Here is a 45,809-nt window from a genome sequence, read left to right on the forward strand (position 1 = left end):
GGGCCGTCCGGTCGTCGCCGTCACCGACGAACGGGCCGCCGCCGAGGTACGCGCGGCCGGAGCGCGGGCGAAGGTCGTCGGCCACAGCATGGACGAGCTGAAGTCGGCCACCGGTGGACTGCGTTCGGCCCCGCGCGTGCCGGGCACCGCCTGGGCGGTGGACTACCGCACCAACCGGGTCGTGGTGAGCGGGGACCGCACGGTGTCGTCCGGCGACTGGACGAAGATGACCCATGTCGCCTCACGCATCGGCGACTTCGTCACCATGCGGCGGACCGGGGGCAGGTTCACCACCCGGCTCAACGGGGCCCAGCCGATCCTCTCGACCGGTGGCCGCTGTTCGGCCGGGTTCAACGTCACCGACGGGCAGCGGGACTTCATCCTGACAGCAGGGCACTGCGGGCCGACCGGCTCCATCTGGTTCGCGGACGGTCAGGGCACCCGGCAGCTCGGCGCGACGGTCGCCAGCACCTTCCCCGGCGGCGACTTCTCCCTCGTCCAGTACGACACCGGCAAGGCCGGCCAGGGCGCCGACGTGGTCGCGGTCGGCGGCGGCAAGGGCGTACGGATCACCGGCGCGGGCGACGCGGCCGTGGGCCAGCGGGTGTTCCGCAGCGGCAGCACCAGCGGGCTGCACGACGGCCGGGTGACCGCGCTCGGCGCGACCGTGAACTACCCCGAGGGCACCGTCACCGGGCTTGTCGAGACCGACGTGTGCGCCGAACCCGGCGACAGCGGCGGCCCCATGTTCTCCGAAGGCGTCGCACTCGGCGTCACCTCGGGCGGCAACGGCGACTGCGCCACGGGCGGCACGACCTTCTTCCAGCCGGTGACCAAGGCGCTCGGCACGCTGAACGTGAGGCTCATCACCGCCACGCCTCCCGCCGGTGCCCAGGGCGCCGCCCCAGCCCCGGCGACGGAGGCCGGCCGGAGCGGGATGACGCCGAGCGCGGCCCGCCCCGGCTCCTCGGCACCGGTGACCGGCGTGGACGGTCAGACCCTGCTGGCCCGCCTCACCGACACCCGCAACGTCGGCCCCGGCCTGCTGGTGATCGCGGGCAGTGTGATCGCACTGGTCGCCACCCGGTACCTCCGTGCCGAACAGGACCGCAAGGCGTACCAGCGGCACTACTCGGCGACCTGGGGCTGACCCCGTCCGGATACGGGCGCGCCAAAGGAGGGCACCCGGTCACGGGTGCCCTCGGGCGGTTCGACGGTGGCTCTGCGGGATCCGGTCAGACCGGGCGGCGCGGCGTCGGGGCCGCGGCGGCCCACTCCATCACGAGGCGCTGGTACTCCGCGCGCTGCTCGCTGGTCAGGATGCCGCCCGACCGGCGCCACAGGGCCCGGATCTCCTCGTTGACCTCCGCGGCCGAGCGCCCGCAGGAGGCTTCAGCAGTGGTGGACATGGTGTGAAGCATATGCCGGTCACCGTGAAGGCGCCGTGAATAAGTGCGCTCGATTCGGGCATTTCGGACCGTGTTAATCATCACGTCAAGAAGCCGTGCGGAAGGGCGAGTTCGTCTCGGCCCGCCCGTCCGCACGCGGGCCGTGCTCAGGTTCCGGGCTTACGGCCGTAGACGAAGACGTCGTCGCCGTTCTTCAGCAGCGACCAGTACTTCTTCGCGTCCTTCGTGGTCATGTTCACACAGCCGTGGGAGCCCGGCGGGTTCCACATGCTGAGACCGACGGAGTGGAACGCCTGCCCGCCGTCGAAGAACTGGCTGTACGGCATCGGCACGTCGTAGAGGTTGGAGACGTGGTCGATGTCACGCCAGTAGATCTTCTTCAGGCCGGTGCGGGTCTCGTACTTGTCACGGCCGGTGCGCACCGGGACGGGGCCGTAGACCAGCTTCCTGCCGTCCTGGATCCAGCTGAGCTGGAGGGTGAGGTCCACGCAGGCGACGCGGCCCTTGTTCACCGGGCACTTGCCGTCCTTGCCGGGATTCTTCCCCACGGCCTTCTGCCGGTTCATGAGGTCCATCACACCCCAGGTGACGGGTCCGGCGTAGCCGATGGCCGGCGTGATGCCGTGCTTGTTCTGGAAGCTGCGGATGGCCGAGCAGTCCCCCGAGGACTGCTTGCCGTCCGCCGTGCGGCCGAGGAACCGCTCGACCTGCTTCTGGTACGGACCCGCCTTGGTGGAGCAGCTCGCGGCCTGGGCCGGAGCGGCGGTGGCGGCGAGGGTGAGCGGCGCGACCAGCGCGCCGACCCCGAGTGCGACGGCTCCCCTTCTGCGTATGTCGCCCATGGTCGGCCCCATCCCTTCTCCCCTGCGGGTCCCGGGGTGGTCGCCCGGGGTTCTCGGCCCCGGTGGTTCCTGGGGCTTTCGGCCTACTAGACCGGCTCGTCGGCCGGAAGGTTGTGTTTCCGGCATGCTGTGACGAAACGGTGAACTTTAACCCGGTCCGCCGCGTCGGCCGTCCATCGCGGTCCGGAACCCTGTGTGCACCGAGGTCAGGCCCCCGTCGACGACCAGGGTGGTCCCGGTGATCCAGGCGGCGTCGCGGGAGGCGAGGAAGGCGACGGCCGCCGCGATGTCCTCGGGCTCGCCGACCCGGCCGAGCGGATAGCAGTCGCGTACGGCGTCCAGGTCGTCTTCGCGGCCCTCCCAGGCGGAGGTGCGCACGGTTCCCGGCGCGACCAGGTTGACCCGGACCCCGCGGCCGGCGGAGCGCCCGGCGAGGGTGCGGGTGAGGGAGCCGAGGCCGGCCTTGGCGGCGCTGTAGGCGTGGTTGCCGAAGTCCATCAGGCCGTTGACCGAGCCGATGCTCACGATGGCGCCGCGCCCGGAGGCGGCGAGGTGGGGCAGCGCGGCCCGGCAGCAGCGGCGGACGCCGCCCAGGGTGATGTCGAGGTCACGTGCCCAGGACTCGTCGGGGTCGTCCTCGAACCTGGTGCCCACCTCCGGTGAGCAGTGGGCGGCGCAGTTCACCAGCACGTCGAGCGAGCCGAAGACGTCGACGGCACGGGCGACGGCCGCCTCCACCGAGGCCCGGTCGGCCACGTCGCACACCGACGCCTCGGCCGAAAGCCCTTGCCGGCGCAGCGCGGTGGCGGTCCGCTCGGCCTCGGGTGCGTCCCGGTCGGTGACCAGGACCCGGGCGCCCTCCTGGGCGAGGCGCCGGGCGACGGCCGCGCCGATGCCCCGGCCCGCGCCCGTGACGAGGGCTCCGTGGCCCGTGAAGCGATGGGTGAGGTCGGTCATGGGCCGACGGTAGGGCAGCGGGGACCGTCGCGACAGAGGGTGTCCGGTCGCGGCGGCCCCCGTTCAGGCCGCGCGGATCAGTGACCCCGCTCGATCCACTCCTGAAGGTGGCCCGACTCCTCACCGATCGTGGTGGGGTCGCCGTGGCCGGTGAGCACCCGGGTCTCCGGGGGGAGGGTGAGCAGCCGGTCCCGGATCGAGTCGATGATCGTCGGGAAGTGCGAGTACGACCGGCCGGTGGCGCCCGGTCCGCCCTGGAAGAGGGTGTCGCCGCTGAACACCACGCCGAGACCGGGGTCGTAGAGGCAGACGGCGCCGGGGGCGTGGCCGGGCGTGTGCAGCACGGTGAGATCGGCCCCCGCCGCTTCCAGCACCTGGCCGTCGACGAGGTGCTCGTCGGGCTCGCGGTCGGGATGGGTGAGGCGCCACAGCGGCAGGTCGTCCGGGTGGAGCCAGATGGTGGCGCCGGTCAGATCGGCCAGGGCGGGGGCCGCGTTCACGTGGTCGTTGTGCGCGTGGGTGCACACGATCGCGGTGAGCCGGCGGTCGCCCACGGCGGCGAGGACGGCCTCGGCGTCGTGGGCGGGATCGATGACGACGGCCTCGTGGTCGTCTCCGACGATCCACACATTGTTGTCGACGTCCCAGGTTCCCCCGTCGAGGGTGAACTGGCCGGACGTGACGAGGCGTTCGATACGGGCGGTCATCAGAACTCCACCACCGATCGCAGCACGTCACCGTGGTGCATGCGCTCGAACGCCTGCTCCACCTGGTCCAGCCGGATCGTCTCGGTGACGAACGCCTCCAGCGGGAGGCGCCCCTGGAGGTGCAGGTCGATGAGCATCGGGAAGTCCCGCGAGGGCAGACAGTCGCCGTACCAGGAGGACTTGAGGGAGCCGCCGCGGCCGAACACGTCCAGCAGGGGCAGTTCGAGCTTCATCTCCGGGGTGGGCACGCCGACCAGGACGACGGTGCCGGCCAGGTCGCGGGCGTAGAACGCCTGCCGGTAGGTCTCCGGGCGGCCGACCGCGTCGATCACCACGTCGGCGCCGAAGCCGCCGGTCAGCTCACGGATCGCCTCGACCGGCTCGGTCTCCTTGGAGTTGACGGTGTGGGTGGCGCCCAGCGTGCGCGCCGTCTCCAGCTTGCGGTCGTCGATGTCGACGGCGATGATCCGTGCGGCACCGGCCAGCGCGGCACCGGCGACGGCCGCGTCCCCGACGCCGCCGCAGCCGATGACGGCGACGGAGTCGCCCCGGCCGACGTTGCCGGTGTTGATCGCCGCGCCGATGCCCGCCATCACACCGCAGCCGAGCAGTCCGGCGACGGCCGGGGAGACCTCGGGGTCGACCTTGGTGCACTGCCCGGCCGCGACGAGCGTCTTCTCGGCGAAGGCACCGATGCCGAGCGCGGGGGTGAGCTCCTGGCCGGTGGAGGCGAGGGTCATCTTCTGCTTCGCGTTGTGGGTGTTGAAGCAGTACCAGGGGCGGCCTCGCAGACAGGCGCGGCAATTGCCGCACACCGCACGCCAGTTGAGGATCACGAAGTCACCGGGCGCCACGTCGGTGACGCCCTCCCCCACCGACTCCACGACGCCTGCGGCCTCGTGGCCGAGCAGGAAGGGGTAGTCGTCGGAGATGCCGCCCTGCTTGTAGTGCAGATCGGTGTGGCAGACCCCGCAGGCCTGGATGTCCACGACGGCCTCGCCGGGGCCCGGATCGGGGATCACGATCGTCTCGATCCGTACCGGCTCGTCCTTCCCCGGTGCGACGACGCCGCGTACTTCCTGCGCCATGGTCGGGCCCCTTTCCGTCGGTGTTCCTCTTCGTCCCGACCCTACGCCACCGGGCACCGCCGGGAGGGCCGCACGAGGGCGTGGACCAGCGCGTTTCCCGGCACGGGGTGAGGGCCGCCCGGTCACGGACGGCCCTCATGGGTAAGGCTGTTCAGCTCCGGCCAGGTCCAGGTGGCCTCTCGTGCGGATCAGGCCGGACCCGCGGGGGTCCGGCCTGATCGGGACGACGGACTCTAGAGTCCGGGGAGCAGCCCGGTGACCGGGGCGGCGAGGTCGGTGAGCTGGTGCAGTTCGTTCAGCCGGTTCAGCTCGCTCACCTGGTTCAGGCCGCGCAACTGCTCGCCGACGCGCGGGACCTGGCTCTGGGCCTGGGGCGGGAGTTCGCTGAGGGCGGCGTCGTCCAGGACGGTCATCGGGTTGATCTGCCCGTTGGCCGGTGCGCTCGCGGCGGCCGCGTTCGCCAGGGGTGCGGCAAGGCCCGTGACACCGACGGCCAGACCGACGGCGGCGACGATGCGTCGTGTTGAGATCATGCCCCGATCAACGCCCGTGGCCCGTGCCGGACACGGGCGGTGGCCGTGCCTCACCCGACAGGCGGACCCCGTCGCCCGTGTTTGCCGTCGCCGCCGGGCGGAGGAGTCCCGGATGCGGGTCCCGCGGTCCGCCGCCCGCTCGGGACGAGCAGGCACGAGCAGCGCAACGGTCCAGGTCGGCTCCCGGCCGACCTGGACCTTCCCGGCTCAGCCGGTGGTGAGGACCATCCGGAAGCGGGCCTTGCCGGCGAGCATCTTCCGGAAGGCGGAGTCGACGTCGTCCAGCGGTACGGACTCGCTCATCGGGCGGATGCCGTGCAGGGCGCTGAACTCCATGGTGTCCTGCACGTCCTGGGAGGTGCCGGAGGGGTGGCCCTTCACCTCGCGGCCGGCCATGAGGAGCTGGACCGGGCTGATCTCCAGCGGCTCCGCGGTGGCACCGATGACGACGAGCCGGCCGCGCGGGGCCAGGCCGTCCACGGTGGCGGACATGGCGTCGGAGTTCCCGGCGGTGGCCAGCACCACCCTGGCGCCGCCGAGCGCCTGGAGCGCGTCGGCGACCGGGGTCCCCGAGGTGCTGTCGATGTAGTGGTGCGCGCCCAGCTCCCGCGCGAAGTCCTCCTTGTCCGCGCCGCGTGCGATGGCGACGGTCTCAAAACCCATCGCGGCCGCGTACTGCACGCCGAGGTGGCCCAGGCCGCCGATCCCCAGGACGGCGACCAGGTCTCCGCCGGGCCGGGCGTCCGAGCGCCGCAGGGCGTTGAAGGTGGTGACGCCCGCACAGGCCATGGGCCCCGCGTCGACCGCGTCCAGTCCGTCGGGAATGCGGGCGAGCGCGTCGGCGGGCACGATCACCTGCTCGGCGAAACCGCCGTCGTAGGCCCAGCCGGGCACCTGGAGGCGGACGCAGGTGATGAAGTCGCCCTCACGGCAGGGCTTGCACCAGCCGCAGCTCCCGCCGAACCAGCCGACCGCGACCCGGTCCCCGACCTTCCAGTCCCGCTCCGCCGCGCCCTCGCCCAGCTTGGCGATCCGCCCGGCGATCTCGTGCCCCGCGACCTCGGGGAAGGAGATGCCGGGCAGGCCGCCCTCGACGAACATGGCGTCGCTGTGGCAGATCCCGCACGCCTCCACGGCGATCCGCACATGGCCGGGGCCCGGCCGCCGCACCTCCCGTTCGACCAGCTCGAAGCTGCCGCCGGGTTCCGTCACCTGCGCCACTCGATAGGTACTCATACGCCTCTCCGGAGAACATCGCGACGAGCCCGCGCGGGCCCTCGGTCCAGCACACCAGCAGTACCCCGATCGCGCGCGCCGACGCGGGGAGCCGGGGTCACGGGAGACGGTGCGTGGTGACGCCGGTCAGGGCGCCGCCGGCCACGGTGGCGGTCATGTAGGTGGCGTGCGGCCGGTGCCGGCGGTCGGTCGGGGAGCCGGGGTTGAGCAGCCGGAGGCCACCGGGAGCGGTGGTGTCCCAGGGGATGTGGCTGTGCCCGAAGACCAGGACGTCAAGGCCGGGGAAGCGGGCGGCGCAGCGGGCCTCCCGGCCGCGGGCCGGCCCGGTCTCGTGGACCACGCCGAAGCGCAGGCCGCCCAGCTCGGCGTAAGCCACCTCAGGGAGCCGGGCGCGCAGGTCGTCTCCGTCGTTGTTGCCGTACACCCCGACCAGGTGGCGGCTGCCGGACTCCAGGAGGTCGAGGGTGGCGGTGTCCACCCAGTCGCCTGCGTGGAACACCACGTCCGCGTAAGGGAGTTCGGCGAGCAGGCGGTCCGGGAGCCGCTTGGCCCGCTTCGGCAGGTGGGTGTCGGACAACATCAGCAGGCGCACCTGTCCAGCATGGGGAAGCCCAATGGACAGGTGAAACTGAACAGCCCGAACTGGACAGTCTGGACTGATGCTGCTTACGGTGGCGGGCATGGTCCATGTCTCCGGTTCGGCCGCCCGCGCGGCACGCGAGCTGCGGGTGGTCTTCAGCCGGCTGCGGCGCCGTATCCGTGAGGTGGCGCGGGACGCCGACCTCACGCCCCCGCAGGAGTCCGCGCTCTCCCTCGCCGGCAAGCACGGCGCCGCCACGGCGAGCGCGCTCGCGGCGGCGGAGGGCGTGCGCCCGCAGTCCATGGCGGCCACGCTCGGCGCGCTGGAACAGCAGGGGCTCATCCGCCGCGCGCCCGACCCGGACGACGGCCGCCGTCAGCTCGTCACCCTGACCGAGGCGGGCCGTGCCCGCGTGGAGGGCAACCGGCAACTGCGCGAGGAGTGGCTGGCCCGCGCCTTCCAGGACCGGTTCACCGAGGAGGAACGGGAGACGGTGCTGACCGCGCTGGAACTGCTGGAGCGGCTGTCCCGCCCCTGAACACCGGGCCCTTTCCCGGCACCCACCCTTTGCGAAAGGCCGACGCATGTCCGTCACCACGCTCGACCCCCGTACCGCCCTCGTCGTGATCGACCTCCAGGCCGGGATCACGGCGATGCCCGTCCAGCCGCACGGCGCCGCCGACGTGGTGGCCCGCAGTGCCGAGCTGGCCGACGCCTTCCGTGCCCGGAACCTGCCCGTGGCGCTGGTCCGGGTCTCCTTCGCCGCCGACGGCGCGGACGCCGTGCCCGGCCGCACCGAGCGCCAGGCGCGCGGCCTGGCCTTCCCCGAGGGCTGGGACGTGATAGCGGACGAGCTGACCGGGCACGCCGGGGACGTCCTGGTCACCAAGCACAACTGGAGCGCCCTGTTCGGCACCGACCTGGACGTGCAGCTCCGCCGCCGGGGTGTCACGCAGATCGTGCTCACCGGGATCGCCACCAGCATCGGCGTCGAGTCCACCGCCCGTGACGCCTACGCCGCCGGCTACCACGTCACCCTGGCCACCGACGCCATGGCCGACGCGGACGCCGACGCGCACACCAACAGCGTCGAGCGGATCTTCCCCCGCCTCGGGGAGAGCGGTACGACGGCGGAGATCCTCGAACTGCTGGCCAAGACCCACGGCTGAGCACGCCGGGCGGGCCCGGCACCCGCTCGGGTACCGGGCCCCCTCGTCCCTGCGTCCGGGTCAGTCCCCGGCCGCCGCCGCGCGTTCCACCTCGGCCTCGACCTCGGCGCGGGCCCGTCCGGTGTCGCGGGCGTACTCGCTGAGCGCGGTCTGCACGTCGCGGGCCAGGTCACGCCAGGCCCGCAGGGCGGTCTCGTACGTACCGGACTGCGCGCCGGTCATCGCCCGCTCGGCCGGGGGACCGTAGGTGTCCCGCAGCTCCTCCACGGTGGCGTGTGCCGCGGCCGCCGCGCGCTGTTTCTGGACCAGTTCTTCGAAGGTGTGTGCCACACCAACCGACCCTAGGCACGCGGAGCGAACCCGCCACTCGGGGCCGCCGTCCGCGCCGTCCGCCGGGGCCCGCTCCCGGGCGTCGTCACCCGCCTCGTCGAGATCCCTCATCCCCACCCGCCCCCTCACGCCTCGTCCGTCACCAGCTCCGCCCACACTTGCTTGCCGCCGCTGACCGGGACCGTGCCCCAGGTGTGGGAGACCGCCTCGACCAGCAGGATTCCCCGGCCGCCGGTGGCCTCCCAGCCGACACTGGTCGGCTGCAGGGGCCCGCGCGGCGAGGAGTCGGTGACCGCGATGCGCAGGCGGTGGCCGATCAGGCCGAGGTCGAGCCGTACCTGCCCCCCGGTGTGCACGAGGGCGTTGGTGACCAGCTCGGACACCACGAGCAGGGCGGTGTCGGCGGTGTCCCTCGGCACCTCCCAGGCGCGCAGGGTGCGGCGGACGAAACGCCGGGCGTGCCGCACCGCCTCCGGCACCCGCCACACGCTCCAGCTCTCGCGGCGCGGGCGCACGGCCATGCCGTCGTAGCGGACCAGCAGCAGCGCCACGTCGTCGCCCCGGTGGGCCCCCGCGAGCAGGGCGTCGGCGGTGCGGCCGAGGCGGGCGGGGTCGGCGGCGGCGAGGTCGCGGGCGAGCCGGTCCATACCGGCGTCGAGCTCGGTGCCGGCGGACTCGACCAGGCCGTCGGTGGTGAGCGCGAGGACCGTGCCTGCCGTGAGTTTCAGCGGGGTCATCGGGTACTCCGCCCGGGTGAGCACCCCGAGCGGCGGTCCGCCCTCGACCTGGACGGTCCGCGTGCTGCCGTCCGGGTGGCGCAGCACCGGCTGCGGGTGCCCGGCGCGCACGCACAGGGCGGTTCCCTGCTCCATGTCGAAGTCGACGTAGACGCAGGTGGCGAAGAGGTCGGTCTCCATGTCGAGGAGCAGCCGGTTGGCGTGGGCGACGACCACGTCGGGCGGGTGACCCTCGGCGGCGTAGGCGCGCAGGGCCGTGCGCATCTGGCCCATGAGGGTGGCGGCGCCCGCGTTGTGGCCCTGGACGTCTCCGATGACGAAGGCCACGTGGTTGTCGGCGAGCGGGATCACGTCGTACCAGTCGCCGCCGACCTCCAGGCCGTCGGTGGCGGGCAGGTAGCGTGCCACCGCCTTGGCTCCGGGCAGCCTGGGCAGCCGGTGGGGCAGCAGGGTGCGCTGGAGCATGCCGACGAGTTCGTGCTCGGCGTCGAAGGCGTGGGCGCGGCGCAGGGCCTGTCCGGCGAGGGCGGCACAGGCGGTGAGCAGGGCACGTTCGTCGGGGGCGAACTCGTGCGGGCGGTCCCAGCCGATCAGGCAGGCCCCTGTCATCCGGTCGCCCGCGGGCAGCGGCAGGACCGCGAGGCCACCGGGGCCGACTCCGGCGAGGCCGGGTTCCAGGGCGGAGCCGGCGGGCCATATGTGGGCGCGGCCCTCGCGCAGCGCGGCGGCGAGGGCGGGCATGGCGCGTACGGGGGCGTCGGGCCACTCTCCGCGCCATTCGGCCCGCCAGAGTTCGGGCCACGCCTCGGGTTCGGGCGGGTCGAGGACGGCGACGACGAGGCGGTCGTTCTCCAGTTCGGCCAGCGCGATGCGGTCGGCACGCAGGGGCTTGCGCAGTGCGTCGACGACTGCGTGCCCGACGTCCTTGACGGTGCCCGCGGTGGCGAGGTCGGCGGCGAGGCGCTGGACGCGCGCCACGTCGGTGACGTCGGAGCGAAGCTTGGTGGCGTCCGCGACGGTGCCGACCAGCCGGGCGGGCCTGCCCTCCCCGCCGGGCAGCGGCCGTCCGCGCAGCCGGAGCCAGCGGAGTGCCCCGGACGGCTGGCGGACACGGAACTCCAGCTCACGCTCCTCCAGCGCCATGTGGTCGGGCTCCACGACCGACATCAGCGCCGGCAGGTCCTCGGGCACCGTGAGCCCGAGGAGCGTCTCCACCTTGCTGTCGAAGGCGTCGCGCCCTATCCCGAAGAGCCGCAGGATCTCGTCGCCGACCTCGACCCGTCCGGTGTCCATGGCGAGGCTGAAGGCGTCGGCGGCCGGTTCGCGGGCGCCGGCCGGGAAGGGCTCGGGGACGGCGACGGCGCGGGCGATCAGTTCCAGCACGGTCCGCTCCCCGGCCCCGAATCCCTCGGGCCGTTCCGTGACCGCGAGCAGCGAGCCGCCGCCCGGCCCGGCGAGGGGCAGGGCGGCGAGGGAGAAGTCCGGTGCGGGGGTGCGGCGGCCCTCGGTCCGGTCGGCCGCTTCGCCGGGGCCCGGCCAGGCGGGGAGGCCGGTGCGGTGGGCCTCGGCGGCCGGCGCGCCACCGTCGGCGGGGCAGCCGTCGCGCAGGCCGTACAGCGAACCGGGCACTCCGACGGACTCGGCCAGGTGCAGAACGGCGGGGTCGTCGCCGGGGGCGTAGACGCCGGCGAACGAGGCACCGGCGAGGACGAGCGCCTGTTCCAGGACGCGGCGGAGCCGGTCGGCGGAGGCGGGCGCGGCCATGAGTGTGGCGAGGACGTGCTCGGCACGCCCGGCTACCGTCCTGCGTACCGCAGCACCCTCACCCGCCACGCTGGCCATTACAGCGCGTGCGGGCGCGCGGCGCAGCCCCTGTGCACCGACCGCACGCGGTTTTTCCCTACCGCGCGATTGCCCCGGAAGCCTCAGGCCCGGGCGCACCGGCCTTTTCCGCCGTCCGGCATGAGTGGTGCCGGGAGGGGGTACTCGGCCTGGGCCTGTACGGGGGATCTTGGCGCGGACGCGGGTTCCGGCCCTGCTGTCCGCGGCGTTGCGGTCACTCTCCCCCGAGCCCGGATCCGCTCGGGCAGGTGGACCCCACCGTCCGCGCCGGCCCCCTCCTCGCCGTTGGACCTGGACGCACCAGACCCCCGCTCGCCGGGATCGACGGGCACCGCGCCCTCCCCGCACCTTGATCCGCCGGGCGGGCGCTGATCGCCAGCAGTGGAACTCGTGCGCGGTGCGGGGCGCGAGGGCCGTAAGAGGAGGTGGTCGGCGTGTCCGACACGCCGGACCCTGCGGAGGAACTCCCGGGGGCGGGACGGCCGCCGCTGTCGGTCGCCCTGGCCGCGATGATGGAGGACGTGGGCGCGCACTCGGGCGCGGTCTACCTGCTGCGGCCGGATGTTCCGGTGCTGGAGATGGCGGTGATGGCGGGCCTGCCGAGGGTGTTCGCCGCGCCGTGGGAGCGGGTCGGGGTGAGCGCGCCGGTCCCGGTCGCGCAGGCGGTGCGGCAGCGGTGCCTGGTGTGGGTGGGCGGCGGCGAGGAGATGGCGCGCCGCTTTCCGCACATCGCGGTGGTGCTGCCGTACCCGTTCGCGCTGGCGGCGCTGCCGCTGGCCACGGACGAGGCCGTGCTCGGCTCGATGTTCGTGACCTGGCCGGCCGGGCACGGCCCGGAGCTGACCGAGCGGGAGCGGACGCTGCTCGCGGCGGGATGCGGGCGGCTGACCCGCGTGCTGGCGCGGGCGTCGGCCGAGCATCTGCCGCTGGGCCCCGAGCGGGATCTGGTGGCGACGCCGGACGCGGCCGTCGTGGACACGCTGGGGCCGGTGGAGGCGGCGCGGATGGTGGCCCGGCTGCCCTACGGACTTGTGTCGCTCGACCTGGACGGCCGGATCGGCCACATCAACGCGTCCGCCGCGGAACTCCTCGGCCGGCCCGCCGCCGAACTGCACGGCACGCTGCCCTGGGTGTCGGTGCCCTGGCTCAACGACCCGCTGTACGAGGACCGATACCGGGCCGCGCTGATCAGCCGCCGTCCGACCTCCTTCGTGGCGCTCCGGCCGCCCGGCCAGTGGCTGTCCTTCCGTCTCTATCCGGGCAGCACCGGGGTGACCGTGCGCGTCACGCGGGTCCGGGTGCTGCCCGAGCACACGGACGGGCCGGCCGGGGCGCGGCCGCACCGGCTGGTGACGATCTCGCGGCTGCTGAGCCTCACGGGGGCGCTGACCGAGGCGGTGGCGGTGGACGATCTGGTCCAACTGGTCGCCGAGGAGGTGGGCCCGGCGGTCGGCAGTCACGCGCTGATGCTGCTCGGCGCCGAGGAGGGGCGGATGCGGGTGCTCGGGCACCGCGGCTACCCGGACAGGCGGGTGGCCGGATGGTTCGACGGGATGCCGCTGAGCGAACGCACTCCGGGCACCCAGGCGTTGAGCTGTGGAGTGCCTGCGTTCTTCGAGTCCCGGGAGCAGTTGGAGCGGCTGTATCCCGTGCGGCGCGAGTCCCGTGACGGCTTCGCGGCCTGGGCGTTCCTGCCGCTGGTCGCGTCCGGGCGCCGGGTGGGGACGTGTGTGCTGGCGTACCGGGAGCCGCGTTCCTTCCCCGCCGAGGAGCGGGCGGTGCTGACCGGCCTCGGCGGGCTGATCGCCCAGGCACTGGAGCGGACGATGCTGTACGACGCCAAGCACCGGCTGGCGCACGGGCTCCAGGAGGCGCTGCTGCCGCACTCGCTGTACGCGCCGCCCGGCATCGAGGCGGCCGCGCGCTATCTCCCGGCGACGCGGGGCATGGACATCGGCGGCGACTTCTACGACCTGGTGCCGACCCGGCCGCAGGCGTCCGCCGTGATCGGCGACGTCCAGGGGCACAACGTCAAGGCGGCGGCGCTGATGCGGCAGATCCGTACCGGTGTGCGCGCGTACAGCGCGGTGGGACAGGCGCCGGGCAAGGTGATGGGCAGCAGCAACCGGCTGCTGATCGACCTCGGCGCCGAGCTGTTCGCCAGTTGCCTCTACCTCCGCCTCGACCCCGCGCACGGCCGCGCCGTCATGGCGCGGGCCGGTCATCCGCCGCCGCTGCTCAGGCGCCCGGACGGGCGGGTGAGGGTGCTGGACCTGGCCGGGGGACCGCTGCTCGGCATCGACCCGGAGGCGGTGTACCCGACGACGGAGGTGAGGCTGGCGCCGGGCTCGGTGCTCGCCCTCTACACGGACGGCCTCGTGGAGTCGCCCGGTGTGGACATCGAGGACGCGCTGATCGACCTGGGCGCGCTGTTCGCCGAGGCGGGCGACGGTCCGCTGGAGGAGCTGGCGGACGCGCTGGTCCGGCACGGCACGGCCGGCCGGGAGCGGGTGGACGACGTGGCGGTGCTGCTGCTGCGTGCTCAGGACGGGAGGTGAGGCACCGAGGCGCAGCGGGTCCGGCCCCTCCACCGAAGGGCCGGACCGGCTGGATCAGTTGGCGGAGGTTCCGCCCTGCTGACGGTCGCGGTGGTGCGTCCTGGTGTTCTGCTCCTGAGCGGCACCGGAACCCGCACCGGCCTGGTCGCCGGCGCCGCCGATCCGGTCGCCGCCCGCCTGGTCACCGGCACCGGCCTGGTCGCCCGCGCCGGCCTGGTCCCCGGCACCCGCCTGGTCGCCGCCGGCACCCGCACCGGCACCCGCGCCCCCGGCGCCGAGGGTGGCGCCCGTGGCCGCGAGGGCGGCGGTGACCGGCTGGAAGAAGGTCTCGCCGCCGCTGGTGCAGTCGCCGCTGCCGCCGGAGGTCAGGCCGATCGCCGCGCCCTCCTGGGTGAACAGTGAGCCGCCGCTGTCGCCGGGCTCGGCGCAGACGTCGGTCTGGATGAGACCGGTGACGGTGTCGACGCCGCCCGGGTCGGTCTCGCTCTGGAAGTTCACGGTGGCGTCGAGGCCGGTGACCTGGCCGTTGTGCAGCCCGGTGGTGGAGCCCATGCGGAACACGGTGGAGCCGACGGTGGCCTCGGCGGCCTGGGTGATCGCCACGATCTGACCGTTGCCCGCGTCGACCTCGCTGGGTGCCTCGGTCGCCGGGTCGTCGTACTTGACGAGCGAGAAGTCGCCCGCACCGGGGAAGGTGGCCTGGTCGACGGTGGCGATGGGCTGCCCGGTCTGCGAGTCGGACCACTGCTTGGCCGCGACCCCGCAGTGACCGGCGGTCAGGAAGGCGGGGCTGCCGTCGGAGGCGGTGACGTTGAAGCCGAGGGAGCAGCGGACGCCGCCGCCCTGTGTCTGGGAGAAGATCGCGTCGCCACCGGAGACGAACGTCTTGAAGGTGCCGCCGGTCCTCTTCAGCGTGGCCGTGCCGGAGCCGAGACCGTCGACGGTGGACTCGAGCCGGTCCCACTTGGCGCCGGTCACCGTGGAGTCGGCGCTGACGATCACCTTGTTGGTGCGCGGGTCGACGGCCCAGGCGGTGCCGGGGATGGCCGCCTTGGTCCGCAGCGTCTGCGCGGCGGACCGGAGATCGGCGGTGCTGTTCTCCACCTGCCGTACGACGGCGCCCGTACTCTTCGCACGTGCGACGGCGGCACCCTCACCGACCGCGTTGACGACGAGCTGCCGCTTGGCGGTGTCGTAGTAGGAGCCGGCGAACTGGCCGCCGAGGGACTGCTTCAACCGGGCGGCGAGCATGGTCGCATCGGTGGCCCTGAGGGTCCTCGCGGTGCCCGCCGAGGCCGTGCCCTTGTCCTGGGACGCGTTGGCGTTGGGCAGCAGCAGGGCCGCCGCTCCGAGCGCCGCGACACCGCCCACCGCTATGGCGGCCTTCCTCTTGGGCATGCGCTTGTGACTCAACTTCTCGACCTCCTGGGTACGGGGGTCTGCCGCTGTCGGGCAGTTCGTAGGGGGGTGCCGGCTGGCTACAGGTACGGGCGGTCCGCCGGGTGCGTTCAATCCCGATTGCCAACTTCGTTGCAGGGAGGGGGAATCAGCCACGCCCGTGCACCTTCTGACGCACCGGCACCCCGGTGACCCCGCGTCACGCCAGAGTGACCCTGGGTCCAGTGCCGGTAACGGAATCCCCGCTTCAGGGAATCTGCACATCCCGCACCCAGACAGGGCACGGTCCGTCGGCTTCGCACACCGGCGCGGGTGTCCCGGACACGTCTTAGGAGAGGTGTGCCGGATTCGTGTTACCGGCGGTAGTGGAGAGGGTGCGGCGGCGGCGCGGTGATTGTGAAGGCGTACTGCGCACGGCGTGCGCACCCCTGCACGAATGAACCCCACCGTGGGCCGAACTCGCTGGTGAGAGCCTTGAGCAAGTGGAACCGGGCGCGGCGTGCGTGCTTTGATCCATCGCGTCGCAGGAACCGCCCCAGGGCTGCCGGTAACGGCGGTCCGAAGGTCTGGAACTCCTCGCGGTCGCGGCCGTCATCTGTCCCCAGAGGGGGCCGCTCCCCCCTTGTGAAGACCCATACGAAGGGAAGTTCCATCATGAACTCCACCCCCCGTGTCGAGACCGTCGAGATCTCGGACGCCGAGCTGGACAACGTTTCCGGTGGCCTGTCCGTGAACGCCCTCTCCACCGTGACCGGCGCCGTCAACGGCATCGCCCCGGTTTCCGGCCTGGTGGACACCGTCGTCGGCACCGTCGAGGGTGTCACCGGCCTCAACACGGCCCCGGTCACCGGCCTGGTCGCCGGTCTCTGACCGCACCTCGGTGTCACCGAGAGTCCCGGACCCCTCGCGGGTCCGGGACTCTCGGGCGTCCCGAGACATTTCCGTGCCGTCGTCTCTCCTCGGGTGGGGGAAGTTCCGTGCAGTTCCGCCAACAGGCCCTCGCCAAGCTCCAGTCGCCGGAGGATCTCGACCTCCCGGTGCGGCTGGCACGCCCGCAGGGGTGGCTCGTGCTGGGCATCACCGTCGTCGTGATGGCGGCCGCCTCGGTGTGGGCGGTGACCGGTTCGGTCGCCTCCACCGTGAGCGCCCCGGCCATCCTCACGCACGGGCAGGGCAGTTACGTCCTCCAGAGCCCCGTGGCCGGACAGGTCACCGGCGTGCTCGCCAAGCAGGGGCAGCGGCTGCCCGCCGACGCCCCTGTGCTCAAGGTCCGTACCGCGCAGGGTGATTCGGTGGTCCGCACCGTCGCCGCGGGCCGGATCACCGCGCTGGCCGCGACCATCGGGCAGATCGTGCAGACCGGGGCCGACGTGGCCGCCGTGGAGAAGGTCGCGCACGACTCCGACCCGCTGTACGCGACGGTGTACGTGCCCGCCGAGAACGCGGCCTCCATTCCCGCGCACGCCACGGTGGACCTGACCGTGTCCTCCGTACCGGCCGAGCGCTACGGCGTGCTGCGCGGGACGGTGAAGTCGGTGGACCGCGCGGCGCAGAGCGCCCAGTCGATCGGCGCGTTCCTCGGCGACAGCCAGCTCGGCCGGCAGTTCACCGGCAAGGGCCGCCCGGTCGCCGTCCTCGTCGCGCTCGACAAGTCGGCCTCCACCAGCAGCGGTTACCGCTGGTCGTCGACAGGAGGACCGCCCTTCGGGCTCGACTCCATGACCCTGGCCTCCGGCGCGGTCCATCTGAGCGACCAGCGCCCGATCGATTGGTTGCTCCCGTGACCGCCCCGACCGACACCGCGCAGGAGAACCGCGGCCGCAGACGGGCCGCCCCGGCCCGCCGCCCGGTACCCAAGCCCCGTGGCGGCACGGTCCGTACGCCCACCGTGCTGCAGATGGAGGCCGTCGAGTGCGGCGCCGCCTCCCTCGCCATGGTGCTCGGCCACTACGGCCGCCATGTCCCGCTGGAGGAGCTCCGCATCGCCTGCGGTGTCTCCCGCGACGGCTCGCGCGCCAGCAACCTGCTGAAGGCGGCGCGGAGTTACGGACTGACCGCCAAGGGCATGCAGATGGACCTCGCGGCGCTCGCCGAGGTGCGCGCCCCGGCCATCCTGTTCTGGGAGTTCAACCACTATGTCGTCTACGACGGCATGGGCCGCCGCTTCGGCCGGCGCGGGGTGTACATCAACGACCCCGCGAAGGGCCGGCGGTTCGTGCCGATGGAGGAGTTCGACGGCAGCTTCACCGGCGTGGTGCTGATGCTGGAGCCGGGCGACGGATTCAGCAAGGGCGGCCGCAGGCCCGGGGTTCTCGGCGCGATGCCCGCCCGGCTGCGCGGCACGGCGGGCACCCTGCCCGCAGCGGTGCTGGCGAGCCTGCTGCTGGTCGCGGTGGGCGCGGCGGTTCCCGCGCTGAGCCGTACCTATATCGACATGTTCCTGATCGGCGGCCAGACCTCGCTGCTCGGCGTGCTGTTCGCCTCGATGGCGACCTGTGTGGCGCTGACCCTGGTGCTGACCTGGCTCCAGCAGGCCAATCTGCTGCACGGCCGGATCATCTCCTCCACCCTGTCCAGCGCCCGTTTCCTGCGCCATCTGCTGCGGCTGCCGGTCACCTTCTTCTCCCAGCGCTCCCCCGCCGACCTGGTGCAGCGCCTGCAGTCCAACGACCAGGTCGCCGAGACCCTGGCCCGCGACCTCGCGGCGGCCGGTGTGGACGCGATCGTGGTCGTGCTGTACGCGGTCCTGCTGTACACCTACGACCCGCAGCTGACCTTCGTCGGCATCGGCGTGGCACTGCTCAACATCGTGGCGATGCGGCTGGTGATCCGGCTGCGCGCGACCCGTACCGCGAAGCTGCGGGCGGACACCGCACGGCTGACGAACACCTCGTACACCGGGCTCCAGCTCATCGAGACGATGAAGGCGACCGGCGGGGAGGACGGCTACTTCCGCAAGTGGGCCGGGCAGCACGCCGCGACGCTGGAGGAGCAGCAGAAGCTCGGTGTGCCGAGCGCGTGGCTGGGCGTGGTCGCGCCGACGCTGGCCACCTTCAACAGCGCGCTCATCCTGTGGATCGGCGGCCTCAGGGCGGTCGAGGGACACATCTCGGTCGGTCTGCTGGTGGCGTTCCAGGCGCTCGTGGCCCGCTTCACCGCGCCGCTCACCCGGCTGAACGGCGTGGCGGGCCGCATCCAGGACTTCGCGGCCGACGTGGCCAGGCTGAAGGACGTGGAGAACTTCCAGGCCGACCCGCTGTACGCGCGTCCCGGCGGCGCCGACTCCACCCGCAGGCTGCGCGGGCACGTCGAGCTGGAGGGTGTCACCTTCGGCTACAGCCCGCTGGACAAGCCGCTGCTGACGGATTTCGGCCTCATGGTGGGGCCGGGGCAGCAGGTGGCGCTGGTGGGTGGGTCGGGCAGCGGCAAGTCGACGGTGTCCCGGCTGATCTCGGGCCTGTACTCGCCATGGGAGGGAGTGATCCGGATCGACGGCCGCAGGCTGGAGGACATCCCGCGCGGCGCGCTCGCCGCCTCGGTGTCCTTTGTCGACCAGGACGTGTTCCTCTTCGAGGGCTCGGTCCGGGACAACGTGGCGCTGTGGGACCCCTCGATCCCGGACGAGGCGGTGGAGGAGGCGCTGCGGGACGCGGCGCTGTACGACGTGGTGGCGCGCCGGCCGGGCGGGGTGCACAGCAGGGTCGAGCAGGACGGCCGCAACTTCTCCGGCGGCCAGCGCCAGCGGCTGGAGATCGCGCGGGCACTGGTGCGCCGCCCCAGCATCCTGGTGCTGGACGAGGTGACCAGCGCGCTGGACGCCGAGACGGAGCTGACGGTGATGGACAACCTGCGCCGGCGGGGCTGCGCCTGCGTGGTGATCGCCCACCGGCTCTCCACGGTCCGCGACAGCGACGAGATCGTGGTGCTCCAGCACGGCACGGTCGTGGAGCGGGGCAGGCACGAGGAGCTGCTGGCGCGCGGTGGCGCGTACGCGGCGCTGGTCAGGGAGCGGTGAGATGACGTCCACGTACGACGGTGATCTGGTGCTGGGCGCCCTCGGCTCGCTGGGTACGCGGGTCGACTGCGCCGGGCTGAACCGGCTGGATCTCGAAGGACCCCAGGTGCTCTGGCTGGTGGCGGCCGGCGCGCTCGACCTGTTCGCGGTGGATGCCGCCGAGCAGGGCCACTGGCACCACCTGGGCCGGGTGGAGGCGGGGGCGCTGCTGCTCGGCCCGGTCGTGGGACCCCAGCACACCCTGGTGGCACGCCCGGTGCGGGACTGCGTGGTGCACCGGGTCGACCTGCGCGAGCTCCACCAGGGCGCGCACACCGAGACCTGGTCCTACGACGAGTACGGCAACCCGCAGTACGTCCCGCCCTCCTCCAGCCCGCTGGAGTACGCCCTCGCGCTCGGTGTCGGCCGGGGCCTGTCGGTGCTGTTCCAAGCGCCGCTCGCGGAGGACCGGTCGGTGGCGCCGTCCGACGACGACGTGTTCTGGATGCAGGTGCCGCCGGGCAGTGTGCAGTACGGGTCGATGTACGGCGCGGAGGCTGCGGCCGACCTGCTGATGGACCCGGGGCTGTGGCAGAGCCTGGTCGACCAGCAGTACCGGCTGCTGGCCGCGCTGGACCGCTGGATCGAGCAGTTGGAGCGCACTCACGAGACGCGGGCGGCAGCCGGCATCAAGGCCGGTGAGGCGGTACGCGCCCAGGCGGACCGGACCCTGCTCGCCTCCATCGGCAGGCGCTCGGACCGGCGGACCACGGCGGCCGACGCGGACGCCGGGTACGCGGCCTGCAGGCTGGTCGCGCGGGCGGCCGGGATCACGCTGGCCGACCCGGCGCGCGGGATCGGCGAGAGCGAGCGGCTGGACCCGGTGGAACGGGTGGCGCTGGCCTCGCGGGTCCGGGTCCGGGCGGTGCGGCTGGAGGGCCGCTGGTGGCGGGAGAACGTGGGCCCGCTGGTCGGCCACCGGGCGCTGTCCGGGGCACCGGTGGCGCTGCTGTGGCGGCGCGGCGGCTATGTGGCCGTACAGCCGGCGACCGGCCGGGAGACGCCGGTGGAGAAGGCGAACGCGGAGGAGTTCGAGCCTCGTGCGGTGATGTTCTACCGGCCGCTGCCCGAGAAGCGGCTCGGCCCGCTGGGCCTGCTCCGGTTCAGCCTGGGCGGGACGCGCAACGACCTGCTGAACCTGCTGCTGGCGGGGCTGGTCACGGTGGCGATCGGCGCGCTGGTGCCCATCGCCACGGGCAAGGTGCTCGGCGAGTACGTACCGCAGGCGCGGGAGAACCTGATCGCGCAGGTCTGTCTCGCGGTGATGCTCAGCGGGGTGGTGTCCGCGGCGTTCACACTGCTGGAGAACCTCACCATCCTGCGGCTGGAGGGACGCATCGAAGGCTCGCTGCAGCCGGCGGTCTGGGACCGGCTGCTGCGGCTGCCGACCCGGTTCTTCAGCGGGCGCTCCACCGGTGAGCTGGCGAGCGCCGCGATGGGCATCAGCGCGATCCGGCGGCTGCTGGCGGGCGTCGGCCCGGTGGTGGCGCAGTCGGTGACGATCGGCGCGATGAACGTCGGCCTGCTGCTCTGCTACAGCGTGCCGATGGCGATGGCCGCCATCGCGATGCTCCTGGTGATCGGCGCCGTCTTCACGGGACTCGGGCTGTGGCAGGTCCGTTGGCAGCGGCGGCTCGTGACACTCGGCAACAAGCTGAACAACCAGGCGTTCCAGACCTTGCGCGGCCTGCCCAAGCTGCGGGTGGCGTCGGCGGAGAACTACGCCTACGCCGCGTGGGCCGGTGAGTTCGCGCGCAGCCGGGAGCTCCAGCAGCGGGTCGGCCGGATCAAGAACCTCAGCTCGGTGCTGGGCGCGGTGTATCTGCCGGTGTGCACGCTGGTGATGTTCATGCTGCTGGCGGGTCCGGCGAAGGGCACGATGTCGGCGGCGTCGTTCCTCACCTTCAGCACCGCGGTGACGATGGTTCTGACCTCGGTCACCCAGCTGACCGGCGCGTTCGTGTCGGCGGTGGCGGCGCTGCCGCTGTTCGAGGAGCTGCGCCCGGTGCTGGACGCCACGCCGGAGGTGCGGGCGGGCAGCACCCGGCCGGGCCCGCTGAGCGGAGCGCTGGAGGCCAGGCGGCTCTCGTTCCGGTACTCCGACGACGGTCCGCTGGTCCTGGACGACGTCTCCTTCGCGGTGCGGCCGGGTGAGTTCGTCGCGGTGGTCGGCCCGAGCGGCTGCGGCAAGTCCACGCTGCTGCGCCTGCTGATCGGCTTCGACAAGCCGGTGTCCGGCAGTGTGCTGTACGACGGCCAGGACCTCGGCGCGCTGGACCAGTCGGCGGTGCGGCGGCAGTGCGGAGTGGTCCTCCAGCACGCGCAGCCTTTCAACGGCTCCATCATGGACGTGGTCTGCGGCACCGAGCCGTACACGCCCGAGGAGGTCATGGCGGCCATCGAGCTGGCGGGGCTCGCCGAGGACGTGCAGCGGATGCCGATGGGGCTGCACACCATCGTCGCCGGGAGCGGGGCGGTCTCCGGCGGGCAGCGCCAACGGCTCATGATCGCCCAGGCGTTGATCCGCCGGCCGCGCATCCTCTTCTTCGACGAGGCGACCAGTGCCCTGGACAACGACACCCAGCGCACGGTCATCGAGTCCACTCGCAAGCTGAACGCCACCCGCGTCGTCATCGCTCACCGGCTGTCCACCGTGATGGACGCGGACCGGGTGGTGGTGATGGAGGACGGCAAGGTGATCCAGCAGGGCACCCCCGCCGAACTGCTCGCGGACACCGGCGGCCGGCTGCACGAACTGGTGCGGCGGCAGCTCGCGTGACGACGGATGTGCCGCTTCCCGGCAAGGCCCCCCACGGGCCTGGCCGGGAAGCGGCTGTGGGTCCGGAAGGCGGCGGCCCCACTCCGCCTCACCCTCCCGGTACGGGATCGCCGGTCGTTCCACCCCAGGGGCCGCACTCCCCAGTTGCGAAACCGACCCTGCGGCACGGAACCCGTGCGATCCCGGTCTAGAACGCGAAGAGGCTGCTGTCGAGCGCGTCCTTCGCGCAAGCGTTGCCGAACGTGCGCTCGTAGGCGACCCGCTGGCCCTGCCAGACACCCTGGACGGTGACGACCACGGGGTCGTACTGCCGGGTGCAGTACACGTCGGGGCGGGCCTTGAGGCCGGTGAAGTCGCCTCTCAGCCCGCGCAGTTCGGCGCAGGCGGCGGCCGCAGCGGGGTGGGTGCCGGTGGCCGTGGGCGCGCAGCTCAGGGTGACGGCGCGTTCCGGGGTGACCGTGGTCGCGCCGTCGCCGTGCCCGGTGGTGAGGACCAGTGCCGAGGGCGCGTACAGGGAGGCAGGCGCGGCTACGGCGGAACCGGTCAGGGGTCCGCAGACGGCGGCGGCGGTGAGGCCGAGGGCCGCGGCCCAGCGCGCGGTGTTCCGCATGGTGTGCATCCTTCCGCTCGATTCGAGGGTGTGCCGCCCTTTGCCCGGTGGGGCGCCGCGACGGCGAGCGCCACTCTGCCGAGTCCGCCGCCGGAACACACATCCCACCCATGACTTTCAGTAACATTGCGTATTGAATCAGTGGCGTGAAGTCACGGAATTCGAACAGGTCGCCCCCTGAACTCCGGGCTTTCCGAACGCGCGGACCGGCTCGATGGCCGGAACTCACCGCCTGCGCAATCGGCCTGAAACATTCCGCGCGCCCACTCCGGGACCGCCTTCACGATCCGCTCCCGACACCTTCACGATTCCTCGCGTTCGCGTGGGTTTCGCCGGGACCCAGGTCATTGAACCCTTGACCGGAACGGCCGGACACGGACGAGACGCACACCGGCCGCCCGAGCCGATCCGGCCGCAACTCGGCCGGACCCCGCCCGGGAGCCCCGGCCGGCCTCCCGCACCGCGACTCCCCCGCACGCCGGGCCCCGTCCCGGTGACCGGGCTCCGGCGCGGCCCGCCGCCTGAGGCACACTGAGCCGAGCATGACACCCCGACGAGAGGGAGCGGTGGCGTGGGCGCTCGGTGGGCGGACTTCCAGTACGAGATCTACCTGAACGGAATGAACGGGACGGTCCCCCGGCTGCCCACCGATCTGACCCGGCTGGAGGAGCTGGCCGAGCACCGGCTCGGGCCGGGCCCGGTCGGGTACGTCGCGGGGAGCGCCGGGAACGGGAGCACCGAGCGGGCCAACCGGACCGCGCTGGAACGCCGCCGGATCGTGCCGCGCATGCTGCGCGACGTGGCCGAACGCGACCTCTCCGCAAGCGTGCTGGGCCGTAGCCTGCCCGCGCCGCTGGCCCTCGCGCCCGTCGGGGTGCTGTCGATCATGCATCCGGACGCGGAGTGCGGCGCCGCCCGGGCCGCCGCCGCGCAGGGTGTGCCGTTCATCCTGTCGTCGGCGTCGAGCACACCGATGGAGACGGTCGCGGAGGCGATGGGGGACGGCGAGCGGTGGTTCCAGCTCTACTGGGGCAGCGACCGCGAGGTGACCCGGAGCTTCCTGGGCCGGGCGCGGGCGGCGGGATACTCGGTGCTGGTCGTCACGCTGGACACCCCGCTGCTGTCCTGGCGCCCGCGTGACCTGGACCGGGCGTATCTGCCGTTCCTGCACGGGGTCGGCACCGCCAACTACTTCACCGACCCCGCCTTCCGCGCCGGGCTCGCCAAGCCGGTGGAGGAGGACCCGGACGCGGCCGTCCTCCGCTTCCTCGGCCTCTTCGGGGACGCCGGGCACACCTGGCCGGACCTGTCCTTCCTGCGGGAGCACTGGGACGGCCCGATCGTCCTCAAGGGCGTCCTGCACCCGGACGACGCCCGCGCGGCCGCCGACGCGGGGATGGACGGAGTCGTGGTCTCCAACCACGGCGGCCGTCAGGTCGCCGGTTCCGTCGCCGCGGCCGACGCCCTGCCGGGTGTCGTCGGCGCGGTCGGCGACCGGCTCGACGTGCTGTTCGACAGCGGCATCCGCACCGGCGACGACATCGCCAAGGCCCTCGCCCTGGGCGCACGCGCGGTCCTGCTCGGCCGCCCCTACGCGTACGGGCTCGGGCTGGACGGCCAGGCGGGCGTCGAGCACGTCGTCCGCAGCATCCTCGCTGAGCTCGACCTGACTCTCGCCCTCTCCGGCCACTCCTCCCCCGCCACCCTGGACCCGTCCGTCCTCAGGGAGGAACCCTGAGGACCGTCCCGTGATGGATCACGCCCGGTACGGCTCCTCTCCGTCACGTTCCCGGAGCCGCCCGGCGGTTCCTCGTATCCCCAGACCGCCGTATCCATGCCACACCCCGTGTCCATGCCATGATTTGCGGCATGAGCACAGGCACCGGTCACGCGGGGATCATCTACTGGCGGCGCAGCATCTGGAACGGCACCCGTTGCCAGCCCGTACTGGCCACTCTGCGTCCCGGCGAGCTGCACCTGCGGGACCGTTCCCTCGGCACCGTCCTGCGGGTGGACCCGCACACGGTGACGGGCCGTCTCACCCGGCTCGGCACCCTCGTGCTGACCGTCGAAGGACGGCGCTGGGTCTTCGTCGGGCGGGGCGCGTCCGTGTCGCCCTCGCCGAGCGCCGAGCAGCACCGGGCCCTGGAGCAGGCCGGACCCGGAACGGCCGCGGCCGGCGGCCTGATGGACGCCCTGCTCAACGACGGCGCGACGGCGCTGATGCGTGACTGGCGCACCCGGCTGGCCGACTCGGGGGCGCGGCTGCGCTGACCGGAGGTACCGGCTGGACACCCGGGCACCGCCGTTCACCGGAACGTCCGCCGCCTCGGACACCGGGCGGCCCCCACCGGACCGGGCGGACGACGGTCCCCGTGGAGGCCACGGTTAGCAGAACGGCCGGGGAACGCGCAATCCCCTTGGTGCCGACTCGCCGTGGCCCCACTGTGGTGTCCGGGGCCATGGTGCCCGCCCCGGCCCGACCCTACGGTTCCGGGACGCCCGGTGGGTTGGCGCTCCGTGACGCGCCGCCGGTGCACCGGGCGCCCCACGAAGGAGCCGCACATGACACCACCCTCGGGAAAGACCCCGCCCCGGGCTCCGCGGCGCCGCGGCGTGTTCCGCCTCGCCGCCGTCGTCCTCCTCGTCCTGGGCGCCGCCCTCGCCGGTCCCGCCCCCACCGCCCAGGCGTCCGTCTCCCTCACCCGGGTGACCGCCTTCGGTTCGAATCCCGGCGCGCTGGCCATGTACACCTACCGTCCCGCGGGACTCCCGGCCGGAGCACCCGTCGTGCTCGCGCTGCACGGCTGCACACAGAGCGCACAGGTCTACGCGGACAACTCGGGACTGCCTCAACTCGCCGACCGCGACAAGTTCCTGCTGGTGCTCGCGGAGACCACGTCCGCGAACAACCCGAACAAGTGCTTCAACTGGTTCCAGAGCACCGACAACCAGCGGGACCAGGGTGAGGCCCTGTCCCTCCGGCAGATGGCCGGCCACGCCGTATCCGCCCTGGGCGCCGACCCCGCGCGGGTCTACGTGACGGGTCTGTCCGCGGGCGGCGCCATGACCGCGGTCATGCTGGCCACCTACCCGGACGTCTTCTCGGCAGGTGCGGTCGTCGCGGGTCTGCCCTACGACTGCACGAAGGACAACAGCCCCTACACCTGCATGAACCCGGGGGTGGACCTCAGCCCGGGTGAGTGGGCGAAGCGCGTGCGGGACGCCTTCCCGACGTACGCGGGGCCGTGGCCGCGGGTGGCCGTCTGGTACGGCGACCAGGACACGACGGTCGTGCCGCGCAACGCCACGGAACTGCGCGACCAGTGGACCGCGGTGCACGGCCTGTCCCAGACACCCACCCGCACCTCCACCATCGGTCCCGACTCAACCCGGCACGACGAGTACGTGGCCGCCGACGGCACGGTCGCGGTCGAGGTCGACCGTGTGCCCGGCGTCAACCACGGGACCCCGGTCGATCCCGGCTCCGGCGACCAGCAGTGCGGCAGCACCGGCGCGCCGTACTTCCTCGACTCGATCTGCTCCAGCTACTGGATCGCCAGGTTCTTCGGCCTGGCCGGCTCGGGCACGGGTCCCGGCTCGCTGCCGGCGCCCACCGGGCTGGCGGTGACCGGGGCCACCGCCACCGGCATCGGCCTGAGCTGGAACCCGGTCAGCGGCGCCACGGACTACGTCGTGCGGCGGGACGGGGACCCGGTCGGCACGGCGAGCGGCACGTCCTACACGGACACCGGTCTGGCGCCGGGCACTTCGCACGCCTACACCGTCGCCGCGCGCGACGCACAGGGCGCCGCCGGAAGTCCCGCGGGGCCGCTCACCGCGAGCACCACCGGCACGGCGGCCACGTGCTGGACGGGCAGCAACTACTCCCACGTGCAGGCGGGACGGGCCACGACCAGCGGCGGCTACGTCTACGCCAGGGGGTCGAACCAGAACATGGGCCTGTACAACACCTTCGTCACGCACACCCTGAAGGAGTCGCCTACGGGCTACTTCACCGTCGCCGACGGTGGATGTCCCTGATCCCGGGCAGAAACGCCACCCGCATCCGTGACGACGGCCCGCCCTCTCGGCCGGTGCCGTCCCGCGGACCTTCGCCGCGGCCCGTCGGCGCGCGTCCCTCACCACGCACCACCCCGGGGACCCGGCCGGCGGACCGCGCCGCGGACGCAAGGCGCCGGTGCGACGCGAGCGCCTCCCGCGGCGTGCCCCCGCGAACGCGCCCGGCTCCGGATCACCCGGGCCCGGCACGACCGTGCCCCGTCACGACGGCCTCCCTGAGCTGCCGGGACGCACCGCCGAAACCGGCCGCGCCCTCGCCGGCATCCGGCATCCGGCATCCGGCACACGCTGAGCCAAAGCAGGGCAGTTCTCGCATGAGCAGGCAGCGGGGGGACTGGAAGGCCGCAGACCCCGTCGCTTGCAGCGCGGCGTGCGGCCCGCGACGCGTGGCGCTGGGAAGGGTCAGAGGCCGGCTTCCCCTTCCTCTCGCATGGCGAATTCCTCGCGTGCGCGTTCGACGGCGGGCATGTTCCGCGAGGCCCACGCCAGCAGCACGTCGACGGGGTGGCGGAGGGTCTTGCCGAGCGGTGTGATCCGATACCGGACCGCCACGGGGCGGGTGGAGACGACCTCGCGCTCGATCACACCGTTCCGCTCGAGCCGCCGCAGTGTCGAGGTCAGCGACTTCTGCGTGACCTGGGGGATGGCCCGGCGCAGTTCGTTGAAGCGGCACGGGCGTTCGCAGAGTTCGTTGAGGACGCTGAGCGACCATTTGTCGAGGATCTGGTCGAGCAGTTCGCGATGCGGGGTGTCGATGCGGAGTTCGTCGTCGGTGTCCATGGTGAAACCTGGTCTCGTTGAAGTGTCCTTCTTCCACTAGGTAGCTTACGGATACCTGCTCGGGAGGAGAGAAACCCATGACTGTTCAGCACTTCACGCCGGAAGGCATGCTGCAGCCGGTCCCCTACCACCATGTCGCCGTGGGCACCGGGACGAAGCACGTCCACGTCAGCGGCCAGGTCGCGCGCGAGGCCGACGGGACTCCGGTGGCACCCGGTGATCTGGCCGGCCAGGTCGCCCAGGCACTGCGCAACACCGCTGCCGGACTGGCGGGCGCGGGCGCGTCGTTCGTGGACGTGCTGCGCTTGACGTTCTACGTGACCCGGTGGAGCCCGGAGAAGATCGGCGAGTTCATGGCCGGTGTGGAGGCCGTCGCCGAGGAGATCGGTCTCCGACTCCCCATGCCCCCGGCCTCCCTCATCGGCGTCGAGTACCTCTTCGAACCGGACGTCCTCGTCGAGGTCGAAGCGACCGCGCTCCTGGACTGACCCCTTCGAGGGGTCGCACGTGGCACCGGCACGGCCGCGCGAGGAAGTCTTCGGCTGCCGCCCGCCAAGGGCCGGAGGGGACGGCCGTCCCGGCGGTCCGATCCGTACGACGCCCCCATCGCCCGGCAGACCGCCGGAAGCTGGACTTCGACGATCAGCAGGTGACAAGTGGCCCGAGCAGATGGTGACAACTGCGCGACCAGCTCCACCGGGCCCGTGACAACCAGGCGGCGGGCGGAGCGAACGCCGCGTGAGCCGCTCCTCCGTCGTCCCCGGTGGCAGTCGTCCACCCGGATCAGGCGACCGGACAGCTCGGGTGCGGCCGGGGCCTCGACGGCGAGGGCAGTCATCGGGCACGCCCGGCGAGGAGCGGTACCAGGCCGGTGGTGTTCGGGCTCTGCCGGTACGGAGTCCGGCGGGCGGCGCGCACGTTGCGCCGGGCGAGGCAGGGCATGCACGCCGCAGCCCGACCGACACGCGACAACGCCGGGTGTCCGTCACGTTGAGCGGCGTGGCGGATGCCCGGAGGGTCAGACGAGCGTCGCGAAGGGCCACCACTGGGAGCACCGTCACGGCACTGAGGTCACCGATTCCCGTAGTCCTCCACCAGGGTGCCGATGAGCGAGAGGAGGGCTTCGGCACGGTGCCGGTCCTCGCGCTGGGCGCGTAGGGCCTCGTCGACAGGCCGGAGCCGGGCCACGGCGGCCGGCTCGCCGTCCACCAGGCCGTCGACCAACGGCGCGGTCGGCAGGTCCAGGCATTCGGTCAGCCGCCGACGGGTCACGGGCGACGGAGGGTTCGGGGCGGGGTAGGCGTACGCGGCGGTCAGGTGCCGTGCGGGGTCGGTGAGACGCCAGCCCACGACGGTGGAGTCCTGGACCAGGAGCGCCACGTCGGGGGCGATGCCGACACAGGCATCCACCGGCTCGTCGAGGACGTGGTGGTCGCGCAGGCAGGTCAGCACGGTGTCCCCGGAAGCGCGGCACAGCACCGTGCACATCTCGTGCCGGAAATCCCGGGCCTCGTCCGGCCGGAGCCCGCCCGGGCGCACCGGAGCGGAACACGGACGGGGGTCTCGGCGGACGCGGAGACGTACGGCATCTGGAACTCGGCCCCGACCAGCTTCCGGCTGACCGGTTCGAACCGCAGGACGTCAGGTGCGTCCCACAATCGGTCCTGGCTGCCGGCGCCGGGTGGGGCTTCGAGCTGCGGTCGGCTTCCGCTTGAGGTCAGGGCACTCGCGCTCCACGGATCAGCTCGGCAACCGCACCAGGAAGACCGTCTCCACATGCGGCCGGCTCGCCACGGAGACGTCTCCGTCGTGTGCCCGCACCAGCTGTCTGACGATGGACAGCCCCAGCCCGCTGCCTCCCGTCCGCCTGCTGCGGGACTGTTCGGCCCGCCAGAAGCGGTCGAAAACCTGGGGCAGGTCCTCTTCGCAGATGCCGCTGCCCGTGTCCTTCACCTCGATGGCGACGGCGCCTGCCACCCGGCGGGCACTGAGGGTGACTCGGCCCGCCGGCGGGGTGTGGCGTATCGCGTTGGACAGCAGGTTGCCCAGGATCTGGCGGAGACGGACCGGGTCTGCGCGGACCGAGAGACCGTCCGGGACATGCACGGCGGTCTCGACACCGCCGGCGTGCGCGGTCGCACGGTGCGCGCTCGTGATCTGCTCGATCAGCTCACGGAGGTCCAGTTCCTCCGGACGCAGGCGCAGGGTGCCGGCGTCGGCTGCGGCAAGCACCTGAAGGTCGTCCACGATGTGCTGGAGGAGTTCCGCCTCCTCCTGCAGCGAGGTGAGGAGCGCCGAGTCGGTCTCGGCCAGGCCGTCCTGTGCCGCGTCCAGCCAGCCGCGGATGTTGGTGAGGGGTGTGCGCAGTTCGTGGGCGATGTCGCTGACCATGACCCGGCGCTGCTCGTCGGTGCGTTCGCGGCGTTCCGACAGGTCGTTGAGGGCGGCGGCCAGATAGCCGGTCTCGTCCTTCGCGGTGACGGGGATACGGAGGTGCCGGCCCGAGGGGGCGCGCGCCGCGTCGGTCAGCGTGCGCAGCGGACGTACCAGCCTGATCGCGATGACGGCGGTCACGGCGACGGTCGCGGCCAGGACCAGACCGGTGGTGGCCAGGACCCGGAGGGTTCCGGCCGGTGACAGGTCGAAGGCGGCGGTGGCCGCACGGGGTGGGCTGATGACGAACAGCAGGGCCGCGGGGGCGACATACGCCGCCAACTGCTCCCGCCGGCCCTCTTCCACACAGTCGTCCACAGCGGCGGAACTCTCCGGGGAGCCGTCGCCGTCCACCCGGAAGTCCATCGCGATGGTCAGCGGTTCGGGCAGGCGTAGGTGGTTGCGCTCGGCGCAGCCGCGGACGAGTCCGGTGAGTTCGGCGAGGGCCGCGGCCTCGGTCGGGGTGGGCGTGCTCAGGCCCTTGGACTCGCAGGCCGGGATGAATTCCCCCGAGGTCCTGGTCGTGCGCAGGGCGGGCCTGCCACTGGCCTCCTCGACGATCCGCGCGCGTACTCCCGTCCGGTGGTAGAGGCAGTCGACCTCGTCGCGGGCGACCTGTCGCAGCTTCGCCCGCTCCTCGGCGGGCAGGCGGTAGGGGCCGAAGGCTCGTGGGTCGATGCGGGAGGCCTGCTCCGCCCGGCCCGCGCCCTGATCCGTGGACGGAGCGACGTGCAGCGGATCGATCACCGCGCTCTGGTCGAGGGGCAGTCGTTTTGCGGCCGACCGGTGCGACGCGGCGATGATCCGGCGCGCCCGCGTGGTCAGGACGATGGTGCGCCCCGTCGACCGGGAGAGATCCCGGAGGGTGCGCTCGATACCGTTCCAGTCGCGGTGTGTCGCGGCGAAGCCCTCCAGGGTGTCCTGGATGGTGGCGTCGTCCGCGAGGACCTGGCCCCGCTCCTGCTCGATGGCGACGGTGGTGCCGCGTACCGTCAGCCAGGCCGTGGCCCCGATGGACACCAGGGAGATCAGCACGGAGGTGACCAGGAGCCGGAACAGCAGGCTGTTGCGCAGGGGGACTTCAGACGTCACGGCGGCCTCGGGACAGCTTGTATCCGACGCCGTGGACGGTCAGCAGCAACTCCGGTCTGCGGGGCGAGATCTCGATCTTCTTCCGCAGGTTCACCATGTGCATGTCCACGGTGCGTTCGGTGACGGCGCGGCCGTGGTCGCTGATGCAGTGCAGCAGCTGAGCCCGGGTGAAGACCCGCTCGGGTGCGGCTATCAAGGTGCTGAGCAGGCGGAATTCGCCGGGAGTGCAGTCCACCGGGCGGCCGTTGACGGACACCTCGTGCCGGTCCGGGGCCACGGTCAGCGGGCCGGCTTTGAGGAGCACATCCTTCGTGCGCTCCTGCCGGGCGCGTCGCAGCAGGGTCCGGATGCGGGCCACCAGTTCGCGCGGCCTGAATGGCTTGGTCATGTAGTCGTCCGCCCCGATGTCCAGGCCCAGCAGAAGATCGTCCTCGGTGGAGCGGGCAGTGAGCATCAGAATGGGCATATCACCCATGGCGCGTATACGTCGGCATATCTCCAGCCCGTCCATACCGGGCAGCATCCAGTCGAGAACGAGTAGATCAGGCGGTCGCTTCGCGGCCTTCTCGAGGGCTGTCGGCCCGTCGTGCACCACGGTCACGGCATGGCCGTCGTGCACCAGGTAACGACGGATCAGTTCTGCCTGCTTTTCGTCGTCTTCGGCCACCAGTACGTATGCGGACATGGCCCGATGATAAGCCTGCGGAGCGCGTGGTGAACGTCGGCGAATCGGGTTCCATTTCATGACAACTTCCTGACAAGCGTATGCAGGGATTCACAGGAGGGAAGTGCTGACACCTTTCTGACAAAGCCTTGTCACGCTTCCAGGCATGCTGAACGAGAAGAAGCTCTTCCTCTCCTGCGCCGTTCTGACGGTGACGCTGATCACCGGCTGTTCCTCCGGGGGAGACGCCGAGAGCAAGAAAGACGGAGTCGTCTCGGTCACGGAATCCGTTGGAGACGCAGAGGGCGGGGTGACCGGGAGCCCGGTGGCTGAAGATTCCGATTCCGGCCGCCCCCAGATTCGACTTGACACCACGCAGATCGAGGAAGTTCGCATGTACCAGGGCTACCTGCGCTGCCTCAAGGATCATGGAGTTCCCATTCCGTCGAAGGGGAGCAAAATGCCGGAAGCCGATCCCGGAACCCTGTGGTTCCCCGGTATCGATGTGGCCAAAGAGCGTCCGGAAGCGGAAAAGGCGTGCCTCGGAAAGAGGCCTCTTCCGCCCCCGGAGCTGGACCCGAAGAAAAACCCCGACTACATGGACGACTACAGCAAGTGGATCGCGTGCGACAACCGCAGGGGGCTCAAGGTGAACCCCCTGCCTGACGGAGGCGGCTGGAACTACAAGCCCGGTGTGACTCAGCCCAGGAACGCCGAACAGATCGACAACGAATGCATGATCGAGGCGTTCGGTGGCGAGTGAGCGTGACGCCGGGGACACCATGGCCCTGCGGGTGACGGTCCAGGACGAGGGCGATCCCCGCAGGCCGAGGGCGGGCCGCCGGAAGAAGAAGGCCCTGTATCTCGCCGTCGTCGCCGTGCTGCTGGCAGGAGGAACGGGCGCCGGACTGTTGTGGGCCGGCCGGGGCGGGACCGGCTCCGAACCCGAGTCCGGCCCGAAGGTCAGACAGATCGCCGTGGTCAGAACGGATCTGTCGGGCAGCAGAGAGATGCAGGGCATGCTCGGCTACGACTCCACGCGGACGATCCGCAGTGCCGGCGAAGGACGGGTGACGTGGCTTCCGGACCGGGGTGCGACGGTCGAACGCGGCCGGCCGCTGTACCGCGTCGACGAGCGTCCCGCTGTGATCTTCTACGGCAGCACACCCTTGTACCGCCGGCTCGACACCCTCGGCAGCGTCGGCCGTGACATACGGGTCGTCGCCGACAACCTCAGGGCTCTCGGCTACGACATCGGGGCACAGCCGGCGCCGGGCACGGTCGTCCGGCAGCAGGCGCCCGCGGACGCCCCCGCGCCCGTGACAACGGGCACTGGGCACGGGGAGACCACTCCCCCGGCCGGCTCGTCCCCGTCTCCGGACGGCGGAGCGGGGCAGGGAACCGCTGCGTCGCAGGGGGGTTCACCGAGCCCGGGTCCGTCGCAGTCCGCGGTCCAGGAGGGCGACGGTGTGCTCACCTCGTCCCTGATGTCCGCGATCAAACGCTGGCAGAAGGACGTGGGCATGGCTCAGACCGGCATCCTCGGCTTCTCCGACGTGGTGGTGACGAAGTCGGCGGTACGGGTCTCCGACGTCCTCGCCCAGCCCGGGGACGAGGCGCCGGGAGACCTGATGACGGTGACCGCCACCACCAAGTCCGTGACCGTGCCGGTGGAGTCGCTCGACATGGGGTCCATCAAGTCGGGCCAGCGGGTCACCGTGGTGCTGCCCGACCGGACCACCATCCCGGGCCGGGTCGCCGCGATCAGCACCATCGTGCAGGGACGGCAGGGAGGCCAGGGAGAGTCGGGCGGCGCCGGGCAGACCAAGACCGACGTCACCGTGTCGCTGGACGACCCGCACTCCGCCAGGAGCATCGACTCCGCTCCCGTCCAGGCCCGGTTCCAGGGGGAGTCGAAGGAGAACGTACTCGCCGTCCCGGTCGGCGCCCTGCTCGCCCTGCGCGAGGGAGGGTACGCCGTCCGGTTCTCCGGCGGCAGGCTCGTCCCGGTCGACACGGGCATGTTCGCCCAGGGACTGGTCGAGATCAGCGGTCAGGGCGTCAGCGAGGGCATGAAGGTGGAGACCACGGCATGACCCAGGTCCTCAGCGTGCACGAGGCGAGCGTGACCTATCCCCCCGGGGTCAGAGCCCTCGACCGGGTCTCCCTGTCCGTCTCACAGGGCGAACTGCTGGCCATCCTCGGCCCTTCCGGCTCCGGCAAGTCCACCCTGCTCAACGTCATGGGTACGCTGGCCGCGCCCACCAGCGGCAGCGTGGTCATCGAGGGGCAGGACGTGGCGGAGTTGTCCGACCGCCAACTGTCCGCCCTGCGCGGGCGGCGCCTGGGTTTCGTCTTCCAGCACTTCCATCTCACGGACGGACTCACCGCGGCGGAGAACGTGGCGACCGGCCTGCTGTACGCCGGTGTGTCCAGGAAGTACCGGAAGAAACTGGCCGAGGAGGCCCTGGCCCGGGTCGGACTCGTCCGTCGGGCCGGCCATCTGCCGGGGCAGCTCTCCGGAGGGGAGCGTCAACGGGTCGCCATCGCCCGCGCGGTGGTCCATGAGCCGGCTCTGGTCCTCGCCGACGAGCCGACCGGCGCACTCGACACAGCCAACGGCGCCGCGGCGCTCGCCCTGTTGACGGATCTCAACGCGGCGGGCACCACGATCGCGCTCATCACTCACGACCGTGACATCGCCGACCAGTTGCCACGCAGGGTTCACATGCGTGACGGTCGCCTGGTCACGGACACCGCACTGACCGGAAGCCCGTCATGACCGCCCCCGCCAAGCCGTCCCGCGCCGCGCTGCGGCGCTTTTCCCGGCGTACCGAAGACAAGATCAAGCCGGTGCGTCTCGCCTTTCTCGATCTGCTGGGCCTGGGGCTCCTCGGCCTGCGCACCCGCAAGCTGCGCGCCGCGCTGTCGGCGCTCGGCATCTCGATCGGCGTCGCCACGATGATGGTGGTGACCGGGATCCCGGCCTCCAGCCAGCGGGCGCTGATGGACGAGATAACGGCGCTCGGGTCCAACATGCTGCGGGTGCAGCCGTTTTCGGGACAGGCCGTGCCGGTCGAACTGCCCGAGGAATCGGTCGACATGGTGCGCCGCGTCAAACCGGTCACCGAGGCGAGCGCGGTGGCCAACACCCATGCCGTGGTCCGGCGTTCCGACCTCATCGGTGACGACGACTTCTCCGGTACCGGACTCAGTGTGCTCGCGGCCCGACGCGACCTGCTGAGCGTGGTGGGCGGAAAAGTCTTCTCGGGAAGGTTCTTCAGCGCCGCCGACGAGCGGTTTCCCACGGCCGTACTGGGCTACCGGGCCGCCGGCCGACTCGGCATCGGGGAAATCCCCGAGAACGACCCGGCCCCACAGATACAGATCAACAAGTCGTGGTTCACCGTGATCGGCATCCTGCACTCCGTAACGCTTTCCGGCGATCTCGACAACGCCGTGCTGACGGGATGGCCGGCCGCCAAGAAGACACTGCGCTTCAAGGGAAACCCCACAGTCATCTACGTCAAGGCACGGGAGACCCATCTGGAGGACGTACGGAGCGTACTCCCCGCCACCGTGTTCCCGGAGCAGCCGGGACAGGTCCAGGTCAGCCGCCCGTCCGACGCCCTGGCGGCCAAGCGCGCCACGCAGAACACCTTCTCCTCCCTCTTCCTGGGCCTGGCCGGTGTCGCACTGCTGGTAGGCGGAATCGGCGTGGCCAACACCATGGTCATCTCGGTCCTGGAGCGCCGAAGGGACATCGGGCTGCGCCGGGCACTGGGCGCGACCCGCGGTCAGATACGCGTCCAGTTCCTCGCCGAGTCCGTGGGCCTGTCGCTGCTCGGCGCGCTTGCCGGAACCCTGTTCGGTGTCCTCGCCGACACCGGCTACGCGCACTGTCAGGGCTGGCCGACGGTGATCCCGCTGATCTCGGTCACGGGTGGCTGCCTCGGCGCCGTGCTGATCGGAATGGCGGCCGGTGTCTACCCCTCGGTCCGCGCGGCACGCCTTCCTCCCACAGAGGCACTGGCGTCGACGTGACCGGCGGCGAGCGGTGGCGCCACGGTTCGTCCCAGCTCAGCCCTCGTCCGCCGGGTCGAGTCGTCGGTACCCGCTGGCGGCGCCTGACTGCCGGCCGGCCGGCCCTGCTCGCTCTTGCCCGTCTCCGCAACGGCCACCCGTATGCCCGGCTCGCGGCCGGTTTCGGCATCGGGATCACAATCGCGTATCGGTACGTCACCGAGGCCGTCGAGGTCTTGACCTCTCTCGCGCCGACCCTTGCGGAGACAGTCCGGACAGCATCGTCGAAGGCGTTCGCGCTGCTGGACGGGACCCTGCTGCCGATCGACCGGACCGCCGCAGACCCCCCACCACTCGGGGAAGCATAAGAGGCACGGGATGAACGTGCAGGTTCTCGCTGCCGGCTGTTGTGGGCCTCACCGGCCCTGCACGGCGCCGTCCACGACGTCCGCGCGGCCCGCGAACACGGCATCGTCGACGCCCTCGCCGAGGCCGACATCACGTGCTGGGCCGAGAAGGGCTACCGGGGTGTCGGCGGCACGGTCCGCACCCCCACTGGGGGCGGTGGGAGACCCTTTCCACCGGTCAGCAGGCGGTCAACCGGTCCCGCGCCAAGATCCGCGCCCTCGTCGAGCAGGCCATGGCCACCCTCAAGCGAGCACCGCTCGTCACCACGAGCACTTCTCACCAAGATCTGGACCATATCCGGACCAACCGTCCGCAGCTTGTGGCGATCGGAGCTGTTTTCGCTGGTCAAAGTGCATCTGAGCCGTGTACCACGCTGCGAGCCTCTGCGGTCCCCAAGAAGAACGCCGAGCATCTTCCTCTGCTCAGGTTGGCAAGCCCCGCTTGAGGACAACTCAACACGCGCTATCTAGAACGCGGAATCGGGATTCCCGGGCTGCCACACGCCTCTTCCCCGCGCACAGCGGCACCCCCCGGGCCGGGGAAGGATCCGGTCCGGGGGGTGCTGGTGGTGGCCGGTCAGCCGTGGTTCGGAGCGGGGGCCGTGGCGTTGAGGGCCGTCACGATCGTCTCCTCCTCGTACCTGAAGTGGGACTCGAGCCGGCTGGCCAGCCGCTCGAGGTCGGTACGGAGCCGTACCGGGTCGGACTCACCGGGGACGAAGCCGTCGACGAGCTGCTGGATGCCGTGCTGCATCTGCGCCACCACCTTGTGCTCCTCACCGAGCTGCCCGAGCGCTGGCGCAAGGGCCGGGAACTGCTTGGCGAGCATCGGGAACATGGCGGCGCCCTCGCCACCGTGGTGCCTGCTCAGCGCTCCGCAGAAACTGAGGCAGTGGGTGCGCATCTGCTGGGCGAGGTCCTGCGGCACCCGCTCGATGGTGTCCGCGCTGCCCTCGATCACCTGGTCCGCCTGCGTGCGGAGCGTCTTCAGCTCTCCCCGCAGCCAGTCGTGTACCTCGACGATCCAGTCCCCCATGCCCTTGACCCGCTCCTCGCCGGGCTTGGGGCCGATCCTGTTCAGGACGACGACGGGAATCTCCCTGGTCGTCCTGGCCTGGTGGTCGGCGTACCCGGGCGCCTCGGCGACAACCCGGTCGAAGAGCTTGTCGCGCTCCTCACCGGGCGGAATGGCGGCGATCGCCTGATAGGTGTCCGTGCCGGTCTCCACCGTCACGATCGGGTTCTTACGGATGTTGTGGTACCAAGCGGGGTGTTTGTCGGCACCGTTCGACGATGCAACGACAATCCCTTTCCCATCGAATTCCAGGAACCCCAGGATGCTCTCTCGGCGCCGGCCTGTCCTGGCTCCGACGGTGGTCAGCACGACCAGAGTCCAGCCCTCGAACATCCCGCTCATCTTCCCGCTGTTCGCCCGAAACTCGGCGATGACCTGTCGCTGGAACTCGTTCACGTCGAAGCCCGCCCAGGTCTCGGACTGCGCTTCCCAGGTCTCAGCCTGTTCCTTGCTCATGCACTACCTTCCCCAGTCGATTGACGACAGAAGGTGGGCCACACCACCGGAAATCGGCACAGAAATACCCCGCATGCCTACGCAACGAAAATGGGCGCAGTAATCCCAGGTCAGGGATTGACAAGCTGCGAGAGACGGAACATGCCGATCTCTGTAATGGCTGAGTAGCCGCTACCTCCATGCGTAGGCCCATACGGGGCTCGCGGGAGACCGTAGCACCGCCCCTCGTGGCGGGCAACGTGCCCCCTGCCAGCGCGTACATCCCTTCGGGCTGACGGAGTCGAGCGGGAACCGGGCCGGATCTCGAGTCTGCTCCTGGCGGGCACCCATGGCTTTCGGGCCGATCCGGCGTCGGGCGCCGACCCACAACCCGTATCAGGAGCTGGAACATGACCAGTGCGTCCCACCGGTCCGCCGGCTGCCCTCTCTGACCGGCTACCGCGCCATCCTGTTCGTCGCGGCGTTCATCACCCACGCCCTCGGCACGGGCTACTTCTTCGCCGACCAGTCGATCAACACGGCCGGCACCAAACTCCCCTACGGCACGGGCGCCCTGGCCGGCTTCTTCGTGCTCAGCGGTTTCGTGCTCACCTGGGGTGAACCGTGGCGCAGCACGATCGGCCGCTTCTGGCGGCGGCGCGTGCTCAAGATCTACCCGGGACACATGATCGTCTGGGCGGCCACCCTGCTGATGCTGTTCTTCGTGGGCCGAATGACCATCGGCTCCTGGAAGCAGACCGAGGCCGGCCCCGCCCTCGCCAACCTGTTCCTGGTGCAGGACTGGATCCCCCGGATGCCGTATGTGTTCAGCGTCTATGGAGTGAACTGGTCGGTCTCCGTCGGTGTGCTCCTACTCGCAGAGCAGGCAGGTGATGCTCGTACCGTGCGCGCCACGGCCGACGTCGCGTCGAAGGGGACGTACGCGCTGAGGCCGGGCGGGGCGGCGGCGGCACGGCCTGCCATCCCGCGGCGGTGTTGCCCTGAGCCGCCACCGTACCGGCCTGAGGACTCGCGCGGGGGTGGGCCCGCTCACGCAGCGCACCCTCACCGGTTCCGGGACTGCCTTGTCCCGGGCGTGAAGTCTGTCGCGAGCCGGTACGGGGCCACGCGGCCACCCACAGCAGGGATCAGTCGTACATCGGGCCCAGCACGTCTCGGGGTTCGGCTGCCAGCTCGAGGGTTTCAAGCACAGCGAGCAGTTGCCGCTCCTCGTAACGGAAGTGGTTCTCCATGAGCGCTGCGATGCCTTCGAGGTGACGGCCCAGTTCCTCGGGTGGCGCAGATCGGTCGACTGCGGCTTGCAAACCGCCGAGCAGGTGGCCAATCATCGAGTGATCCTGTTCGAGCCGACGCAACATTGGGCGCAGCTCCGGATGTTCAGCTTCGATGGCCGGGAACAGGGCATGGTCCTCGCCCTGATGGTGGCCGTCGAGGGCCGCGCAGAAGCCGTGGCAGTACAGCAGGAGTTCGCGGGTGGCCGGCTCGCCGGGTGTGCCATCCGCGAGGGAGTCGCGGGTCGCGGAGAGCGCTGCCCGTAGTCGGTGGTGCACTCGACGGAGTTCTTGGCTCCAGGCGATGAGCCTGGTCGTCTCGCGCTCAGTCACGCGGGAGCGAAGGGTGCGACCCGTACATCGTCGGTCTCCTTCATTCCGGCGCCTCCATGCCTGACACGGTCTGCCACCGGCACGCGACGCTTCCCACACACTACCCCCCGTCGCTCTCGGCGCCGCCGCCGTTCCGCTCAACAGATGCTGAGCCGGGAGAACTTGCGTGGTCCGCGGCGGTCTGCGGCATCGCGTCGAGAGCGGCCATGATCTGCGGCCGGATACCGGCCGTCAGCTCGGTCACGACTACGCCCCCTGCAACCGTCTGCGCTTCATGCTCCATGGCGGTAGCCCACACCGCGCCGGCGACCGACCACCGGAAGACCAGCCCGCGGAGATCACGCAGGAAACCGATCTCCGAGGTGAAGCCACCGAACGCAAATGCCGTGCAGACCAACGGGCTCGAGATGCGAAGCAACGGCGCTGGAAAGCCGCCATGGGGGAGGCCCGCGCCGCATACGCCAGCACCGCATTCCGTCACCGCCCCCATGGTGGCGGCACGCATACCCAGTCCCCGAACTATGGCGCCCCACCACATGTGCGCCTGACCTGCGTGTTTCTACGGTGTCCCGACACGTACCCGTCCCCACCGTATCGAGGAAGTGGCACACATGGCCTCCCCAGCAACCGCTCCCCCAACACCCGCCAAGCTCCCCCGCATCGTCGCCGCCAGCCTCATCGGCACCACCATCGAGTGGTACGACTTCTTCCTCTACGGCTCGGCGGCCGCGCTGGTGTTCAACACGCTCTTCTTCCCCACGGCCGACCCGCTCGTGGGCACGCTGATCGCCTTCATCACCTATGCGATCGGCTTCGCGGCCAGGCCGCTGGGCGGCGTCGTCTTCGGGCACTTCGGCGACAAGATCGGACGCAGGAAGCTGCTCGTGGTCAGCCTGCTGATGATGGGCGGCGCCACGTTCGCCATGGGCCTGCTGCCCACCTACGACGCCATCGGCGTCGGCGCGCCGGTCCTGCTCACCGTGCTGCGCCTGGTCCAGGGCTTCGCACTGGGCGGCGAGTGGGGCGGCGCGGTGCTGCTGGTCTCCGAGCACGGCGGCGACAAGCACCGCGGCTTCTGGGCCGCCTGGCCGCAGTCCGGGGCTCCCGGCGGCAACCTGCTCGCCACCGGCGTTCTCGCGCTGCTGGCCGCCGTCCAGTCCGACGAGGCGTTCCGGTCCTGGGGCTGGCGTGTTCCCTTCCTGCTCTCCGGCGTCCTGGTGATGATCGGCCTGTGGATCCGCGTCTCGGTCAGCGAGTCCCCGGTCTTCCTGGAGGCGCAGGCCGAGGCGGAGGCGGAGGCGGCGCGGGGCGTCAAGGAGCAGCCTCCGGTCGTGGAGGTGTTCCGCAGGAGCTGGCGCGGAGTCCTCGGAGCCATCGGCACCCGCTTCGGGGAGAACATCTCCTACTACGTCATCACCTCCTTCGTCCTCGTCTACGTGACGCAGCACCTGGACCTGTCCAAGAGCGTCGCGCTGAACGCCGTCCTGATCGGTTCGGCCGTGCACTTCTTCGCCATCCCGCTGTGGGGGGCTCTGTCGGACCGCATCGGCCGCAGGCCGGTGACGCTGATCGGCTCGGCGGGCATGGCGGTGTGGGCGTTCGCCTTCTTCGGGCTGCTGGACACGAAGTCGTTCGGAGTGATCACGCTGGCGGTGACCGTGGGGCTGCTGCTGCACGGCGCGATGTACGGGCCGCAGGCCGCCTTCATCTCGGAGATGTTCGACACCAAGGTCCGCTACTCCGGCGCCTCGATGGGTTCCCAGCTCGCCTCCATCGTCGCCGGGGCACTGGCTCCGATCGTCGCGGTCGAGCTGCTCAAGGATTTCGGCAGCTCCACCCCGATCGCGCTCTACGTGTCCGGGGCGGCCGTGGTCACCACGATCACCGTGGCGGTCCTGAAGGAGACCCGTGGCCGTGACCTGAGCCGTGTCGCATCCGGCCCGGCGGCGGCACCCGGGGCGACGGTGCCGGACCGGGCGGCCCAGGACGTCTGAGGCGCTCAGTGCCACGGACCCGCCCGGCTTCTCCGGGCCGTCCCCGTCGCCGGACTCCGCCCCATGGCGGGCGGGCCGGGGTCCGGGAGGAGCCCCCTCCCACAGCGTGGGAGGGGGGAGACGTCCGTGGCAGGCCGCCGGTCGCGGACCGGGCAGTCGCGGACGCCCAGGACGCCCGGCCGGATCTCCGTGGTCGGCCGGACGCCCGTCAGGGGGCACAGGTCAGCGGGCCGTCCAGCCGCCGTCCAGGACGATGCCGGTGCCGGTCATGGTGGCTGCCTGCGGGCTGCACAGGAACGCCACCGCCTCGGCGACCTCGTGGGGCTCGACGAGCCGCTTGAGCGCCGCGGACCGCAGCAGGACCGAATCGAGGACCTCGGCCTCACCGACACCGTGGGTACGCGCCTGGTCGGCTATCTGCCGGTCCACCAGCGGGGTGCGGACGTAGCCGGGGTTGACGCAGTTCGAGGTGACGCCGTGCGGGCCGCCCTCCAGAGCCACGACCTTGGACAGCCCCTCCAGACCGTGCTTGGCGGTCACGTAGGCGCTCTTGTACTCGGAGGCGCGCAGGCCGTGCACCGACGAGATGTTGACGATGCGGCCCCACTTCCGCGCGTACATCGCCGGCAGGTTTCTGCGGATGATCCGGAACGGCGCCTCCAGCATGATGCGCAGCATCAGGGAGAACCGCGCCGGATCGAACTCGTGCACAGGTGTGACGTGCTGGATGCCCGCGCAGTTGACGACGATGTCCGTCTGCGGGATCAGCCCGTCCAGTGCGTCGAGGTCGGAGAGGTCCGCGGTGATCGACTCGCCGCCGGTGAGACGGGCGACGTCGTCCAGCGCGGACTCGTTCAGGTCGAGGCCGATGACGTGGGCGCCCGAACGGGCGAGCCGGACGGCGGTGGCCCGTCCGATTCCGCTGCCCGCTCCGGTGACCAGCGCGCGGCGGCCGGTCAGATCGGGGAGGACGGGTGTGCCGGACGGCTCCGGGGTGGTGCTCATGGATGTGCCTTTCGGGGGACTCGGCAAAGGAGTGACAGGGCGCGCGGCTATGCGAGGTAGTCGTGGACGACCTCGGCGCGCGGGAGGGTGAGATCGGTGACCACGTGCGTGGCCCGCACGATCTCCCGCACGGGCAGGTCGGCGAGCGGAGCGAGGGCGTGCTCGAAGAGCTGCAGGCGCGCCGGGCCGGTCCACGCTCCCCGGATCGTGAGGTCGGTGATCCGCGAGCGCACGAGTTCGCAGATGCGGGGTGTCCCGTCGTACCCCGGGAGCACCTTCAGCATGTAGGTGGGCGCGGCGATCTCCGCGATCGCCTCCTCCTCGCCGAGCGGGGCGTGCTTGAAGCCCATCGTCGCGGTCGCCACCCGCAGGGAGCCGTGGTCCAGCGTGCCGACCAGGGTGTCGGAGTCGGTGTACAGGCGGGGCGTGCCCGGCTTCTTCGGGTAGGCGCTCGCCTCCCGGCCCAGGGCTATCGCGGGGCCGTTGTCCAGGTACATGCAGTGGATGTAGTCCACCGGCTCGCCTTCGTACCGCACCCGCAGGACCTGCCCGGACTCCGTGTAGTCCCCCAGGCCGCTGCTGTCGGGCATCCTGATCACCTCGAACCGCACCAGCGGCTCGTCCACCTCCAGCGGCTCGGGAACCACCGCCCGCAAAGCGTCGGCGTCGGTGCGGTACGTGATGTTGAGGTACTCCCGGCCGGTGAACCGGTAGGGGCCGTGCGGGTAGGCGGGGGCGCCCACCGGGGTGGAAGAGAGGTTCAGAAGGGTGTCGATGTCCATGAAGAGCCTGACTCCGTGCGACGCGATCCTGTGTGCTGCCGGGCGGTCTCGCGCCGCTGGCCGTCCGACGTGCTCGCCTTCGACGGTAGGCAGGCGGCGGCGGCGACAGAAATACGCGATCGCCAGGTTTCATACACTGGACGCATGAATGTCGAGCTCCGTGACCTGCGCTGGTTCCTGGTCCTGGCGGAGGAGGAACACTTCTCCCGCGCGGCGGCCAGGTGCGGGACCACCCAGCCCACGCTCACCCGCTCCCTCGCCCGGCTGGAGACCGCGCTGGGGGTGAGGCTGGTCGACCGCACCACCCGCAGCGTGGCGCTGACCGGCGCCGGGAACCGCCTGCGCGCCGAGATCGGCTCGCTGCTCCCGCAGGTGGACTCCGCCCTGCGGTCGGTCAGTTCCCGACGGACCCTGCGTCTTGGCTTCACCTGGCTGCTGCCCAGCTTCCTGGCCCGCCATCTGATCACCGAGTTCGAGGAGGTGACCGGGGCCAGGCTCGAACTGGTGAGGCGCGACGACCGCTCGGCCGGAGTCGTCTCCGGGCACACCGACGCGGCCGTCCTCCACGGCAGTCCGCCCTCCGGCAGCCGCCTGCGCGTGGTCCAGCTCGGCGCCGAGGACCGGGTGGCGGCCGTGGGGGCCGCGCACCCCCTCGCTCGTCGCCGCCGGCTGCGCTGGGCCGATCTCGCCGGCCACGACCTGGTGGTCAACAGGCTCAGTGGCACCGTCGGTCCCGCCCTGTGGCCGGCCGGTGCCCGGCCCGGCGTGGCCGTCAGCTGCCGCACCTACGACGAGTGGATCGAGATGGTGGCGGCCGACCGGGGCGTCGGCGTCCTTCCGGCGTCGGCGCGCGACCACCCGCATCCCGGGGTCCGCTACATCGCCCTCGCGGACGCCCCGCCCGTACCCCTGGTCCTGGTCCTCCCGGCCCGCGCCCCCCACCCGCTGGCCGAGCCCCTCGAGCGCATCGCCCGGGCCTGGACCGCGCCCCCGTCGCACCGGGTCCCGGCCGGCCCGCGGATCCGCTGAGCCGCGCGGGGCTCGTCTGCCACGGTGCGGCCGACCCTGTGACGGCTCCAACGTCTCGCAGGTGAGACGCCTGGGGCCCATCTGACTCAGAGGTGACTCAGAAGTTCCTGTGTCACAGTGCGCGGGCCCTGCACCACCCGTGCATCGGACCCATTCCCCTGGAGACGCCCCCGTGAGCCTCACTGTCATCAACGGACTGCCCGCGCACGTCCTGTTCGTGCACTTCGTCATCGTGCTCGTCCCGCTGAGCGCGCTGGCGCTGGTGGTCTGCGCGGTCTGGCCCGCCGGTGCCCGGCGGCTGGGCCTGCTGCTTCCCGCGCTCGCGCTGGTGACGCTGGCGAGCGTGCCGCTGGCCACGCATGCGGGAGAGTGGCTCGAACAGCACGTGGACAGCGACCCGCTGGTGCGCGAGCACGCCGAACTCGGTGACGGACTGCTGCCGTGGGCCGCCGGTCTCGTCGTGCTCGCGGCCGCGGTCTGGTGGATAGCCCGCCGCTCGGCACCCGCCGCGGGCCGGACGGCGGGCTCCTCCTGGGCACCCCCGGTCCTGCTGCGCGCAGCGGTCGCGGTCCTGTCCCTGGCCGTCGCGGTCGGCGCCGTGGTGGACGTCTACCGGATCGGCGACTCGGGCGCCAAGGCCGCCTGGCACGACAGCTTCTCCAAGACGGCGACCCGGGACGGCGACGGCGACTGACCGGACCCGGCACACCTCACGCGCGGGACGCGGCCACGGGTCCCGGCCGAGGAGTGCCGGTACCCCTCGTGGGCGGCCAGGCCGGAAAGACGAACCGGGCCAAAGCATCGCCGCTCGCCCCGGCCGCCGGCCGGAAGCAGCCGTGGTGCAGGCCGCCGTGAGGCCGCACCAGTTCCATCCGACGCCGGCCGAACCGGCCAGGGCCAGGGTCTCCGGTCCGGATCAGGCCGGCGTCTCGGAGGTCTCCGCCGCCGACAGCGAGCCCGGGGTCGCCGACGGGGAGTCGGTCAGCCAGTGCTGGGCCGGTGAGCGGTCCCGGAGCGAGACCACGATGTCGGCGCCGGGACGCGCGTCCGCCGGGGCCAGCGCGAGGGTCTCGTCCCAGCGGGGCAGCAACTCGCCCCTCACGGTGAGGTCGTAGCGGACGTCGTCGCCCCGCTCGGTGCCCGCGTCGTCGCATGTGCCGAGGATGACGACGGCCGCGTCCGCGTGGGAGTCGAGGCACAGCTCGGGGTCGGCCTGGCTGTGCAGGAGCCCGTCCGCGTCGTACGTCCACTGCTGGGTGACGGCGTCCGAGCACAGGGCCAGCGTGACCAGCCCGCCGCGTTCCGGCTCGCCCTTGATGCCCAGGCACAGCGCGGCGTCCACGTTGCGCAGCCGGACCGGCCGTCCGGCCGGCGGCGGGGTGGCCGACGCGCTCGCCGCGGGCTCGGGTGTACGGGGATCCGCGGCGGGCGCGGCCCCCGCGGAGGCCACCGGGGTGCGGCCGCCCTCCGCCTCGGGCCAGACGGCGAAGGCCAGGCCGGTCGCCAGCAGCCCGGCCGAGACGACGCCCGCGCCGGTCCGCACCGACCACCCC

At 71.9% G+C, this 45,809-nt stretch carries 42 protein-coding genes and 1 pseudogene (1 of these 43 running past the window's edge); 21 read left to right on the forward strand and 22 right to left on the reverse strand.

Annotation, left to right across the window (positions count from 1 at the left end):
• Positions 1 to 1,150, forward strand: the 3' portion of a protein-coding gene (locus tag ACWCV3_RS21545) for a S1 family peptidase (RefSeq protein WP_451226435.1). The gene continues 224 nt to the left of window position 1, outside the view; the window shows 1,150 of its 1,374 coding nt (coding positions 225-1,374); the start codon falls outside the window, past its left edge; the stop codon is at positions 1,148 to 1,150.
• An 85-nt stretch (positions 1,151 to 1,235) separates the two neighbouring features.
• Here ACWCV3_RS21545 and ACWCV3_RS21550 read toward each other — a convergent pair whose 3' ends face one another.
• From ACWCV3_RS21550 to ACWCV3_RS21585, 8 genes are all read right to left on the reverse strand, one after another.
• The gene (locus tag ACWCV3_RS21550; RefSeq protein WP_086696398.1) at positions 1,236 to 1,421 is read right to left on the reverse strand and encodes a hypothetical protein; all 186 of its coding nucleotides are present in this window, start codon (positions 1,419 to 1,421) and stop codon (positions 1,236 to 1,238) included.
• A gap of 134 nt (positions 1,422 to 1,555) precedes the next feature.
• The gene (locus ACWCV3_RS21555) at positions 1,556 to 2,251 is read right to left on the reverse strand and encodes a L,D-transpeptidase family protein (protein WP_451226439.1); all 696 of its coding nucleotides are present in this window, start codon (positions 2,249 to 2,251) and stop codon (positions 1,556 to 1,558) included.
• A 147-nt stretch (positions 2,252 to 2,398) separates the two neighbouring features.
• Entirely contained in the window at positions 2,399 to 3,208 is an 810-nt protein-coding gene (locus ACWCV3_RS21560; protein WP_451226442.1) for an SDR family NAD(P)-dependent oxidoreductase, read from the reverse strand.
• A gap of 77 nt (positions 3,209 to 3,285) precedes the next feature.
• Positions 3,286 to 3,915 (reverse strand): MBL fold metallo-hydrolase, encoded by a 630-nt coding sequence (locus ACWCV3_RS21565; protein ID WP_451226445.1) that lies wholly within the window; start codon positions 3,913 to 3,915, stop codon positions 3,286 to 3,288.
• Positions 3,915 to 5,003, reverse strand: a complete 1,089-nt coding sequence (locus tag ACWCV3_RS21570) for an S-(hydroxymethyl)mycothiol dehydrogenase (protein WP_451226448.1) — start codon at positions 5,001 to 5,003, stop codon at positions 3,915 to 3,917. The genes ACWCV3_RS21565 and ACWCV3_RS21570 overlap by 1 nt, the downstream gene beginning before the upstream one ends.
• Before the next feature lie 233 nt (positions 5,004 to 5,236).
• Positions 5,237 to 5,536 carry a hypothetical protein gene (locus ACWCV3_RS21575; RefSeq protein ID WP_451226451.1) on the reverse strand — a complete coding sequence of 100 codons (300 nt, stop codon included), beginning with the start codon at positions 5,534 to 5,536 and terminating at the stop codon, positions 5,237 to 5,239.
• Between the two features lie 207 nt (positions 5,537 to 5,743).
• Complete coding sequence (locus tag ACWCV3_RS21580) at positions 5,744 to 6,772, reverse strand: alcohol dehydrogenase (RefSeq protein WP_451226454.1); 1,029 nt, start codon at positions 6,770 to 6,772, stop codon at positions 5,744 to 5,746.
• Positions 6,773 to 6,869: 97 nt separating this feature from the next.
• The gene (locus ACWCV3_RS21585) at positions 6,870 to 7,364 is read right to left on the reverse strand and encodes a metallophosphoesterase family protein (RefSeq protein ID WP_451226457.1); all 495 of its coding nucleotides are present in this window, start codon (positions 7,362 to 7,364) and stop codon (positions 6,870 to 6,872) included.
• 88 nt (positions 7,365 to 7,452) lie between these two features.
• Here ACWCV3_RS21585 and ACWCV3_RS21590 point away from each other — a divergent pair, with 88 nt between their 5' ends.
• On the forward strand, positions 7,453 to 7,890 hold the full coding sequence (locus tag ACWCV3_RS21590; protein WP_451226561.1) for a MarR family winged helix-turn-helix transcriptional regulator: 438 nt from the start codon (positions 7,453 to 7,455) through the stop codon (positions 7,888 to 7,890).
• Between the two features lie 46 nt (positions 7,891 to 7,936).
• Positions 7,937 to 8,521, forward strand: a complete 585-nt coding sequence (locus ACWCV3_RS21595; RefSeq protein ID WP_451226460.1) for an isochorismatase family protein — start codon at positions 7,937 to 7,939, stop codon at positions 8,519 to 8,521.
• 60 nt (positions 8,522 to 8,581) lie between these two features.
• Here the strand turns inward: ACWCV3_RS21595 and ACWCV3_RS21600 are convergent, their stop codons facing one another.
• Together ACWCV3_RS21600 and ACWCV3_RS21605 are read right to left on the reverse strand one after the other, a co-directional pair.
• The gene (locus tag ACWCV3_RS21600) at positions 8,582 to 8,851 is read right to left on the reverse strand and encodes a hypothetical protein (protein ID WP_451226463.1); all 270 of its coding nucleotides are present in this window, start codon (positions 8,849 to 8,851) and stop codon (positions 8,582 to 8,584) included.
• Between the two features lie 125 nt (positions 8,852 to 8,976).
• Entirely contained in the window at positions 8,977 to 11,430 is a 2,454-nt protein-coding gene (locus ACWCV3_RS21605; RefSeq protein WP_451226466.1) for a SpoIIE family protein phosphatase, read from the reverse strand.
• Between the two features lie 425 nt (positions 11,431 to 11,855).
• On the opposite strand from ACWCV3_RS21605, the gene ACWCV3_RS21610 reads away from it, so the two are divergent.
• Entirely contained in the window at positions 11,856 to 13,988 is a 2,133-nt protein-coding gene (locus tag ACWCV3_RS21610; RefSeq protein WP_451226468.1) for a SpoIIE family protein phosphatase, read from the forward strand.
• A gap of 54 nt (positions 13,989 to 14,042) precedes the next feature.
• Here the strand turns inward: ACWCV3_RS21610 and ACWCV3_RS21615 are convergent, their stop codons facing one another.
• Complete coding sequence (locus ACWCV3_RS21615) at positions 14,043 to 15,386, reverse strand: S1 family peptidase (RefSeq protein ID WP_451226470.1); 1,344 nt, start codon at positions 15,384 to 15,386, stop codon at positions 14,043 to 14,045.
• Between the two features lie 654 nt (positions 15,387 to 16,040).
• Between ACWCV3_RS21615 and ACWCV3_RS21620 the strand changes: the two genes are divergently transcribed.
• The 4 genes from ACWCV3_RS21620 to ACWCV3_RS21635 all read left to right on the forward strand — a co-directional run bounded on the left by ACWCV3_RS21620 (position 16,041) and on the right by ACWCV3_RS21635 (position 22,219).
• Entirely contained in the window at positions 16,041 to 16,256 is a 216-nt protein-coding gene (locus ACWCV3_RS21620) for a hypothetical protein (protein WP_031179346.1), read from the forward strand.
• Positions 16,257 to 16,363: 107 nt separating this feature from the next.
• The gene (locus ACWCV3_RS21625) at positions 16,364 to 17,170 is read left to right on the forward strand and encodes an HlyD family efflux transporter periplasmic adaptor subunit (protein ID WP_451226473.1); all 807 of its coding nucleotides are present in this window, start codon (positions 16,364 to 16,366) and stop codon (positions 17,168 to 17,170) included.
• Positions 17,167 to 19,401, forward strand: coding sequence for an NHLP family bacteriocin export ABC transporter peptidase/permease/ATPase subunit (locus ACWCV3_RS21630; RefSeq protein WP_451226476.1), 2,235 nt, complete (start codon positions 17,167 to 17,169; stop codon positions 19,399 to 19,401). The genes ACWCV3_RS21625 and ACWCV3_RS21630 overlap by 4 nt, the downstream gene beginning before the upstream one ends.
• 1 nt (position 19,402) lies before the next feature.
• The gene (locus ACWCV3_RS21635) at positions 19,403 to 22,219 is read left to right on the forward strand and encodes an NHLP bacteriocin export ABC transporter permease/ATPase subunit (protein ID WP_451226479.1); all 2,817 of its coding nucleotides are present in this window, start codon (positions 19,403 to 19,405) and stop codon (positions 22,217 to 22,219) included.
• A 187-nt stretch (positions 22,220 to 22,406) separates the two neighbouring features.
• Here ACWCV3_RS21635 and ACWCV3_RS21640 read toward each other — a convergent pair whose 3' ends face one another.
• Positions 22,407 to 22,829, reverse strand: coding sequence for a subtilase-type protease inhibitor (locus ACWCV3_RS21640; protein ID WP_451226482.1), 423 nt, complete (start codon positions 22,827 to 22,829; stop codon positions 22,407 to 22,409).
• 571 nt (positions 22,830 to 23,400) lie between these two features.
• Between ACWCV3_RS21640 and ACWCV3_RS21645 the strand changes: the two genes are divergently transcribed.
• The 3 genes from ACWCV3_RS21645 (at position 23,401) to ACWCV3_RS21655 (ending at position 26,873) form a co-directional block, all read left to right on the forward strand.
• Positions 23,401 to 24,567 carry a lactate 2-monooxygenase gene (locus ACWCV3_RS21645; protein ID WP_451226485.1) on the forward strand — a complete coding sequence of 389 codons (1,167 nt, stop codon included), beginning with the start codon at positions 23,401 to 23,403 and terminating at the stop codon, positions 24,565 to 24,567.
• A gap of 131 nt (positions 24,568 to 24,698) precedes the next feature.
• A complete protein-coding gene (locus tag ACWCV3_RS21650; protein WP_451226488.1) occupies positions 24,699 to 25,103 on the forward strand; it encodes a hypothetical protein in 405 nt (134 codons plus the stop codon).
• A gap of 291 nt (positions 25,104 to 25,394) precedes the next feature.
• On the forward strand, positions 25,395 to 26,873 hold the full coding sequence (locus ACWCV3_RS21655) for an extracellular catalytic domain type 1 short-chain-length polyhydroxyalkanoate depolymerase (RefSeq protein ID WP_451226491.1): 1,479 nt from the start codon (positions 25,395 to 25,397) through the stop codon (positions 26,871 to 26,873).
• Positions 26,874 to 27,314: 441 nt separating this feature from the next.
• Here ACWCV3_RS21655 and ACWCV3_RS21660 read toward each other — a convergent pair whose 3' ends face one another.
• Positions 27,315 to 27,692: a winged helix-turn-helix transcriptional regulator gene (locus ACWCV3_RS21660; protein WP_451226493.1), complete on the reverse strand. Its 378-nt coding sequence runs from the start codon at positions 27,690 to 27,692 to the stop codon at positions 27,315 to 27,317.
• 77 nt (positions 27,693 to 27,769) lie between these two features.
• On the opposite strand from ACWCV3_RS21660, the gene ACWCV3_RS21665 reads away from it, so the two are divergent.
• Positions 27,770 to 28,180, forward strand: a complete 411-nt coding sequence (locus ACWCV3_RS21665; RefSeq protein WP_451226495.1) for a RidA family protein — start codon at positions 27,770 to 27,772, stop codon at positions 28,178 to 28,180.
• A 583-nt stretch (positions 28,181 to 28,763) separates the two neighbouring features.
• Here ACWCV3_RS21665 and ACWCV3_RS21670 read toward each other — a convergent pair.
• From ACWCV3_RS21670 to ACWCV3_RS21680, 3 genes are all read right to left on the reverse strand, one after another.
• Positions 28,764 to 29,171 (reverse strand): hypothetical protein, encoded by a 408-nt coding sequence (locus ACWCV3_RS21670; RefSeq protein WP_451226498.1) that lies wholly within the window; start codon positions 29,169 to 29,171, stop codon positions 28,764 to 28,766.
• 261 nt (positions 29,172 to 29,432) lie between these two features.
• On the reverse strand, positions 29,433 to 31,217 hold the full coding sequence (locus tag ACWCV3_RS21675) for a sensor histidine kinase (protein WP_451226500.1): 1,785 nt from the start codon (positions 31,215 to 31,217) through the stop codon (positions 29,433 to 29,435).
• Entirely contained in the window at positions 31,207 to 31,902 is a 696-nt protein-coding gene (locus ACWCV3_RS21680; RefSeq protein WP_451226503.1) for a response regulator transcription factor, read from the reverse strand. Before ACWCV3_RS21680 ends, ACWCV3_RS21675 begins: the two co-directional genes overlap by 11 nt.
• A 145-nt stretch (positions 31,903 to 32,047) precedes the next feature.
• Between ACWCV3_RS21680 and ACWCV3_RS21685 the strand changes: the two genes are divergently transcribed.
• The 5 genes and pseudogenes from ACWCV3_RS21685 to ACWCV3_RS21705 all read left to right on the forward strand — a co-directional run.
• Positions 32,048 to 32,644 (forward strand): hypothetical protein, encoded by a 597-nt coding sequence (locus ACWCV3_RS21685; protein ID WP_451226506.1) that lies wholly within the window; start codon positions 32,048 to 32,050, stop codon positions 32,642 to 32,644.
• Positions 32,634 to 33,977, forward strand: a complete 1,344-nt coding sequence (locus ACWCV3_RS21690; protein WP_451226509.1) for a peptidoglycan-binding protein — start codon at positions 32,634 to 32,636, stop codon at positions 33,975 to 33,977. Before ACWCV3_RS21685 ends, ACWCV3_RS21690 begins: the two co-directional genes overlap by 11 nt.
• On the forward strand, positions 33,974 to 34,663 hold the full coding sequence (locus ACWCV3_RS21695; RefSeq protein WP_451226512.1) for an ABC transporter ATP-binding protein: 690 nt from the start codon (positions 33,974 to 33,976) through the stop codon (positions 34,661 to 34,663). Before ACWCV3_RS21690 ends, ACWCV3_RS21695 begins: the two co-directional genes overlap by 4 nt.
• Complete coding sequence (locus ACWCV3_RS21700) at positions 34,660 to 35,925, forward strand: ABC transporter permease (RefSeq protein ID WP_451226515.1); 1,266 nt, start codon at positions 34,660 to 34,662, stop codon at positions 35,923 to 35,925. Before ACWCV3_RS21695 ends, ACWCV3_RS21700 begins: the two co-directional genes overlap by 4 nt.
• A pseudogene (locus ACWCV3_RS21705) lies at positions 35,922 to 36,559 on the forward strand (transposase family protein); the annotation flags it as partial. The gene ACWCV3_RS21700 and the pseudogene ACWCV3_RS21705, both read left to right, overlap by 4 nt.
• 329 nt (positions 36,560 to 36,888) lie before the next feature.
• Here ACWCV3_RS21705 and ACWCV3_RS21710 read toward each other — a convergent pair.
• Complete coding sequence (locus ACWCV3_RS21710; RefSeq protein ID WP_451226518.1) at positions 36,889 to 37,842, reverse strand: nitroreductase/quinone reductase family protein; 954 nt, start codon at positions 37,840 to 37,842, stop codon at positions 36,889 to 36,891.
• A gap of 328 nt (positions 37,843 to 38,170) precedes the next feature.
• On the opposite strand from ACWCV3_RS21710, the gene ACWCV3_RS21715 reads away from it, so the two are divergent.
• Complete coding sequence (locus tag ACWCV3_RS21715) at positions 38,171 to 39,076, forward strand: acyltransferase family protein (RefSeq protein ID WP_451226521.1); 906 nt, start codon at positions 38,171 to 38,173, stop codon at positions 39,074 to 39,076.
• Here the strand turns inward: ACWCV3_RS21715 and ACWCV3_RS21720 are convergent.
• Together ACWCV3_RS21720 and ACWCV3_RS21725 are read right to left on the reverse strand one after the other, a co-directional pair.
• Positions 38,970 to 39,446, reverse strand: coding sequence for a hemerythrin domain-containing protein (locus ACWCV3_RS21720; RefSeq protein ID WP_451226524.1), 477 nt, complete (start codon positions 39,444 to 39,446; stop codon positions 38,970 to 38,972). The genes ACWCV3_RS21715 and ACWCV3_RS21720 overlap by 107 nt on opposite strands.
• 100 nt (positions 39,447 to 39,546) lie before the next feature.
• Positions 39,547 to 39,951 carry a hypothetical protein gene (locus ACWCV3_RS21725; RefSeq protein WP_451226527.1) on the reverse strand — a complete coding sequence of 135 codons (405 nt, stop codon included), beginning with the start codon at positions 39,949 to 39,951 and terminating at the stop codon, positions 39,547 to 39,549.
• Between the two features lie 106 nt (positions 39,952 to 40,057).
• On the opposite strand from ACWCV3_RS21725, the gene ACWCV3_RS21730 reads away from it, so the two are divergent.
• Positions 40,058 to 41,440 (forward strand): MFS transporter, encoded by a 1,383-nt coding sequence (locus tag ACWCV3_RS21730; protein WP_451226530.1) that lies wholly within the window; start codon positions 40,058 to 40,060, stop codon positions 41,438 to 41,440.
• 222 nt (positions 41,441 to 41,662) lie between these two features.
• Here the strand turns inward: ACWCV3_RS21730 and ACWCV3_RS21735 are convergent, their stop codons facing one another.
• Positions 41,663 to 42,445 (reverse strand): 3-hydroxybutyrate dehydrogenase, encoded by a 783-nt coding sequence (locus tag ACWCV3_RS21735; RefSeq protein ID WP_451226533.1) that lies wholly within the window; start codon positions 42,443 to 42,445, stop codon positions 41,663 to 41,665.
• A gap of 47 nt (positions 42,446 to 42,492) precedes the next feature.
• On the reverse strand, positions 42,493 to 43,227 hold the full coding sequence (locus tag ACWCV3_RS21740) for an acetoacetate decarboxylase (protein ID WP_451226536.1): 735 nt from the start codon (positions 43,225 to 43,227) through the stop codon (positions 42,493 to 42,495).
• Between the two features lie 144 nt (positions 43,228 to 43,371).
• Here ACWCV3_RS21740 and ACWCV3_RS21745 point away from each other — a divergent pair, with 144 nt between their 5' ends.
• Both ACWCV3_RS21745 and ACWCV3_RS21750 read left to right on the forward strand, forming a co-directional pair.
• Positions 43,372 to 44,256, forward strand: a complete 885-nt coding sequence (locus ACWCV3_RS21745; protein WP_451226540.1) for a LysR family transcriptional regulator — start codon at positions 43,372 to 43,374, stop codon at positions 44,254 to 44,256.
• 172 nt (positions 44,257 to 44,428) lie between these two features.
• The gene (locus ACWCV3_RS21750; protein ID WP_451226543.1) at positions 44,429 to 44,950 is read left to right on the forward strand and encodes a DUF2231 domain-containing protein; all 522 of its coding nucleotides are present in this window, start codon (positions 44,429 to 44,431) and stop codon (positions 44,948 to 44,950) included.
• A gap of 222 nt (positions 44,951 to 45,172) precedes the next feature.
• Here the strand turns inward: ACWCV3_RS21750 and ACWCV3_RS21755 are convergent.
• A partial coding sequence (locus tag ACWCV3_RS21755) for an RICIN domain-containing protein (RefSeq protein ID WP_451226546.1) occupies positions 45,173 to 45,809 on the reverse strand: 637 nt, incomplete at its 5' end.

Source organism: Streptomyces sp. NPDC001781, assembly GCF_053596035.1.

What these genes read in the sequence shown, in the direction of transcription:
- ACWCV3_RS21680 (WP_451226503.1), bottom strand. Translation starts at nt 31,902, where the DNA reads ATGTCCGCATACGTACTGGTGGCCGAAGACGACGAAAAGCAGGCAGAA.
- ACWCV3_RS21735 (WP_451226533.1), bottom strand. Translation starts at nt 42,445, where the DNA reads ATGAGCACCACCCCGGAGCCGTCCGGCACACCCGTCCTCCCCGATCTG.
- ACWCV3_RS21700 (WP_451226515.1), top strand. Translation starts at nt 34,660, where the DNA reads ATGACCGCCCCCGCCAAGCCGTCCCGCGCCGCGCTGCGGCGCTTTTCC.
- ACWCV3_RS21685 (WP_451226506.1), top strand. Translation starts at nt 32,048, where the DNA reads ATGCTGAACGAGAAGAAGCTCTTCCTCTCCTGCGCCGTTCTGACGGTG.
- ACWCV3_RS21650 (WP_451226488.1), top strand. Translation starts at nt 24,699, where the DNA reads ATGAGCACAGGCACCGGTCACGCGGGGATCATCTACTGGCGGCGCAGC.
- ACWCV3_RS21605 (WP_451226466.1), bottom strand. Translation starts at nt 11,430, where the DNA reads ATGGCCAGCGTGGCGGGTGAGGGTGCTGCGGTACGCAGGACGGTAGCC.
- ACWCV3_RS21550 (WP_086696398.1), bottom strand. Translation starts at nt 1,421, where the DNA reads ATGCTTCACACCATGTCCACCACTGCTGAAGCCTCCTGCGGGCGCTCG.
- ACWCV3_RS21590 (WP_451226561.1), top strand. Translation starts at nt 7,453, where the DNA reads ATGGTCCATGTCTCCGGTTCGGCCGCCCGCGCGGCACGCGAGCTGCGG.
- ACWCV3_RS21660 (WP_451226493.1), bottom strand. Translation starts at nt 27,692, where the DNA reads ATGGACACCGACGACGAACTCCGCATCGACACCCCGCATCGCGAACTG.
- ACWCV3_RS21565 (WP_451226445.1), bottom strand. Translation starts at nt 3,915, where the DNA reads ATGACCGCCCGTATCGAACGCCTCGTCACGTCCGGCCAGTTCACCCTC.
- ACWCV3_RS21715 (WP_451226521.1), top strand. Translation starts at nt 38,171, where the DNA reads ATGGCTTTCGGGCCGATCCGGCGTCGGGCGCCGACCCACAACCCGTAT.
- ACWCV3_RS21615 (WP_451226470.1), bottom strand. Translation starts at nt 15,386, where the DNA reads ATGCCCAAGAGGAAGGCCGCCATAGCGGTGGGCGGTGTCGCGGCGCTC.
- ACWCV3_RS21740 (WP_451226536.1), bottom strand. Translation starts at nt 43,227, where the DNA reads ATGGACATCGACACCCTTCTGAACCTCTCTTCCACCCCGGTGGGCGCC.
- ACWCV3_RS21695 (WP_451226512.1), top strand. Translation starts at nt 33,974, where the DNA reads ATGACCCAGGTCCTCAGCGTGCACGAGGCGAGCGTGACCTATCCCCCC.
- ACWCV3_RS21745 (WP_451226540.1), top strand. Translation starts at nt 43,372, where the DNA reads ATGAATGTCGAGCTCCGTGACCTGCGCTGGTTCCTGGTCCTGGCGGAG.
- ACWCV3_RS21570 (WP_451226448.1), bottom strand. Translation starts at nt 5,003, where the DNA reads ATGGCGCAGGAAGTACGCGGCGTCGTCGCACCGGGGAAGGACGAGCCG.
- ACWCV3_RS21725 (WP_451226527.1), bottom strand. Translation starts at nt 39,951, where the DNA reads ATGCGTGCCGCCACCATGGGGGCGGTGACGGAATGCGGTGCTGGCGTA.
- ACWCV3_RS21575 (WP_451226451.1), bottom strand. Translation starts at nt 5,536, where the DNA reads ATGATCTCAACACGACGCATCGTCGCCGCCGTCGGTCTGGCCGTCGGT.
- ACWCV3_RS21595 (WP_451226460.1), top strand. Translation starts at nt 7,937, where the DNA reads ATGTCCGTCACCACGCTCGACCCCCGTACCGCCCTCGTCGTGATCGAC.
- ACWCV3_RS21555 (WP_451226439.1), bottom strand. Translation starts at nt 2,251, where the DNA reads ATGGGCGACATACGCAGAAGGGGAGCCGTCGCACTCGGGGTCGGCGCG.
- ACWCV3_RS21560 (WP_451226442.1), bottom strand. Translation starts at nt 3,208, where the DNA reads ATGACCGACCTCACCCATCGCTTCACGGGCCACGGAGCCCTCGTCACG.
- ACWCV3_RS21710 (WP_451226518.1), bottom strand. Translation starts at nt 37,842, where the DNA reads ATGAGCAAGGAACAGGCTGAGACCTGGGAAGCGCAGTCCGAGACCTGG.
- ACWCV3_RS21580 (WP_451226454.1), bottom strand. Translation starts at nt 6,772, where the DNA reads ATGAGTACCTATCGAGTGGCGCAGGTGACGGAACCCGGCGGCAGCTTC.
- ACWCV3_RS21665 (WP_451226495.1), top strand. Translation starts at nt 27,770, where the DNA reads ATGACTGTTCAGCACTTCACGCCGGAAGGCATGCTGCAGCCGGTCCCC.
- ACWCV3_RS21620 (WP_031179346.1), top strand. Translation starts at nt 16,041, where the DNA reads ATGAACTCCACCCCCCGTGTCGAGACCGTCGAGATCTCGGACGCCGAG.
- ACWCV3_RS21655 (WP_451226491.1), top strand. Translation starts at nt 25,395, where the DNA reads ATGACACCACCCTCGGGAAAGACCCCGCCCCGGGCTCCGCGGCGCCGC.
- ACWCV3_RS21635 (WP_451226479.1), top strand. Translation starts at nt 19,403, where the DNA reads ATGACGTCCACGTACGACGGTGATCTGGTGCTGGGCGCCCTCGGCTCG.
- ACWCV3_RS21730 (WP_451226530.1), top strand. Translation starts at nt 40,058, where the DNA reads ATGGCCTCCCCAGCAACCGCTCCCCCAACACCCGCCAAGCTCCCCCGC.
- ACWCV3_RS21640 (WP_451226482.1), bottom strand. Translation starts at nt 22,829, where the DNA reads ATGCGGAACACCGCGCGCTGGGCCGCGGCCCTCGGCCTCACCGCCGCC.